Annotated in this window: 60 protein-coding genes and 2 pseudogenes (1 of these 62 cut by a window edge); 39 read left to right on the top strand and 23 right to left on the bottom strand. The window is 69.0% G+C overall.

Features of this window, described 5'->3' with window-relative positions; translation table 11 throughout:
• Positions 1–993, top strand: the 3' portion of a protein-coding gene (locus AB5J51_RS02105; RefSeq protein ID WP_369776554.1) for an IS630 family transposase. It extends 99 nt beyond the left edge of the window; 993 of the gene's 1,092 nt are visible here — the last part of the coding sequence; its start codon lies beyond the left edge, outside the window; it ends in the stop codon at positions 991–993.
• 79 nt (positions 994–1,072) lie between these two features.
• On the opposite strand, the gene AB5J51_RS02100 is transcribed toward AB5J51_RS02105, so the two are convergent.
• Positions 1,073–1,951: a sigma-70 family RNA polymerase sigma factor gene (locus AB5J51_RS02100; protein ID WP_053784999.1), complete on the bottom strand. Its 879-nt coding sequence runs from the start codon at positions 1,949–1,951 to the stop codon at positions 1,073–1,075.
• Positions 1,952–2,262: 311 nt separating this feature from the next.
• On the opposite strand from AB5J51_RS02100, the gene AB5J51_RS02095 reads away from it, so the two are divergent.
• The 6 genes from AB5J51_RS02095 (at position 2,263) to AB5J51_RS02070 (ending at position 7,817) form a co-directional block, all read left to right on the top strand.
• Positions 2,263–2,673, top strand: coding sequence for a VOC family protein (locus AB5J51_RS02095; RefSeq protein ID WP_369776552.1), 411 nt, complete (start codon positions 2,263–2,265; stop codon positions 2,671–2,673).
• Positions 2,674–2,694: 21 nt separating this feature from the next.
• The gene (locus tag AB5J51_RS02090; RefSeq protein WP_369780197.1) at positions 2,695–3,510 is read left to right on the top strand and encodes a cupin domain-containing protein; all 816 of its coding nucleotides are present in this window, start codon (positions 2,695–2,697) and stop codon (positions 3,508–3,510) included.
• Positions 3,511–3,835: 325 nt separating this feature from the next.
• Positions 3,836–5,107 carry an IS256 family transposase gene (locus tag AB5J51_RS02085; protein ID WP_369776550.1) on the top strand — a complete coding sequence of 424 codons (1,272 nt, stop codon included), beginning with the start codon at positions 3,836–3,838 and terminating at the stop codon, positions 5,105–5,107.
• A 232-nt stretch (positions 5,108–5,339) separates the two neighbouring features.
• Positions 5,340–5,669 carry a plasmid stabilization protein gene (locus AB5J51_RS02080; RefSeq protein ID WP_369776549.1) on the top strand — a complete coding sequence of 110 codons (330 nt, stop codon included), beginning with the start codon at positions 5,340–5,342 and terminating at the stop codon, positions 5,667–5,669.
• Positions 5,670–6,110: 441 nt separating this feature from the next.
• Entirely contained in the window at positions 6,111–6,317 is a 207-nt protein-coding gene (locus AB5J51_RS02075; RefSeq protein ID WP_369776547.1) for a hypothetical protein, read from the top strand.
• 216 nt (positions 6,318–6,533) lie between these two features.
• Positions 6,534–7,817 carry a sodium:proton antiporter gene (locus AB5J51_RS02070; protein WP_133895477.1) on the top strand — a complete coding sequence of 428 codons (1,284 nt, stop codon included), beginning with the start codon at positions 6,534–6,536 and terminating at the stop codon, positions 7,815–7,817.
• A gap of 663 nt (positions 7,818–8,480) precedes the next feature.
• On the opposite strand, the gene AB5J51_RS02065 is transcribed toward AB5J51_RS02070, so the two are convergent.
• On the bottom strand, positions 8,481–9,665 hold the full coding sequence (locus tag AB5J51_RS02065; protein WP_369776546.1) for an IS701 family transposase: 1,185 nt from the start codon (positions 9,663–9,665) through the stop codon (positions 8,481–8,483).
• 760 nt (positions 9,666–10,425) lie between these two features.
• Between AB5J51_RS02065 and AB5J51_RS02060 the strand changes: the two genes are divergently transcribed.
• Complete coding sequence (locus AB5J51_RS02060; protein ID WP_053788974.1) at positions 10,426–10,689, top strand: GlsB/YeaQ/YmgE family stress response membrane protein; 264 nt, start codon at positions 10,426–10,428, stop codon at positions 10,687–10,689.
• Positions 10,690–11,375: 686 nt separating this feature from the next.
• Here AB5J51_RS02060 and AB5J51_RS02055 read toward each other — a convergent pair.
• From AB5J51_RS02055 to AB5J51_RS02045, 3 genes are read right to left on the bottom strand one after another with little or no spacing between them, the layout of a single operon-like run.
• Positions 11,376–11,738, bottom strand: a complete 363-nt coding sequence (locus AB5J51_RS02055) for a hypothetical protein (protein ID WP_369776545.1) — start codon at positions 11,736–11,738, stop codon at positions 11,376–11,378.
• A 7-nt stretch (positions 11,739–11,745) separates the two neighbouring features.
• Positions 11,746–12,366: a hypothetical protein gene (locus AB5J51_RS02050; protein ID WP_369776544.1), complete on the bottom strand. Its 621-nt coding sequence runs from the start codon at positions 12,364–12,366 to the stop codon at positions 11,746–11,748.
• 38 nt (positions 12,367–12,404) lie between these two features.
• Positions 12,405–13,049, bottom strand: coding sequence for an RNA polymerase sigma factor (locus tag AB5J51_RS02045; protein ID WP_369776542.1), 645 nt, complete (start codon positions 13,047–13,049; stop codon positions 12,405–12,407).
• Between the two features lie 164 nt (positions 13,050–13,213).
• Here AB5J51_RS02045 and AB5J51_RS02040 point away from each other — a divergent pair, with 164 nt between their 5' ends.
• From AB5J51_RS02040 to AB5J51_RS02015, 6 genes are all read left to right on the top strand, one after another.
• On the top strand, positions 13,214–13,693 hold the full coding sequence (locus tag AB5J51_RS02040) for an Asp23/Gls24 family envelope stress response protein (RefSeq protein WP_053788977.1): 480 nt from the start codon (positions 13,214–13,216) through the stop codon (positions 13,691–13,693).
• 63 nt (positions 13,694–13,756) lie between these two features.
• Positions 13,757–13,948, top strand: coding sequence for a hypothetical protein (locus AB5J51_RS02035; RefSeq protein WP_369776541.1), 192 nt, complete (start codon positions 13,757–13,759; stop codon positions 13,946–13,948).
• 70 nt (positions 13,949–14,018) lie between these two features.
• The gene (locus AB5J51_RS02030; RefSeq protein WP_369776540.1) at positions 14,019–14,336 is read left to right on the top strand and encodes a hypothetical protein; all 318 of its coding nucleotides are present in this window, start codon (positions 14,019–14,021) and stop codon (positions 14,334–14,336) included.
• A 36-nt stretch (positions 14,337–14,372) separates the two neighbouring features.
• Positions 14,373–15,023, top strand: a complete 651-nt coding sequence (locus AB5J51_RS02025; RefSeq protein ID WP_369776538.1) for a DUF6286 domain-containing protein — start codon at positions 14,373–14,375, stop codon at positions 15,021–15,023.
• An 87-nt stretch (positions 15,024–15,110) separates the two neighbouring features.
• Entirely contained in the window at positions 15,111–15,674 is a 564-nt protein-coding gene (locus AB5J51_RS02020; protein ID WP_369776536.1) for an alkaline shock response membrane anchor protein AmaP, read from the top strand.
• A gap of 413 nt (positions 15,675–16,087) precedes the next feature.
• The gene (locus AB5J51_RS02015) at positions 16,088–16,261 is read left to right on the top strand and encodes a CsbD family protein (RefSeq protein WP_369776535.1); all 174 of its coding nucleotides are present in this window, start codon (positions 16,088–16,090) and stop codon (positions 16,259–16,261) included.
• A gap of 96 nt (positions 16,262–16,357) precedes the next feature.
• Here AB5J51_RS02015 and AB5J51_RS02010 read toward each other — a convergent pair whose 3' ends face one another.
• Together AB5J51_RS02010 and AB5J51_RS02005 are read right to left on the bottom strand one after the other, a co-directional pair.
• A complete protein-coding gene (locus AB5J51_RS02010; protein WP_369776534.1) occupies positions 16,358–17,446 on the bottom strand; it encodes an SRPBCC family protein in 1,089 nt (362 codons plus the stop codon).
• 3 nt (positions 17,447–17,449) lie between these two features.
• Positions 17,450–18,463, bottom strand: coding sequence for a histone protein (locus AB5J51_RS02005; protein ID WP_369776532.1), 1,014 nt, complete (start codon positions 18,461–18,463; stop codon positions 17,450–17,452).
• Between the two features lie 201 nt (positions 18,464–18,664).
• Here AB5J51_RS02005 and gvpO point away from each other — a divergent pair, with 201 nt between their 5' ends.
• From gvpO to AB5J51_RS01965, 8 genes are read left to right on the top strand one after another with little or no spacing between them, the layout of a single operon-like run.
• Positions 18,665–19,039 (top strand): gas vesicle protein GvpO, encoded by a 375-nt coding sequence (gene gvpO, locus AB5J51_RS02000; RefSeq protein WP_369776530.1) that lies wholly within the window; start codon positions 18,665–18,667, stop codon positions 19,037–19,039.
• 29 nt (positions 19,040–19,068) lie between these two features.
• A complete protein-coding gene (locus AB5J51_RS01995; protein ID WP_369776529.1) occupies positions 19,069–19,530 on the top strand; it encodes a gas vesicle structural protein GvpA in 462 nt (153 codons plus the stop codon).
• Between the two features lie 3 nt (positions 19,531–19,533).
• Positions 19,534–20,253, top strand: coding sequence for a GvpL/GvpF family gas vesicle protein (locus tag AB5J51_RS01990; RefSeq protein ID WP_369776527.1), 720 nt, complete (start codon positions 19,534–19,536; stop codon positions 20,251–20,253).
• Between the two features lie 29 nt (positions 20,254–20,282).
• On the top strand, positions 20,283–20,531 hold the full coding sequence (locus AB5J51_RS01985; protein ID WP_369776526.1) for a gas vesicle protein GvpG: 249 nt from the start codon (positions 20,283–20,285) through the stop codon (positions 20,529–20,531).
• Between the two features lie 21 nt (positions 20,532–20,552).
• The gene (locus AB5J51_RS01980; protein ID WP_369776524.1) at positions 20,553–20,969 is read left to right on the top strand and encodes a gas vesicle protein; all 417 of its coding nucleotides are present in this window, start codon (positions 20,553–20,555) and stop codon (positions 20,967–20,969) included.
• A complete protein-coding gene (locus AB5J51_RS01975; protein ID WP_369776523.1) occupies positions 20,966–21,811 on the top strand; it encodes a GvpL/GvpF family gas vesicle protein in 846 nt (281 codons plus the stop codon). The genes AB5J51_RS01980 and AB5J51_RS01975 overlap by 4 nt, the downstream gene beginning before the upstream one ends.
• Positions 21,808–22,023 carry a gas vesicle protein gene (locus tag AB5J51_RS01970; RefSeq protein WP_053788989.1) on the top strand — a complete coding sequence of 72 codons (216 nt, stop codon included), beginning with the start codon at positions 21,808–21,810 and terminating at the stop codon, positions 22,021–22,023. Before AB5J51_RS01975 ends, AB5J51_RS01970 begins: the two co-directional genes overlap by 4 nt.
• A complete protein-coding gene (locus tag AB5J51_RS01965; protein ID WP_136226847.1) occupies positions 22,020–22,421 on the top strand; it encodes a gas vesicle protein K in 402 nt (133 codons plus the stop codon). The genes AB5J51_RS01970 and AB5J51_RS01965 overlap by 4 nt, the downstream gene beginning before the upstream one ends.
• A 137-nt stretch (positions 22,422–22,558) precedes the next feature.
• On the opposite strand, the gene AB5J51_RS01960 is transcribed toward AB5J51_RS01965, so the two are convergent.
• Both AB5J51_RS01960 and AB5J51_RS01955 read right to left on the bottom strand, forming a co-directional pair.
• Positions 22,559–23,206: a TetR/AcrR family transcriptional regulator gene (locus tag AB5J51_RS01960; RefSeq protein ID WP_136226848.1), complete on the bottom strand. Its 648-nt coding sequence runs from the start codon at positions 23,204–23,206 to the stop codon at positions 22,559–22,561.
• A gap of 169 nt (positions 23,207–23,375) precedes the next feature.
• Positions 23,376–23,531 (bottom strand): hypothetical protein, encoded by a 156-nt coding sequence (locus tag AB5J51_RS01955; RefSeq protein WP_168724402.1) that lies wholly within the window; start codon positions 23,529–23,531, stop codon positions 23,376–23,378.
• A 325-nt stretch (positions 23,532–23,856) separates the two neighbouring features.
• Here AB5J51_RS01955 and AB5J51_RS01950 point away from each other — a divergent pair, with 325 nt between their 5' ends.
• Positions 23,857–24,297 carry a hypothetical protein gene (locus AB5J51_RS01950; RefSeq protein ID WP_136226850.1) on the top strand — a complete coding sequence of 147 codons (441 nt, stop codon included), beginning with the start codon at positions 23,857–23,859 and terminating at the stop codon, positions 24,295–24,297.
• 127 nt (positions 24,298–24,424) lie between these two features.
• Here AB5J51_RS01950 and AB5J51_RS01945 read toward each other — a convergent pair whose 3' ends face one another.
• Together AB5J51_RS01945 and AB5J51_RS01940 are read right to left on the bottom strand one after the other, a co-directional pair.
• Positions 24,425–24,901 (bottom strand): Hsp20/alpha crystallin family protein, encoded by a 477-nt coding sequence (locus AB5J51_RS01945; protein WP_136226851.1) that lies wholly within the window; start codon positions 24,899–24,901, stop codon positions 24,425–24,427.
• 173 nt (positions 24,902–25,074) lie between these two features.
• The gene (locus AB5J51_RS01940) at positions 25,075–25,602 is read right to left on the bottom strand and encodes a DUF402 domain-containing protein (protein WP_369776521.1); all 528 of its coding nucleotides are present in this window, start codon (positions 25,600–25,602) and stop codon (positions 25,075–25,077) included.
• A gap of 300 nt (positions 25,603–25,902) precedes the next feature.
• Here AB5J51_RS01940 and AB5J51_RS01935 point away from each other — a divergent pair.
• The 3 genes and pseudogenes from AB5J51_RS01935 to AB5J51_RS01925 all read left to right on the top strand — a co-directional run.
• Positions 25,903–26,074 (top strand): annotated as a pseudogene (locus AB5J51_RS01935) (VOC family protein); the annotation flags it as partial.
• Between the two features lie 58 nt (positions 26,075–26,132).
• Complete coding sequence (locus AB5J51_RS01930; RefSeq protein ID WP_133895458.1) at positions 26,133–26,348, top strand: hypothetical protein; 216 nt, start codon at positions 26,133–26,135, stop codon at positions 26,346–26,348.
• Positions 26,349–26,549: 201 nt separating this feature from the next.
• Complete coding sequence (locus tag AB5J51_RS01925; RefSeq protein WP_369776520.1) at positions 26,550–26,741, top strand: hypothetical protein; 192 nt, start codon at positions 26,550–26,552, stop codon at positions 26,739–26,741.
• Positions 26,742–27,082: 341 nt separating this feature from the next.
• Here AB5J51_RS01925 and AB5J51_RS01920 read toward each other — a convergent pair whose 3' ends face one another.
• Positions 27,083–27,334, bottom strand: coding sequence for a DUF6213 family protein (locus tag AB5J51_RS01920; RefSeq protein ID WP_136226853.1), 252 nt, complete (start codon positions 27,332–27,334; stop codon positions 27,083–27,085).
• 210 nt (positions 27,335–27,544) lie between these two features.
• On the opposite strand from AB5J51_RS01920, the gene AB5J51_RS01915 reads away from it, so the two are divergent.
• The gene (locus AB5J51_RS01915; RefSeq protein ID WP_053788996.1) at positions 27,545–27,973 is read left to right on the top strand and encodes a CBS domain-containing protein; all 429 of its coding nucleotides are present in this window, start codon (positions 27,545–27,547) and stop codon (positions 27,971–27,973) included.
• A gap of 441 nt (positions 27,974–28,414) precedes the next feature.
• Here AB5J51_RS01915 and AB5J51_RS01910 read toward each other — a convergent pair whose 3' ends face one another.
• The 3 genes and pseudogenes from AB5J51_RS01910 to AB5J51_RS01900 form a co-directional block, all read right to left on the bottom strand.
• A complete protein-coding gene (locus AB5J51_RS01910) occupies positions 28,415–28,915 on the bottom strand; it encodes a hypothetical protein (RefSeq protein WP_136226854.1) in 501 nt (166 codons plus the stop codon).
• Positions 28,916–29,107: 192 nt separating this feature from the next.
• Positions 29,108–29,665 (bottom strand): hemerythrin domain-containing protein, encoded by a 558-nt coding sequence (locus tag AB5J51_RS01905; RefSeq protein ID WP_133895455.1) that lies wholly within the window; start codon positions 29,663–29,665, stop codon positions 29,108–29,110.
• A gap of 91 nt (positions 29,666–29,756) precedes the next feature.
• Positions 29,757–30,261 (bottom strand): annotated as a pseudogene (locus AB5J51_RS01900) (SDR family oxidoreductase); the annotation flags it as partial.
• Between the two features lie 797 nt (positions 30,262–31,058).
• On the opposite strand from AB5J51_RS01900, the gene AB5J51_RS01895 reads away from it, so the two are divergent.
• From AB5J51_RS01895 to AB5J51_RS01865, 7 genes are all read left to right on the top strand, one after another.
• Entirely contained in the window at positions 31,059–31,682 is a 624-nt protein-coding gene (locus AB5J51_RS01895; protein WP_369776519.1) for a TetR/AcrR family transcriptional regulator, read from the top strand.
• Positions 31,683–31,700: 18 nt separating this feature from the next.
• Entirely contained in the window at positions 31,701–33,407 is a 1,707-nt protein-coding gene (locus tag AB5J51_RS01890) for a PEP-utilizing enzyme (RefSeq protein ID WP_369776518.1), read from the top strand.
• Positions 33,404–34,258: a PEP/pyruvate-binding domain-containing protein gene (locus tag AB5J51_RS01885; protein WP_369776517.1), complete on the top strand. Its 855-nt coding sequence runs from the start codon at positions 33,404–33,406 to the stop codon at positions 34,256–34,258. The genes AB5J51_RS01890 and AB5J51_RS01885 overlap by 4 nt, the downstream gene beginning before the upstream one ends.
• 165 nt (positions 34,259–34,423) lie before the next feature.
• Positions 34,424–34,897, top strand: a complete 474-nt coding sequence (locus AB5J51_RS01880) for a nuclear transport factor 2 family protein (protein ID WP_369776516.1) — start codon at positions 34,424–34,426, stop codon at positions 34,895–34,897.
• 209 nt (positions 34,898–35,106) lie between these two features.
• Entirely contained in the window at positions 35,107–36,843 is a 1,737-nt protein-coding gene (locus AB5J51_RS01875; protein WP_369776515.1) for an IS1182 family transposase, read from the top strand.
• Between the two features lie 116 nt (positions 36,844–36,959).
• A complete protein-coding gene (locus AB5J51_RS01870; RefSeq protein WP_369776514.1) occupies positions 36,960–37,433 on the top strand; it encodes a hypothetical protein in 474 nt (157 codons plus the stop codon).
• A gap of 380 nt (positions 37,434–37,813) precedes the next feature.
• Positions 37,814–38,428, top strand: coding sequence for a hypothetical protein (locus AB5J51_RS01865; RefSeq protein ID WP_369776513.1), 615 nt, complete (start codon positions 37,814–37,816; stop codon positions 38,426–38,428).
• Positions 38,429–38,842: 414 nt separating this feature from the next.
• On the opposite strand, the gene AB5J51_RS01860 is transcribed toward AB5J51_RS01865, so the two are convergent.
• On the bottom strand, positions 38,843–40,420 hold the full coding sequence (locus tag AB5J51_RS01860; protein WP_369776512.1) for a M4 family metallopeptidase: 1,578 nt from the start codon (positions 40,418–40,420) through the stop codon (positions 38,843–38,845).
• Between the two features lie 733 nt (positions 40,421–41,153).
• Entirely contained in the window at positions 41,154–41,444 is a 291-nt protein-coding gene (locus AB5J51_RS01855) for a hypothetical protein (protein ID WP_053789006.1), read from the bottom strand.
• 103 nt (positions 41,445–41,547) lie between these two features.
• Here AB5J51_RS01855 and AB5J51_RS01850 point away from each other — a divergent pair, with 103 nt between their 5' ends.
• Positions 41,548–42,234, top strand: coding sequence for an HAD-IA family hydrolase (locus AB5J51_RS01850; protein WP_369776511.1), 687 nt, complete (start codon positions 41,548–41,550; stop codon positions 42,232–42,234).
• Between the two features lie 899 nt (positions 42,235–43,133).
• Here the strand turns inward: AB5J51_RS01850 and AB5J51_RS01845 are convergent.
• From AB5J51_RS01845 to AB5J51_RS01830, 4 genes are all read right to left on the bottom strand, one after another.
• A complete protein-coding gene (locus AB5J51_RS01845; protein ID WP_369776510.1) occupies positions 43,134–43,703 on the bottom strand; it encodes a hypothetical protein in 570 nt (189 codons plus the stop codon).
• Between the two features lie 576 nt (positions 43,704–44,279).
• On the bottom strand, positions 44,280–45,992 hold the full coding sequence (locus AB5J51_RS01840; RefSeq protein ID WP_136226865.1) for a glycerol-3-phosphate dehydrogenase/oxidase: 1,713 nt from the start codon (positions 45,990–45,992) through the stop codon (positions 44,280–44,282).
• A 37-nt stretch (positions 45,993–46,029) separates the two neighbouring features.
• A complete protein-coding gene (gene glpK / locus AB5J51_RS01835) occupies positions 46,030–47,547 on the bottom strand; it encodes a glycerol kinase GlpK (RefSeq protein WP_136226866.1) in 1,518 nt (505 codons plus the stop codon).
• Positions 47,548–47,631: 84 nt separating this feature from the next.
• Positions 47,632–48,480 (bottom strand): MIP/aquaporin family protein, encoded by an 849-nt coding sequence (locus AB5J51_RS01830; RefSeq protein ID WP_053789011.1) that lies wholly within the window; start codon positions 48,478–48,480, stop codon positions 47,632–47,634.
• 304 nt (positions 48,481–48,784) lie between these two features.
• Here AB5J51_RS01830 and dhaK point away from each other — a divergent pair, with 304 nt between their 5' ends.
• Positions 48,785–49,792, top strand: a complete 1,008-nt coding sequence (gene dhaK, locus AB5J51_RS01825) for a dihydroxyacetone kinase subunit DhaK (protein WP_053789012.1) — start codon at positions 48,785–48,787, stop codon at positions 49,790–49,792.
• Between the two features lie 318 nt (positions 49,793–50,110).
• Here dhaK and AB5J51_RS01820 read toward each other — a convergent pair whose 3' ends face one another.
• Positions 50,111–50,200 (bottom strand): hypothetical protein, encoded by a 90-nt coding sequence (locus AB5J51_RS01820; protein WP_240805610.1) that lies wholly within the window; start codon positions 50,198–50,200, stop codon positions 50,111–50,113.
• A gap of 156 nt (positions 50,201–50,356) precedes the next feature.
• Between AB5J51_RS01820 and AB5J51_RS01815 the strand changes: the two genes are divergently transcribed.
• From AB5J51_RS01815 to AB5J51_RS01805, 3 genes are all read left to right on the top strand, one after another.
• A complete protein-coding gene (locus AB5J51_RS01815; RefSeq protein WP_159047293.1) occupies positions 50,357–50,584 on the top strand; it encodes a hypothetical protein in 228 nt (75 codons plus the stop codon).
• A 16-nt stretch (positions 50,585–50,600) separates the two neighbouring features.
• Complete coding sequence (locus AB5J51_RS01810; RefSeq protein WP_136226885.1) at positions 50,601–50,972, top strand: fic family toxin-antitoxin system, toxin component; 372 nt, start codon at positions 50,601–50,603, stop codon at positions 50,970–50,972.
• Between the two features lie 726 nt (positions 50,973–51,698).
• A complete protein-coding gene (locus AB5J51_RS01805; RefSeq protein WP_369776509.1) occupies positions 51,699–52,076 on the top strand; it encodes a CBS domain-containing protein in 378 nt (125 codons plus the stop codon).
• A gap of 234 nt (positions 52,077–52,310) precedes the next feature.
• Here the strand turns inward: AB5J51_RS01805 and AB5J51_RS01800 are convergent, their stop codons facing one another.
• Entirely contained in the window at positions 52,311–53,525 is a 1,215-nt protein-coding gene (locus tag AB5J51_RS01800; RefSeq protein WP_369776508.1) for an IS110 family transposase, read from the bottom strand.
• Positions 53,526–53,790: the final 265 nt, after the last annotated feature.

Here is a 53,790-nt window from a genome sequence, read left to right as displayed (position 1 = left end):
TTGGCGTTGCGGTCACGGATCGTCCTGGAGAGTGCGGACGGTCACGCGATCGCGGAAGTCGCCCGACGGCTGGGCATCACCACGGACACGGTCCGGGCCTGGCGCCGGCGCTTTCTGGAACGCCGTCTGGATGGCCTGTGCGACGAGCCGCGGCCCGGCGTCCCACGGAAGATCACCGACGCGGACGTCGAACGGGTCATCGTGAAGACGTTGGAAGAAACACCGAAGGACGCGACCCACTGGTCAACGCGGTCGATGGCGGCGGCGACCGGGATGTCCCAATCGGCGATCTCACGGATCTGGCGGGCATTCTCCCTCCAGCCGCACCGGGCCGAGACGTTCAAGCTGTCCAAGGACCCGCTGTTCATCGACAAGGTCCGTGACGTGGTCGGCCTGTATCTCGACCCGCCGGAGCGGGCCCTGGTGCTGTGCGTGGACGAGAAGTCGCAGATCCAGGCCCTGGACCGGTCCCAGCCGGTCTTGCCGATGATGCCCGGGGTGCCCGAACGCCGCAGCCACGACTACGTCCGCGCGGGCACCACCACCCTCTTCGCCGCCCTGGACACCGCCACCGGCAAGGTCATCGGCTCACTTCACCGACGCCACCGTGCCGTGGAGTTCAAGAAGTTCCTTGCCAAGCTCGACAAGGAAGTGCCCGTCGGCCTTGAGGTCCACCTGATCCTGGACAACTACGTCACACACAAGGTTCCGGCCGTCAAGAAGTGGCTTGCTGCACATCCGCGCTTCCACCTGCACTTCACCCCGACCGGATCCTCCTGGCTGAATCTGGTCGAGCGGTGGTTCGCCGAACTCACCACGAAGAAGCTCCGCCGCGGCGTCCACCGCTCCGTCCAGGCCCTCGAACGCGACATCCGGACCTGGCTCGCCGACTGGAACGAGCACCCCCGACCCTTCGTCTGGACGAAGACAGCCGACGAGATCCTCGACAAACTCGCCGCTTACTGCCGACGAATCTCCGACTCAGGACACTAGAAGCTGTCCGGCCGATCATGTGCGATGTCGGATGAGGTGTCCTGGTCGAGCGTCACGGTCGGCGGCGTGAAGGCGCTGCTCACGCCGGGTCTGGCAGGTTCATCTGCGCGAGCTTGGCCGGGTCGACCACGGCCGTGATGGCGGTGATACGGCCGTCGGTGACGGTGAACGCGAGGACCGAGAGCGGGGTGCCGTCCTCGCGCCAGGAGATGACTCCGGGAAGGCCGCCCACTGACGCTGCCCGGCTCAGGGGGGCCGCGCTGGCCGCCAGCTGCGCGCCGGTGGCTACCTTGGTGGCGCCGAGGGTGACGACCACGCCGCCGGGGGTGTCAACGGTGAACCGCACCTCGGGGTCGAGCACGCGCAGCAGACCCTCGAAGTCGCCACCGCGAGCTGCCGCCAGGAAGGCAGAGACCACCTGGCGCTGTTCCCGGCCTGCGCCGGTCGGCCGCTCGGTTGCCTGGACCTTTCTGCGGGCGCGGCTGGCGAGCATCTTGGTGGCGTCGGTGGACTTGCCGAGGATGCGGCCGATCTCGTCGAAGGGCACTGCGAACAGGTCGTGCAGCACGAACGCCAGGCGCTCGCTGGGCCGGAGCGCATCGAGGACGACGAGGAGCGCGAGCCCGACGGAGTCGGCGAGCACCGCGTCGTCGTCCGGGGCGGGAGAGTCGTCGAGCGTCACCACGAGTTCGGGCAGACGGTCATCCAGGGATGCCTCGGGGCGGGCCTGGCGCGACCGCAGGACGTCGAGGCTGATCCGGCCGACCACGGTGGTGAGCCAGCCGGCGAGGTTCTCGATGGCCGTCGCGTCCTGGCGGGAGAGCCGCAGCCAGGCTTCCTGGACCACGTCCTCGGCATCGGCGTGCGACCCGAGCACGCGGTGGGCGACCGCACGCAGCCGGTCGCGCTGGGACTCGAACGCCTGGGCCACCGGGTCCGTCGATCCCGTCTCGAACATGTTGTTACCTTCCCCGAATCCGCTCCGTCATAAGTGATGACGGGCCCGGACGGCCCCAGGTAACCGCTGAAGGAGCAGGACCGATGGAACCACGTCTCGAGGGCGTGATGAACCCCGACCTGAGGACCGCGATCCAGCACTTCCACAAGGCAATTCACGCTGGCGGTGTCGACCGGCGCCTGCTGCCTGCCCCTGCTTGACGAAGTCGACCACGATTCGGGCTCCGCAGCACTCGCGACGGTCGGGCCGATCCACATGCCTTGACCATTCCTCGTGGAGGAACACAGGCCGACAGATGGAAGGACAACACCATGCTGACAAACATCATGTACGTAACGCTCTACGTCACCGATCAGGAACGCGCGCTGAGTTTCTACACGGAACAGCTCGGCCTGGAGCAGCGCGTCGACTACCCGGGTCCTGACGGACGCTTCCTCACGGTGGGCGTCCCCGGCAGCCCGCTCGAAATCATCCTCTGGCCGCACGCTGCGGCCTCGGCGACGCCGGCCGAGCTGCAGCCGGGCACCACGCCCGGTCCGGTCTTCCTCGAATCGGATGACCTGCGCGCAGACTTCAAGGTGCTTCGTGAGCGCGGTGTGACATTCGACCAGCCCGAACCGGAGGACTACGCATACGGGGTCCGCATCGAGGCAGTGGATCCAGACGGCAACCGGATCTCGCTGCGCCAGCGAGCAACCTGGCAGAGCCGTGGCGATAACTGACCGTTCGTAGACTCGGCGTGGCTGGCGCCGGACGGCGCCAGCCCGTCCGGGCCGGTCATCGCCCGCCGTCTGGCTGCGCCTCTGGGGATCTCGCGGGTGGCGGTGAGCAAGAGCCCGGCCCGACTCCAGGAGCGCGGCCACATCCGGCGTACGCCCAGTGCGGCGGACCGCAGGTCGGTGGAGGTCGTCATCACCGAGGCGGGGGAGCAGGACATCGACGCACTGCTCCCTCGGCCGCTGGAGCGTGAGGTCGAGTTGCTGGCCGACCTCGGCGAGGACCGTGCGCAGGTGGCGGCAGCCCTGGCCCGGCTGGCGCAGGTCCTGCAGGCGCAAACCCAGACCGCTGAACCATCCCCCTCCCGAGAGGCAGGAACCGTCATGTCACGCGAGCGATTCATCAAGCTGCTGCCCGGCGAGCGCAGGCCCGGCCGCATCCCCCTGCCCCCGCCTTTCCAGATCAAGGCCCGCACCGAGGACACCGAAGGCCGCCTGTCCCTGCTGGAAGTCACCCTGGTCCGTGACATCCCCCGGCACACCCACCACCTCGACGACGAGATGATCTACGTCCTGGAGGGAGAACTCGGCGTGCACTTCGACGGCGAAGACCAAACCGTCCCCGCCGGCTCCTTCGTCCTGCTCCCCAAGGGAGTTCCGCACGCGCTCAGCCGCGCCGCCGACGCACCACCCCGCGTCCTGCAGATCTCCTCACCCGGCGGCTGGGAGTGCTACCTGGAAGACCTCGCCGAAGCCGGCCCTGCCACCAGCCCCGACGGCTCTTTCACCCCTGCAACGCTCAACCCCATCGCCGCACGCCACGGCATTCAATACGAGGAGTAACGCAGCATCCTCGCCAACCCGGCCCGGCTCGTGAAGGGCAGAGAGTCCTGCGGAGCCCGGTCGGGGCTTGTCAACGGGCCGGGCCCCGCGTGCGTGGACCCATCGCCCTGCCACCGTGACACGCACGCGCCTCGTCCGCCCGTCGTGGGGCGGGGTGTGTAGGCCGGTCACGGGACTAGCGGCCCGTTGCGCTGCTCGCGGCTTCGCCCTGCACAACGCCAGCGAGCGCGCCCGAGCGTGTCTGAAAGATCGTGTAAGTCCGTGATGTGACAGCCTGGCCCGGGGCTCGGCCTCGGGCCTGTGGGCCAGGCGGATCGGACGAGTCATGGCAGACAAAGACGAAGCGGCCGCGTCCGTGGCCGGCGACAAGACGGTCGACGAGGTGGTCGAGCGGCTGCTCGACAAAGCTGACTCCTCGGGAGCGGCCCTGCTCGGCGAGGGCGGGCTCCTGACGGAGATCACCAAGGCTGTTCTGGAGCGGGCTCTGGAAGCCGAGATGAGTGAACACCTCGGCTACGAACGCGGAGATTCCGCAGGTCACGGCTCTGGAAACTCCCGGAACGGGACGTCGCCCAAGAGGGTCCTGACCGATGCCGGCGCCGTCACTTTGGCGGTGCCCAGAGACCGCAACGGTGAGTTCGAGCCGCGTCTGGTCCCGAAGAACGCCCGCCGGCTGGCGGGATTCAACGACCGGATCCTCTCGCTCTACGCGCGCGGGATGAGCGTGCGCGACATCCGCTCCCACCTCGCCCAGATCTACGGAGTCGAGGTCAGCCCAGACCTGATCAGCAAGGTCACCGACGCCGTGATCGACGAGCTCGTGACCTGGCAGAACCGGCCCCTCGACGCGGTCTGGCCGATCATCTACATCGACGCATTGTGGGTGAAGATCCGTTCTGGCTCGGTGACATCGAAGCCGGTTTACCTGGCCGTCGGCGTCGACATGGACGGCCGCAAAGACGTCCTCGGCTTGTGGGTTGGAGCCGAGGGTGAAGGCGCGACCACGTGGATGGCGGTGCTGTCGGAACTGCGGAACCGGGGTATCGAGGACGTGTGCATCGTCGTCTGCGATGGTCTGAAGGGCCTGCCCGACGCCGTCACCGCGACCTGGCCCAAGGCCACGGTCCAGACGTGCGTGATTCACCTGACCAGGGCCTCGCTCAGACTGTCGTCCGTGCGGGACCACCCGAAGCTGGTGCCGGCTCTGAGAGCGATCTACACAGCGCCGACCGAGACGGCCGCCGAACAGGCCCTTGACGCGTTCGAGGCCTCTGACCTGGGCGAACGCTACCCGGCGATCGTGCGGACCTGGCGGTCGGCCTGGCCGGAGTTCACTCCCTACCTGGCGTTCCCACCGGCCATAAGGACGGTGGTCTACTCCACGAACATGGTCGAATCGATCAACTCGCGGCTCCGCAAAGCCACCCGCAACCGCGGCCATTTCCCCTCGGAACAGGCAGCGTTGAAGGTCCTCTACCTCGCAGTCCGCGAGCAGATCAACCCCAAAGCGCGCGACGCCAACCACGTCGCCCCACACTGGAAGGAAGCGCTGAACCAGTTCTCACTCTTCTTCGAGGACCGGCTCAGCATCCAATGACACCAACCGACTTACACAAGATCGCTGACACGCCCGCGCGCCCTGGTCGAACGGGAAGTCGAGTCGACCGCTCCGCGTCGTGCTCGGCGGCCGGGCCGCGGTCACCTGACGGCCGACGAAGCCGAGTGTGCAGACCGGGTGGACCCCCTCGTCTGGCCTGGTGGAGGTGCGGGGTGCTCGGGCTGCGCCCAGCATGGCGGTGACCCGACACTGTCGAGAAAGGGGATGTGTCATGCCCAGAGGTTCCAGCGCGAAGCGTGAGCGTCAGTACGAGCACATCAAGGAGTCCGGTGAGGAGCGCGGTATGTCGGAGGGGCGTGCGAAGGAGATGGCTGCCCGCACGGTGAACAAGGAACGTGCACGTTCGGGGGAGAGCAAGACGGCCAGTCGTAGTTCCACGCAGGGCAAGTCCGCCTCGCAGCGCGGCGGTGAGAGGTCGGGCGGTGGGGACAGTTCGTCGGAGCGCACCAAGGATGAGCTGTACCAGGAGGCGAAGCAGCGCAACATCGAGGGCCGCTCGACGATGACGAAGCAGCAGCTCAAGAATGCCCTCGGCCACTGACGGCACCTGGGCCCGGCTCCTGGCCCCCGGGGCTCACCTCGGGCCGCCTCGGCATCGAGGACCGTCACGGCATCGAGGACCGTGACGGCCCGGCTCCGGTCGAGGCCAGGTTCAGCCGGCTGCCGACGCAAGGGGCGTGCCATGCTCGCACTGGTGACACCGGGCGGGTGAAGCCCGTGCCCTGAGCGGCCGAGTGAAGGTGACCACCGGTGGGATGGCGCTGGTGCGAGGACTCTGTGCGTCCCTCGCCGCCGCAGCCGAGGAGCCGAAGGCGGGCCACGCCTTCCTCGACCCGGGCGGCCTTCGTGGTGCTCTCGCTCGACCGCGGCGGCCGCAGCCTCCAGGACCTCATCAACATGGTCGCCGAGCTGCGCGACCGAGGGATCGGCTTCACCTCGCTCCACGAGAACCTGGACACCCGGCGGCCGGCTCGTCGTCCATGTGTTCGCCGCCCTCGCCGAGTTCATCCGCGAGCTCATCGTCATCGGCACCAACGAGGGCCTGGTCGCCGCCCGCACCCGCGTCGGCGGGCGCCCCACCGTCGCCACCGAGGAAGTCATCAAGGCCGCCCGCGACCTGCTGCCCGACCCCGGCCCGAATTTGCGCGCTGGCGCTGTCCCCCGTCAGCTCGAAGCTCGTACGAGGTAGGCGAGTCCCAGCAAGATCGTTCTCACCGGGATTTCCTGTACCTCAACCACTCATATCCGATCATGGGATCGGCGTGCTTCGTTCCTTTCCATGCGGCCGCGTTGGGCCGACTGGGCCGTGCCGGGGGCGTTCGGAGCACGGTTCCCGCAGATCTGACCGGCGCCGCCATAGGGTCGGACCTCGCCTCTCTGCGCGAGGCGGGCGCGAGGAGTGTGGATGAACGGCTGGGCCGTCGTGATCGCCGGAGGTGTGGTCGTCGGCTATGGGGCCCTCTCACGCCGTTTGTCGACCACGGTGCTCTCGGGACCGCTGGTCTTCATGCTCGTCGGTCTGGCGATCGGCCCGCTGGGACTAGACCTGCTGGACCGGGCGAAGGATCCCGAGGTCACGCGGACGCTCCTGGAGAGTGCGCTGGTGCTCCTTCTGTTCGCGGACGCAGCGGGGATCAGGGCCCGGGACCTGCGCCGCGAGGAGTTCCTGCCGCTGCGGCTGCTCGTGGTCGGCCTGCCGGTCACGATGGCTCTGGGCTGGCTGGTGGCCTGGCCGCTGCTGCCCGGCCTGAGCGTGTGGGAGCTGGCCCTGGCCGCCGTCATCCTCGCGCCGACGGACGCCGCGCTCGGGCAGCAGGCCTTCTCCAACAAGCGGGTGCCCCCGCTGGTCCGCGGCGGCCTGACGATCGAATCCGGTCTGAACGACGGCCTGGCCCTTCCGTTCTTCGTCCTGGCACTCGCGGCGGCGGGTGAGGGCCACGACCATCCGAGCGTGGCCGAGACGTTTCTGCGCGCGCTGCTGCTGAGCAGCGCGATCGGAATCACGGCCGGCTGGACCGGGGCGAGCCTGTTGCGCTGGTCGCTCGCCCGGGGGTGGAGCAGCTCCGACTGGCGGCAGTTCCTGGTACTCGCCGTCCCGGTCATCGCGTACGTCCTGTGCGCCATGGTCAAGGGCAGCGGCTTCATCGGTGCCTGGGTCGCCGGCCTGACCTTCGGCATCCACCTGCGCCGCACCCCCGTCGACCTGGAGATCCCTCCCCAGGACTCGGACCCCGCGCAGAGCACCAGGTTCACCGAACGCCTCGGCCTCCTCCTCGCCTCACTGAGCTTCCTCGTCTTCGGCGCCGTCATCCTGGGACCGACACTCCAGCACCTGAACTGGCGCATGGTCCTCTACGCGCTGTTCAGCCTGACCGTCATCCGGATGCTGCCCGTCGCACTCGCCCTGGCCGGCGCCGGCCTGCGCCCCGCCTCCATCGCGTACATCGGCTGGTTCGGCCCGCGGGGGCTCGCCTCCCTCGTATTCGGCCTGCTCGCCCTCGAAGAACATCTGCCCGGGGGAACTCTGCTGATCGAGGTCATCGCCGTGACCGTGGGCCTGAGCATCATCCTCCACGGGGCATCAGCTCCCATCCTGGGCGACCGCTACGGCACGTGGTTCACCAGGACGCTCCGCAAGGAACCGAACCTGCGGGAGAACGCCCTCGCGGAGCACGACGGCCCACACTGATGGGGTGAGCGGCCTTCTGGGGGCAGGGACGCTGGCCGGCGGCGAGGCCAAACCGCCGCCGAGCCCCTCGCCACCGGGCTGGAACGGCCCGTCCTGCCCACGGCAATGAGGAGTGCAAGATCGAAGCGGTGTCGCGCCAACACCGAGCGGGCCTGCGAGGTCGCCCCGGCTCGCGCCCCGGCCGCGGGCGGTCTCGATCAGGCCGCTCTCCCAGCCGACGAGCTGCTCGCGGACCTCGCGCAGCCAGCTCCCTGGCGGCTACGCGCTTGTCTTCGGCCAGCCAGGACTGCGCCAGCCCCAGCCGGCCGCCTGAACCGGGCCAGCCGCCCTCACACAGCACGACCCAGCCAATCGGCGGGGGCGTGCTCCGCTCTGGAGGATTCGCCCGAGGCAGGGGCACGCGGCCGCCGCCGTCGTGCGCGGCGGCCGCCAGTTCGCCTACGGGGGCCAGGTGCACGGTGGGCCCGCACACTCGCGTCGCAATCCGGAAGTCGAGGGCCTAGTACTGCAACGGTGCTTGTCGTGATGGTTGGGCAGTTTCTGGTGGTGTGTGGCCGCGTCGTTTGTAGTGGCTGACGCGGGCCTGGAACTGTCGTCGCCGGCGCCAGTGTGACCAGTGCAGGACGTGGTCGATGCCCGGGCGGGGCCGGGTGAGCCGGCCGATCAGGCGTCGGATTTCAGGGAGGGTGAGGGGTATGAGCTGGGAGGATCCGTTTCTGCTTTGCCCGTCTGGAGTTCGCGGGCTCGCAGGACGGTGAGGCAGGCGTGGGTGGCCATGGCCAGGGTCATGTGGCGGTGCCAGCCGTCGTAGCGGCGGACCTGGTAGTCGTCCAGGCCGCACTCCTGCTTCGCAGTCTGGAAGCATTCCTCGACCGCCCACCGGCTTCCCGCGATGCGGATCAGCTCATCCAGTGTGGTCTCGGCGGGGCAGTAGGCGATGTAGTAGGAGATCTCCTCGGGCCGGCGGACACTGCGGCGGGCGATCACCCAGTGCCGGCGGTCCTCGCGGTGCCAGGGCCTCACCTCGACTCTCGCCCAGTCGTAGACCCGCGGGCCATGGGCCCCCATCCCGCAGGAACGACGCTTCCATTTCTGCCGGGGCAGCCCGGGGAACAGGTCGTGGACGGGGTGGTCGATCGCCCAGCGGGTGACGACGGTGTCGTGCCGGGTGGTGGCCATGACGTGGAAGACGTCGGCTTGCTCGAGCTCCGTGCGCCAGCCCTTGGAGAAGCCGTAAGCGGCATCCGCGGTCACCCACCGGAGCGGAATCCGGCCTGTGATCGCCCGGCGGACCATGGCCTTGGCCATCACCACCTTCGTCTCGAAGGCGACCGTGTCCTCAATGCCGGCAGCCCGGCACCGTTCCCGGTCTTCCGTCCATGACGTGGGCAGATACAGACGGCGGTCGATCAACGTGCGGCCCCGGCCGCCGGCATAGGCGAGGAACACTCCGATCTGGGAGTTCTCTGTCCGCCCGGCGGTGCCGGAGTACTGGCGCTGGACCCCGGCCGAGCGGACACCCTTCTTCAGGAACCCCGTGTCGTCCACGATCAGCACCGCATCCGGGTCTCCGAGATGCTCCATGACGTAGTCCCGCACGTCGGCCAGGACCTCATCGGCGTCCCAGTCGATCCGGTTCAGCAACCGATGGATCCGGTCCGGACCCCCATGCCCGGCCTCCTCGGCAAGCGTCCATCCGTTCTTCCGTTCCAGCGGAGCGATCAGCCCCCGCATATAGGCAAGAGCCGACTCCCGCGGCTCCGACCTGGAGAAACGGTGCACGAACCGCTCATGCAAAGCCTTCAGTTCACCAGCCCACAACCGGGCATCTGCAAGTTCCCCACCCATGACCTGAACAACGACCGAACTGCCCAACCGTCACGGCAAACACCGTTGCAGTACTAACCCGTAAGGTCCGCGCCGAGCGTGGTGTGCGGAATGCGATGACTGCGTCGTAGGCGCTCAGGGTCGGTACCTGCAGGATGCCGTCGCCCATACGGATCTGCGTCGTGCTGCTGGCATCCCTGCGAACAGCGCCTCCACGCTGTTGGGGGCCGCGGCGTGGCGTCGGTCGCGCACTGGCGCATCCCGGCGGGGGTGAGCCGGATCGGGCACGTTCTTCACGGTCCAGCCGCTGCCGCCGGTCATTGCCACTGAAACGAAATCCGTTCCGAGCTGCTGGGCGAGCACGTGGCCCACGTGCGGCAGGTACTGCCAGGGGATCCCGCGGAACAGGTCTCGCGCGAATCGTTTGGGACTCGCCGGTGCGGACATATGCGTAGCATAAGACGTTTAGGGGACGATATGGGTACTGGTGAGAAAGCGAAGGCTGAGATAGAACGAGTTGCGGGAAGGGCTGTGAAGAAAGCAGCCCATGCCATGGGCAAGGAGACTCTGGCCGCCAAAGGCGCCGCTCTGGAAGCCCGGGGCAATGCCCGGCGCGTCAAGGAGAAGGGCAAGGACGCGTTGAGTTGACCGCGTCAGATCCGTGGTTGTTGGCCGAGTGGTTGAAGCTGTTGGTGCGGGTAGAGCCGCGATGGCTTGGGCCGCCTCAGCAGAACAGAAGTAGAAGCGCGCCGCTCACTTACGCGAGGAGACAGGAAGGATCATGGGCATACTTGCTTGGATTCTTATCGGGCTGTTCGCGGGCATCATCGCCAAAATGCTGATGCCTGGGAAGGACCCTGGCGGCATCATCATCACCATATTGATAGGTATCGCGGGCGGCTTGCTCGGCGGGTGGCTCGGTAAGGTGATTTTCGGAGTTGACTCCATCGACGGCTTCTTCGAGATCTCGACGTGGATCGCCGCCATCGTCGGCTCCTTCATCCTCCTCGGCGTCTTCCGCCTCTTCACCCGCGCTAGGCACTAGCAGGAAACGGCAACCGGGCGCCGGTCCCTTTGATATGCGAAACGGCTTCCCTGCGCGGGCGGGCGAAGCCGTTTCCTTCGTTCACCGCACGCACGGCTCACGGCGGCCTGAGCTCGGTCAGCTCGTGATGTGAGGGGTTGCTCCGAGCCTGGCGGACCCAGTCGAACCTGGCATTCGCGCCCTGGTGTGTTGCAGTCCGTCCGTAACCCGTGCAAGACGCGCTTCATCCTACGACGCAGCGCCCGCCGAGCGGCCCACACCGTCACTCGCAAACCCCATGCCGCCAGTCGCAAGAGGATCCGCCCCACGACAGGCCGTCGCATCCAGCGAACACGCGCCCGACGCCGTTTCCATTTGTGTCCGTGCCGCCCCAGGGTTAACTTCACGATTACCTCCCCGCAGCTGCGGGCCGGTGTTCTCGTCGAAGTCGGCAAGACCAATTCCGGATTAATGGAGAACCCTCTGTAAGTCCATGTGTGCCACCTACCCGGTTTCAAGCAATGAGAACGCTGCAAATTACCGAGATCGTAGAGGTGCCCCCATGGCACTCGCGGACCCCTAATGGGCTGTCCCGTAACCTCTGGTGGATCAGCGCGCGGCGTTCCTGGTTATGCGGACCCATGCATCGGACAGAGGGCCCCCTGTCCGATGCATCCCGGCACCGCGCGGGTGGCATGCCGGGCGGGCTATACGGTGCGGGTGACGGTGACCACGACGGTAACGGGCGCCGCTCTGCCGTGCTGGGCCAGGTAGGAGGTGCCGGTCGTCCGCACACGTTCGCGGACCCGTCGGGCGACGTCGACGGCGCGGTGGTTCCCGTCCAGGATGCAGCGCACCTCCAGGTGCCAGGCGCCGGCCGGGGTGAGCTCGCAGCGGACGCCGGCCGCCTCGTGATGCCTGGTGGTCCCTGCGGCTACGCCTTGGTACACGCGGGAGGCTGCGAGTGCCAGCCTGTCGGCAAGCGCGGGCTGGAGTGCGACCATGCCGGGAACGTCGAGGGCCGCCCGGGCTGCCACTCGGTGCATGTTCTCGCGGTCGGAGCCGGTCATCGTTCGCTCAGTTCGGACCGCTCGTCACCCGGCACCCGGGAGGTTCCAGCACGGCGTTGACTTCCACGTTGACGGTGGTGACGGCGAGGCCGAGAACGTGCTCAGCCGCGTGGAGGACGGCTTGGCGTACTGCCTCGGCTCGCCCTCGCAGCGGCTGGTCGAGCGTGGCTGCCACCGTGATGGCGACCACATGGACGACGTGGCCGTCCGTCGCCGCGGCTATGCGGCAGCTGGCGGCACGGACACCGTGGATGGTGTCGGCGGCCCGGCGCAGCACTTTCGCGGCGGCGCTCTCGGCGATCCGCAGGTCGTGATCGGGATCGTCGAGCAGCAATATGGCGCCGAGTCGTACCTCGCTGCGGACCGCGTTGATGACCCGGTTGGCGAGGCTGTGGTCATCGGGTTGTTCCTCGGCGCGCAGAGCCCGCGTGGCCCGGTCCAGGGCTGTCAGCCCTTCGATGGCCTCGCGGCAGTGGGGGCAGCGGCTGCTGTGCGGGTCTGAGGCGCCGGCCGCGTCGCGGGCCTGTTGCCAGGCACGGCCGAGAGGACGTCCGCAGGGCAGGAGCTCCGCACCTGCCAGCAGTTCCGCGTCGGGACGCAGCGACGCTTGGGCCCTTGCGTCGCTCACGCTTCCAGCCTTGTCGCCGGAGGTCGGGTGCGGGTCGTCTAGCGCCATGGACGCATCGCCTCCATCAGAGCGCGTCGTGCGCGAAAGAGTCTGCCGCGCACCGTTTGTTCACTGCTGCCCACCACGTGGGCGATCTCTTCGTAGTGCAGGTCGTGCAATTCCCGCAGCACCCAGCACACCCGGAGCTCGGGGCCCAGTTCCAGGAGCGCTTTTGTCAAGGCGGCCGTCGCTGCGTCTGTCTCGGCCACTTTGGGAGGTGAGCTGTTCGCATCTGCGGCAGTGGGTTCGGGGATGGTATCCAGGGGCAACGGATGGGGCTGACGGCGCAGCGCGTTGAAGCAGCGATTCGTCACGATGCGATACATCCAGGTGCTGAACGAGGCGCTGTGCCGGAATTCCGGCAGCCGCCGCCAAGCGCTGATGAAGGCTTCTTGGACCGCGTCCTCTGCGTCCGCCCGGTTGCCGAGCAGATGCTGGGCGAGGGCGAGCAGGCGGCTGTTGTGCCGACGGACCAGGACGGCGAAGGCGTCTTCGTCCCCTTCCGAGGCTCGTATCGCCAGCACGCTGTCGTCCAGTGCGCCGACAGCGTTCTGCTCTGCGGTGACGCTGACGATCGGCACCGCTGCCGATCGCAGGGGGAGGTCTGCGCCGGTCTGGGGGGAGGGGTCGGTCCGGTTGCGCATCCGCCGCTCGCTTCCTGCCGAAGACGCTCGTTGCGGCCTGCGTGTGTACTCCTCGATGGTAGGCGGGGTCCGCTGCGCGAGCCGCGTGAGGAATGTCCACGCAAGGTGTCCAAAGCATGAGGGCGCCGCACCGGCGCCGGGATATCCACCCTGGGGAGGTCCTCATGTCGGACACCATCAACCCCACCTCAGGCGGGGGTGAGCCACGCTCTGCGGGCAAGACCCTCACGGGCCCCACCGGCGCCGGAACCGCGCCCGAGACGCGGGGCCGGACGACCATCGCCGACAGCGTGGTCGAGAAGATCGCCGGAATGGCCACCCGCGAGGTGCCGGGCATCCACAGCCTCGGCTCCGGCGTGTCTCGCACGCTCGGGGCGGTGACCGACAGGGTCCCCGGCGGACGTCCCAGCGTGAGCCGTGGCGTGAAGGTCGAGGTGGGCGAACGGCAGGCGGCCGTCGATCTCGACGTGGTCGTGGAGTACGGCGTCGCCATCGTGGACATCGCCGCCGACGTCCGCACCAGTGTCATCACGGCCGTGGAACGCATGACCGGCCTTGAGGTCGTCGAGGTGAACATCGCCGTCGATGACGTCCACCTGCCCGACGAGGAGGACGAGGGGGAAGGCGAGGGACGTGTGCAGTGACCCCTCGCAGACCCCGGCCTCAGTGGGCCGCGAGACAACCGACGCGAAATTCAGGTGAGTGAAATGAGCGCAGCAACTGTGGGGCTGATTGCCGGCATGGCCCTGGGCTTCGCCGCCTTCTTCGGCGGGTTCTGGGCATTCCTGCTCGTGGCGTTCCTGGGACTCGTGGGCCTGATCATCGGCCGCATGTTGCAGGGTGACCTGGAGCTGTCCGACTTCACGCGTTCCCGGAACCGGCATGACCGCGCAACCTGAGGCTGCGCCGCACGGGGGTGCAGCAGCCCCCACCCCGCCGGTGCTACAGGCGGCCGAACGTGGGGCCACGGTGATCTCGGACAAGGCGGTCGCCCGCATCGCGGCCCGCGCCGCAAAGGAGGCGGTGGCCACGCACACGGACGCCTCGGTCGCTCACGGGAAACTGGCCGCTCCGCGCGCCTCGGTCACCGTCGGCGGCGGCGCGGTGCGGCTGGGGATGACTCTGGACCTGCCCTACCCGGCGGACCTTGCCGGTGTCTCCCGTCAGCTGCAGCAATACGTCAGCGAGCGGGTGGCTCATTTGACCGGGATGCGCGTCACGGAAGTCACCCTTGCAATCGAGCACCTGATTCCCGCCGACGGCCTGGAAGACCGCCGCGTGCAGTGAACCGGACCGCATTTCCCACCGGGAAGGAGAGCCGGCATGGAACGCGAGCAAGACCCTCCGGCCGAGAAGGAGCAGCCCACCGAGACCGACGAGGCCACCTCCCGCACGGTGGGGCTGCTGGACGAGCAGCCCCAGGCCGGACCACGATCGGCTGCTCGGCGCCCATGGTCCGCGCGCCGCATACCTGCCGCGGTCGTAGGCCTGATCATCGCGGTCGCGGCGGGGGCCCTCTTGTTCGACGTCGTCAGGGTTCGCGCCGGCCAGGCCGCCGCAGGGTGGCGCAGGCGGCTGGCCGAGGAACTGGCCAGCCGCCCGCTGGATGATCCCGCGATGCAGATCGGCGCCGCCCTCATCGCTGTTCTCGGCCTCTGGCTGATCATCCTGGCCCTGAGCCCGGGCCTTCGCCGCCAGCTGCCCCTCGAGACTCCCGACGCGTCTATGCACCCCGTACTGGACCGCGGGGCCGCGGAACTGAAGCTGCGGGATGCCGCGATGCGCGTCCCCGGAGTCAGCGCTGCCAAGGTCCGGTTCTTCCAGCATCGCGTCCAGGTGCGCGCGAATGTGCGATTCCGTGACCCCGTCGACGTCAAGGCCGATCTCCTGGCCGCTCTGCGGGAGGCGCTCGACCGGCTCGCCCTCGCGCGCCCTCCGTCGCTCGACGTCCGGGTACGCCCACATCGCAAGTAGTTCCGCCCGGGGCTGCCGGGAGCCAAGCAGGAGGCAGAAGGGGATCCGATGAAGAGAAAATCCGCAATCAATCGAACTCTGCTGGCCTTGGCAGGCATCGTCCTGCTCGGCACGGGCCTCCTGATCCTGGCGGGCGGCTTCGACCTGTACCGGCGCTGGTCACTGACACCACCCGACGGCTGGCCCCTGACCGCTCCCCACGACGTCCTGCTCGCCGACGCCGACCGCACCCGCTGGGCGGACGAATGGTGGTGGTGGCCCGCAGCCATCGCCGTCTTGGCCATCGTCACCCTGCTCGCCCTGTGGTGGCTGCTGGCGCAGGTGCGCCGCACTCACCCCGGCAACCTGTCCGTGGGAGGAGCTCACGGCGTGGACGGAGTGGAGCTGCGCGAGGGCGCCCTCGGCGACGCTCTGGCAGCCGACGCCCGGCACCTGCCCGGTGTTCACCAAGCCCGCGCACGGATGGACGGCTCGTCGAGCCATCCCGAAGCGCATTTCGACATCACCCTCGCCCCCGACACCGAGCCCGGCCCCGTCCTGCAGGCGCTGTGCGACGGGCCGCTGGAGCGCGGCCGCCTGGCCACAGGCCGGGCTCTTCCCGCAAGGGCGCACCTGCGGTTGACCCCGCACAAACCCCACCGTGCCGAATAGGATCCTGCCCGCCGTCTGCAGAGCTCCTCTGATGTCCGGTGAGTGCGCGCCGCGGCGTGAACCGCGGACTCACCGGCCGTCGCACCGATGCCCGCGACTGGCACTCCATCCAGCTCGACGACTGAGAAACCCTGCCCCAGGCCGGCCGCTCAGAAGGTCCAGCCCAGAAACGGCGTCGCAGAACGCTTCGGCAGCCCGGGGATCACGCGCCATGGGGCTCAGCCAACACGGCGCGCCCGCGACATCCGTAGTGATCTGCACACGGTCCGCCTTCAACCGTCCTGGGAGTTCCGAGGCTCGCACACATTGTCCTTTTGATCCAAATGTTCGGAAACGCGTATTTGTTCTCGCGAGGGGTAGGGGCTGACCAGGCTTTTACTGCCAAGCGCCGAGTGGCAGGGAGGCGAGAAGGAATGGGTGCAGGCAAGAAGGCAAAGAACGTTGCCAAGACGACCAAGGGCAAGGTGAAGGAGACCACGGGCAAGGCGCTGGGGAACGAGAGCATGGAGGCCAAGGGGCGGGGCGAGCAGATGATGGGTGACGCGAAGCAGACCGCCCAGAAGGCGAAGGACACACTGAAGGGCTGACACGCCGAAGTGAGGCTGGTACGTGAGGTGACGTGGGGGTGAGGGCCGGTGGGAGATCTCCCACCGGCCCTCACATGCTGCTTCGAGGGGACCGCCTCACGCGGGCTGTCGCTGCCGGCGTCGGCGAGGCGGAGCGGGCTCCTCATCCTCCTGCTCCTCTGCCTCCTCGTCCGGTTCCTCGTCCGGTTCCTCCTCAGGTTCCTCCTCGGGTTCCTCGTCTTCCTCTTCAAGTTCCTCGTCGCTGTACTGAGCGTCCTCGTCCTCGTCTCCTTCTTCGTCCTGCTCTTCGCCGTCCGCGTACTCCTCCTCGTCCTCCTCGGCGCCGCCGTCCCCGTACTCGCCTTCCTCCGTCTCTTCGGCTTGTTCTTCTTCGAGGGCTTCTTCGTGGGTCTGGACGACCTCGCCGTCGCGGATCTCGCCCCGCCAGCCTTCCGGCTCGTCGGTGGTGAGCATGGCGTGGCGCAGGAAGTTCTTCAGGTCCAGGCGCAGGCGGCGGCCCTGCGCGCGCCAGAGGTTGCCGGTCTTTTCGAACAGCCCGGAGGGGTAGTACTCGACGACGATGACGATGCGGGTCAGCGACGGGGCGAGTTCGTGGAAGGTGACGCAGCCGCGGGTTGTTCCCTTGGCGCCCTGAGAGGTCCACACGATGCGGTCGTCGGGCACCTGTTCCTGGACGGTGGCCTTCCAGCTTCGCGTGGAGGGGCCCACCTTGACCTTCCAGTCGCTTGTGGTGTCGTCGTCCCGGGAGACGTCGCGGACGCCTTTGGTGAATCCGCTGAAGTCCTCGTACTGCGTCCAGTGGTCGTAGACCGTGCGCAGCGGCAGGCCGACGTCGAGAGCTTCGACGATGTTGACGACTTTGCCGCCACTACTCTTGCGGCCACGGCCTTTGCCGCCACCGAACGCCTCAGTGACCTTGTCCTTGAGGTCGCCGAATTTCTGGCTGGCGATCGCTTTCAGGGGGGAGTCGCCCTGCAGGAGCCGGCCGCCGATGCCGACGACGTCCGAGAGGCTGCCCTTGTTGTCGGCGACGTCGTAGAGCTGGTCGGTCACGTCGGAGAGCTTGTCGGTGGCCTTGTCGGCCAGCTGGTCGGCCTGGGCAGCGAGGTATCCCGAGAGTTCCTTCAGTAGCTTGTCCATCCCGGAGAGGGATTCCGACGAGCCTTTGCGGTCTGAGGTTGCCATGGCCTACCTCCGCGTGGACGGCTTGCGCGCTGCCGTCTTCTTGGCGGCCGTCTTGCGAGCCGGGGTGCGGCCTGTGGTCTTCTTGGCGGTGGCCTTGGTGGCAGCGCTCTTGCGTGCCGGGCTCTGAGCGGTGCTCCTCTTGCGCGGCGGGGCGCTGGTCTTCTTCGCAGCCGCCCTGCGCGGGGCGCTCTTCTTGGCGGGCGCTGCCTTCTTCGCGGGCCGGGCGCCGGCGGTCTTCTTCGCTGCCGTCTTCCTGGCTGGGGAGGACTTCTTCGGCGCTGCCTTCTTCGCGGGTGCGGCATCCCTGGAGGGCGCTGCCTTCTTCGCGGGCGTCCTCTTTGCCGGTGCGGCCTTCTTCGCAGGCGCTGACTTCTTCGCCGGGGTGGGGCGCCGGACGGTCTTTCGGGCGGGGGTACGAGTCCGGCGCAGTCGTGGGGGAGGCTCCTCTTCTTCTTCCTCCTCTGGCTCCTCCTGCTCGGGCTCTTCCTCCTCCTCTTCTTCCTCTTCCTCTTCCTCAGGTTCCTCCTCCTCTTCGGCCTCCGCCTCCGGTTCCTGCTCGCCTTCTTCCTCTTCTTCGCCTTCTTCGACTTCGTCCTCGGGCTCGGCGTACCCCTCCTCGTCCTCTCCCGCGTAATCCTCGGCTTCCTCGTCCTCGTACGGTTCCTCGTCCTCGTCCTCGCCCTGCCCTTCCTCGTCCCGACCGCTGCCGGTGAGCCCGAGGGTGCGCTCGTGCAGTACGCCGGCGAGGTCGGCGAGCTTCCGGTTGGCCGCGACAGCCAGCGCCTGCTTGCCGGCGTCGAGGGCTTCTCCGCGCAGCTGTTCGGCGAGTTCTTCGAACTGCGGCATCTCCTTGAGGCGGGAGGCACCTTCCTTGAGCAGCTGGCCGGGTTCGAGTCCGAAGCGGCGGCCGGCGAGATAGGTCGCCACGGTGAACGCCAGGCGGCCCTTCTTCGCCCGGCCGAGTAGGTAGCCCCCAGCCACAGCGGCTGCGAGCGCGATCTTGGTGGTGTCCTCCATGGTCATTCCCCTGCCAGGGCGGATTCGGTCTTCGTGGTGTCGCCCGCGGAAAGTGGGTCGCCACGCTCACACTGCCCGCTGACGAGAAGTGGACCGGCCGGAGGCCGTCCTCGAAAAGGCTTCTGCCCCCGTTGTGGGGCTTATGCCTGGATTTAGTGACATTCTAGTTTCTGTGAGCCCATCTCCCCAAGGGAGGGGCATATGGCCGCAGCGGAACCTGCACGCCCCCGGCGGGCCTCTTCGCACAGCGCCGGTGACGGTGAAGGGCAGGACAGGGAAAGGCCCGGGCGCGCTGCGCCCCGGCGCCGTTCCGGAAAGTCGGGCGCGGCGGCGGCGATGCGCGCCGCGGCGCAGCAGCTCGCTGAACTGCTGGGCCGGCTTCCGGATTCCGTCTCCTCGCTCAAGCCGACCGAGGACGGCTGGGAGGCGGAGGTGGAAGTGGTGGAGCTGGAACGCATCCCGGACACCACCAGCGTGATGGCCAGTTATCGCGTCGCGCTGGACGAGGAGGGTGAGCTGATCTCCTACAAACGCACCCGCCGCTACACGCGCGGCATGATCGACCGGCCGACCTGAGCGCAGGCCGACCGGCGGAAGGAGGCGCCATGACCATGGTGCCGCAGGGCGGCGGCCCCGTCGCCCGAGGGCAGGGAGGCGGCACGAGCAGCCTCTACGACGTCCTCGAGCTCATCCTCGATCGCGGGCTGGTCATCGACGTCTTCGTCCGCGTCTCCGTGGTGGGCATCGAACTCATCAAGATCGACGCGCGGATCGTGGTCGCGAGCGTCGATACCTACCTGCGCTTCGCCGAGGCTTGCAACCGCCTCGACCTCGAAGCAGGCCGCAAGGCCCCTGCCCAGCTTCCCGATGTCATGGGCAACATGCTTGAAGGCGGGGCCCGCGGGAAGACGAAGGGTGCCCTCAGCGGAGCCGTCGAGGCCGTGACCGATTCTGTGACTGGCAAATCCTCCAAGTCCAGTGAGCCGGAAGAAGAGGAAGAGGCGGAAGAGGCGCCCAGGCGGCGGCGCCCGGCTGCCCGACGCCCCGTACGGCGGGAGAAGGAGTAACCGATGCCGCTCTACGTGTACTCGATCACCGCGAAGGACCACCCCCTCCGCCTGGACGGCGTCAGCGGCGTCGGCGCCGAGCCCTCCCCCCTGCGTACGGTCACTGCAGGCACACTGTGCGCGGTGGTCAGCGACATCGCTGAGGACATCCGGCCCAAACGCCGCGACCTGAACGCCCACCAACAGGTCTTGGAGATGCTGATGGCCGACGGGGTGATCCTGCCGCTGCAATTCGGCTACATCGCCACCGACGACCTCGCGGTGCGCCAGGTCCTCGAGTCCAACGCGGAAAGCTACCTCGGTGCGCTCAAGCGTCTGGAGGGGTGCGCCGAGTACCACGTCAGGGCCTCGCAGGTCGATGAGGCACCATTGCTGCAGCAGATCCTTCAGGACGTGCCCGAGGCGAGCGACCTCAACAACCGGATCCGCGGCGGAGACCGGGATCCGGGCCTGCCGCTCGCCCTGGGCGAAATAGTCGCCCGCGAGGTGCAGGTACGGCAGGAGGCCCTGGCGGCCGGCCTGACCGAGGCGCTCGTCCCCTTCTCCCGTGAGTACGTGGCTCACCCGCCCTCGGGGAGCGACTTCCTCAACCTCTCCCTCCTCGTACCCGAAGAGCAACAGGAGGCCCTGCGCACCGCGGAAGCCAACCTGGCCCGGGAGATCGGCAGCGGCATCGACCTGCGCTTTTCGGGACCGCTGCCCCCCTACAGCTTCGTCCAGTAACCACACCCCACCCATGGAAGGGGAACGCTATGGGACTCGTGTCCTACCTGCTGACGCTCCCCGTCGCCCCGGTGCGCGCCGTCACCTGGGTCGCCCAGCGCGTGGTCGACAAGGCCGAAGAGGAGTACTACGACCCCGCTCCGATCTGGCGCCAGCTGGCCGAGCTGGAGCAGCAGCTGCTGCGCGGAGAGATCGACCAGGAGACCTTCGACCGCCAGGAGGACGAGCTGATCGACCGGCTCGAAGAGATCGCAGCGTTCCGGCAGCAGCTTCTTTGAGTCGAGGAAGGAGGGGCCAACGTGACCGAACCCCTGCCCGACCGACCCAGCAGCTTCGCCTCCCGCGCGCCGGTGCCGTACGGGCAGTCCTCCTCCAGCCTCGCCGACATCCTCGAGCGGGTCCTGGACAAGGGCATCGTCATCGCCGGCGACATCCGCATCAACCTGCTCGATATCGAGCTGTTGACCATCAAACTCCGCATCCTGATCGCCTCCGTGGACAAGGCCAAGGAGATGGGCATCGACTGGTGGGAGCACGACCCTTCCCTGTCCAGCCGGCACACAGGTAGCCCCCTGGAACAGGAGAACCGCCGCCTGCGCGCCGAACTCGAAGACCTCCGCGGCCGGCTCGAACCTGGCGGGCACGGCGAGGAAGAAGCTCCGGGCGAGGAACCGCGCGGCCGACCGGCCGGCCGACGTAGGGAGAGCCCTCCGTGAACACGTCCGGCAGCCTCACCTACGTCTACGCAGTCACCCACCGGACCGGCCTGCTGGACGACGCCCTGGCCACCCTGCACGGCATGGGCCAGGCGCCGCTCAGGCTCCTTTGCCCCCCGGCCGACACCACCGATCCCACCCCCAGTACCCCGCTCGCGTCTCTGGCCTTCGTGGCCAGCGACGTACCCGAACAAGACTTCAACGAGACCGCCCTCAAGAACCACTTCGAGGACCTGCAGTGGCTTGAGCACGTCGCGCGTACCCATCACGACGTCGTCCAGGCCGTGGCCGCCCGGGCCGCCGTCCTGCCCCTGCGCATGGCCACCGTCTACCAGGACGACCATCGGGCCCGGCAGGCGCTCTCCGCCCAGCAGGCCGTCTTCACCCAGCGTCTCGACCAGCTGCGCGCCCACACCGAGTACGGCGTGAAGATCTACCTTGCCCCCGACGCCACACAGCCCCCTCCTGCCGTCCCCGCCCCGCCCGCCACCAGCCCGGGCAAGGCCTATCTGCAGGCCCGCAGAGCCCAGCGCCACTCCCGCGACGCCGTCTATCAGCAAGCAGAGCTGGCTGCGGAGGCCATCGAGGCCATCGCCTCGCGCCATGCCACCCAGCGTGTGCGCCACGCACCCCAGCGCGGCGAACTGACCGGTCCCGAGGAGAACGTCCTCAACGACGCCTACCTCATCCCCGACGACCAGGCCGGGCAGTTCCAGGCCGCCGTCGCCGATGCCGCCCGCGGCTTTCCCGACCTGCGCATCGAGGTCACCGGCCCGTGGGCTCCGTACTCCTTCGCCATGCCGGCACCCGGGCCGGCCGACGCCCCGGAACCGCCATCATGACCGTCAGCGAACACGGCGAGCCCCTGCCCGGCCGCCAGGTCGCCCTCGTCGACCTCCTCGACCGGCTCCTGAGCGGCGGAGTCGTCCTCACCGGCGACATAGTCCTGTCCATCGCCGACATCGACCTCGTGCGCATCTCACTGCGGGCCCTCATCGTCTCCGTCAGCTCCGAGATCGATCCGCGCCCGGGCGCAGGACGGCGGACGCAATGAGTCATGACCACCCCCCGCCCCCACACTCCCGGCCCGGCCGAGTCCAAGACCTCGGCGACAGCCTGTCTCAGGCCTTCCGCCTGATCCAGGCACCCCCCGCCCCTCACGACCGACCCTCCCGCCCTGCCCACCGCCTGACCACCGACCCAGACGCCGTCGGCGAGGACCTCCTGAAGCTCGTCCTCACCGTCGTCGAGCTCCTGCGCCAGCTCATAGAACGCCAAGCCCTGCGCCGCGTCGATGCCGGCGATCTCACCGACGAACAGGAAGAAGAACTCGGTGCCACCCTCCTCGCACTCCATGACAGCCTCGCCGACCTTTGCGAGGAACATGGCTACGCCTTGGAGGACCTCAACATCGACCTGGGCCCCCTCGGCCCTCTCCTTCCGCCGGGCTGATGTTCCACCTGCACCACGCGCCCTACAGCAGAGGCGCGGCGCGGTCTCCTGTTCACCTGAGCCGCCTACTGCGGCGGCAGGGACGGGGACCCCACGCCTATGAAGTGGGGGACCCCACGCCTATGAAGTGGCCGCGCTCAGCGCGCCGCCAGCAGGTCCAGCTCGGCCTGGTACAGCAGGGCGGGGTCGCATTCCATCCCGGCGAAGTGACCGCTGAGTTCCAGGGAGAGCACCCCGTGCAGCCGGGTCCGGAAGGAGATGGCCAGGCACTGCGCCGATGCCGTCCCGGTTCGCCCTGCCCATCGCCCAGGGCCATCAAGTGGGACCTCGGGCGTAGTCGCGGGCGAGTCAGGCACATCGGCACAGGCATCGACGAGGATTTCCATGATCTCCGCCGCCAACGCGGCGATATCGGCGGGGCTGCGGTAGCCCGGCACCGGAGGTCCGTAAACGAGGAAATACCGCTGCGGATCATCGAGCGCCCACATGCGCAGGGCCTGTCCGAGGCCGACAAGATCCCCTTCTCCTTGGGCAGTGGCAGCCCTCAGTGTCCCCACCAGACTCTGGTAGGCGTCATGCACCAATTCTGTGAGCAATTCGTCGCGGCTAGTGAAATAGCGGTAGAGCCCGGCGCCGCTCAGGCCCATGAGTCGGGCGATCCCGTTGAGGGAGAGCGCGGACGTTCCGGCAGTGGCGATCTGCTCCCAGGCCCGTTCTTTGATCTCTGAACGCACCTGCTTTCGGTACCGCTCACGGGGCGTTGTCGTCGAAGCTGCATCACCCATGACAGCCTCCTCCTCGCGAGTTACACCCTATCGCTCGCGAGGGATTGCTGTGCTTCCGCTCACCATGGATCCGGCAATAAACCAGTCTCACCTCAGGGGTTCTCGCCCCGGTCGGACCGGCTCGAGCGCGGCACGAACGCCCCGGACTGGTGGTTTGCCCCAACCGGATTCAGGGCTTGAACTTGTCCGTCGCCTTCTCCTTCAGATGCCGGGCCTTGCCCCGCGCCCCCGAGGCTGCGCCCTTGGAGGCCGTGGTCTTTTGCCCCGTGGCCTGTCCCGCCTCCTTCGCCGCCCGGCCGAAGATCTGCTCGGTCGCTGCCTTCATCTTCTCTTTCGCACTCAGCTTCTCCCCCCCCAATTGCCTGTCCGCTGCATTTCTCCACCACTGACCTTCTATCCGCCTGCCCCAGCGGAAACGGCCCCGCCCAAACGCGTCGAGCCGGCCACTTACGACATGCGAGAGCCGAGTGCCGACCGATCACGGCACTGTGCCCAAACCGTGGGAAGCTTGTTTGGCTCCTCCCGATGCACGCCGATGAGGAGGAGCAGCCACCCGATGTGCGGCCGAGCCTCAGCCTTTCGACGATTCAGCCCCGGGGATCGGCGACGCGGGACACGGGACCGAAAACCCGGAGGCGCGGGAGTACGACATGCCAAACGAACCCGGTCCGAAGATCGGAGCGAGGCTGTACGACGCGGCCTACTACCAAGGGAACGTCATCACGGTGCGCCCCGACAGATGGGACCGGGGTGAGGGCGCAGTCGTCTACTCCCTCGCCTACCTCGGATTGCGGCGCCTCGGCTCCTTGCAAGCCCCCGTCGAGGCCTCCGATCCCGAGAAGCCGTTCCGCCAGGCGATCGGCTGCGTCACTCACATCACCGTGTGGGCGTACAGGCCCGACACTTGGCCGGATCACCCGGACGAGCACGGAACGACCTGGCAGCAGTACAGCGCTGATACTGCCGACCTCGGCACCTGGGCGGCGAGAACGAAGTACGTGCGCGTCTGGAAGCAGGCCAATGACGGAGTATTCGACGTGGACCTGCTTACCGAGGACAGCTTCAGGCCCCCGATCACGATCATGGAGTGAGCGTTTTCAACGCTGGCTCTCCAGGGTGAGGACTGCTTTGGCTGCCTGGGTGAGCCAGATGAGGCTGCAGGGGGCACGACAGAAGACCTCCCAGGTCTTCCGTCGTGCGATGTTGCGTTCGCTTGCCTCAGGCAAGCTGGTGATCGCCGCCGGTGATGGGGATCCTGCGCGGCTTGGATTCACCCGACTTGGAGATACGGACTGTCAGGACTCCACTGTCAAGGGTGGCCTCGGTCTTGTCGCTATCGATGCCCCCGGACAGGCTGGCGCGGTAACAGAACTTGCCCCTGCGGTGGGTGAGTACCTTGTTCGACTTCTTGTCGAGCTCGCCCGTGATGTACAGATCGTTGCCGTCCATCTCCACGGCGATGTTCTCGCGGGGAACGCCGGGCATCTCAGCCTTGATCACGTACGCGTCCTCGGTCTCCTCCTCTTCGGTCAAGGGCGTCCACCCTTGACCACCGGGCTGGGCGAGGGCGGCCTGCTCCAGGTAGTGGCCCATTTGGTGCCGCATGGACCCGATGGGATGCCGGGGGTCCAACCAGCCCGGGCTGGGGCGGCGCCACATGGTGTCGCCGGAATTCCGTCGAACCGAGAAGTGCATGACAGGATCCCCTTCCCTCGTCACGCTTGGTACATAGCGGCCCGAAGCGAGTGGGTAACGGCATGCTCCTGTGCCATGCTCCTTCCCCCCTCCCCGTCCGCCATGCCTACCGGAGCGAGGCCGGACGATCGACGGGCCGGCCGCGCGCGGGGGGAGCAGGAGTGCTGGTGGGCCTATCCGATGAGGCCGAGCCAGTAGCGGTACGCCGAGGCGAAGGGTTCGACGCCACCACCACCGTCACCTTCGCGACGGACCCTCTCCATCAGCCACTCGCAGGTCTGCCGGGCCGCCGCGACAACGCTGTCGGGGTAGCCATAGCGCATTCGCCGTTGTGCGAACTGATCCTCGTCCTCGACATGGGCCTCGCCACCCCGAGGCCGCACGACATCGAGATCGAGGTCCACCATGCTCACGACGGTCCCGTCCGCGTTCCAATCGGGAACCGTGCACACATCGCAGTACACCTCCGGACCCGGGTCCGCACAGAACGTGGCCGTCCACCAACCACCGCGCGGGACCAACATCACGTGCGCGAACCTGCCTGGTCTCTCGCCCGTGGACGAACTGACGGGAACACCCTGCGCCGTGCCCAACCACACGCCGTGCTCGTCCTCACCCAGCCGGACGGCCGTCCACCGCGCGCTCAGACGGCCGTCGTACTTCCGGACGTCGACCAGCACGGAAGCGCTCTCTTTGACCATCCCACGACGTTAACCCGATTGTGCCGGCCACGCTGTTCGGGCCTCATGACCGGCTTCACGCGACAGCAGGCGGCTGGGTGATGGCGTCGGCCGAATGGCGGCTGGGGCTTCCTTCTTCTGCGGGTCTGATCCACGTATCCGAGCTCGCATAGCGCCGTCCGCCGAATTTCTGCCTGCCTGGCCTGCGCAGCTTGCGCCCAGGGGTTGTGGCCGACGACCGCACCGATCAGCATTGCCGCGGCGCCCCCCACTCAGCGGCGGCTTCTTCGCGCCGGCACCCACCTTGCCCGTCGCGCGCGTGTGGAGCTGGAGGGCAGGGCGGAGATCGAGGGCCTCTACGCCGACCAGTGCACCGGACTCGATGGCGCTCGCTGTGACATCGCGATGGTCCGGCCCCCCGGACGATCACAGCCGGCTCGAGCTGGCGAAGGGCCGCAGCCCCCCGATGATCCGTGCAGGGCCGTGCAACCGAGCCACCCGTTAGGACGCTGCAAGGTGCTGGTGAGGAGGGGAGGTAAGAGGCTGGGTGCATGTCCGCCAAGCTGATCGTCTACCCGCCCGACGAGCAGGGATGGCGCAAGGTGCGCTACGACGGCGTCGCCATCGGGGTTGCGCACCGCCCGTCCGACATCCGTGTCTTTCTCGCTGCCGCCGGGCTGGAGAACGCCGAGGACGTGGACCTCACCGATCCCGACTTCGTGGAATGGCGAGGCGCCGGCCCCGAGGCGTGGGATCCCTCTCCCTGAAGCAATCTCCGCCCCGGCGTGAACGCTGCTCCGTGCCGGGCCGCAGCAAGGCGGGAGCGTACCGAGATGCGGGGCGGCCAACCGTCGGCGAAGGCGGAGTCCCGTGCGGTACGGCGCCGTGTGCTGGGCAGAGGTGACCGGAGTCGCCGCCGGCCCTGGACCCGCGCAGTGCGGCACTGCTGGCGGCGGCGATGGAGGTCTGTGGTCGGGCTTGACGGCGTCGAGCTCCAGCAGCCGCTGCTGCGCGGCCCGCGCATCGTCGAACGCGACGTCTTCGCCGGCTTTCCCCGGGCAGGTAAGGCTGACTTTGGCGCCCGGGGCAGCCGCGTAGAAATCGGCGAGCTGTCTGGCGTCCTTCGCCCACATCGCTTGGCAGAAGATCTTCCCGGCTGAGGGCTGTCCCGTAATCCCTGGCGGATCAGCGCACGGCGTCAGATGCGGTGCATCGCAAGGCGGAGGGGCGTCCGCATACTGGGCGTATGCGGACGTTCCGACAACGCAGCGAGGCGCCGTAGCTGTCGTCGTGCGCCCGCCGGGGATTGTGGGACAGCCCTTAGGGGAGCGGGGCGGTGCTGCTGAAGGCCGATGACCTCCTTCGTGGTGACTCATAGCGACTGGTGGAGGGTGCGCGGGCGGCCCGCCCTCCTGGAACCGGTCGCGCGCCCCGCGCCGACTCCCCGTGACGGCACATCCGTCATCCGTCCGCCGACGGTACGGACTGACCGCTAACCGCCTCACTCCCCGTCGCGCGCCCAGCCCTCCGGGGCTGAGGTGAAGGCGATGCACTCCACGTCGATGCTGTCGGCGAGCTCGTCCAGCACACCTGCCAGACTGTCGACGGTCTGACGGTCCACCGCCGGATCGTCGACGTCAGCCGAGTTCATCCAGTCGACGGCGAGGGTACGAAGCAGGGCGGTGACCCGGTCGGCGGGAATCAACGTAATGCCATCGTCTCCCGGGATGAGCGGAATCGTGACGTGGATCATGAGACCGCCTCCGGCGAGAGTGAGTCGGTGGGTGGTCGCTCCCTGCCCTCGCGGAACGGCGAAGACATCCGCGCAAGCGTCGCCGAGGAGCACATACCCGCAGTGACCGAGGTCAATCCCCAAGCTCCGGGCACCGGAGTCCGGGCTTACCTTGAGCGACGGAGGGTAGACGCTCCACCGCGGCACCCGCTTCCAGCATCGGGAGGATCGATGACCCGACGAGTGCACGAGGTGATGACGGGAAATCCGGTGACGGTCGAGCAGCTGACTTCGCTGGCAGAGGCCGCACGGGTGATGCGGGACGCCGGCATCGGGGACGTACTGGTCGTCGACCAGGGCCGGCTTTGCGGCATCCTCACGGACAGGGACATCGTCGTCCGCGCGTTGGCCGAGGACCAGGACCCGGCCGAAACGACCGTACGGGCGATCTGCAGCGGCGATCCGCTCACGGTCCGGCCCGACGACCGCGTCGACCAGGCCATCGACCTCATGCGTCGGCGCGCGCTGCGGCGCCTGCCGGTGGTGGAAGCCGAGAACGGCGAACTCGTCGGCATCGTCACCCTCGGCGATCTGGAGGTCGAACGGGATCCGGGGTCGCCCCTCTCCGCCATCGCGGCGGCCGAAGGGAGAGACCGGTGAAGCGGACGTATGAGATGCAGGACGCGAAGCCGGACGGAGCAGCGGCGGCGCGGAGCTGCTGGGACGACTTCGCACGGGTACTCCGGCAAATGACCGTCGCAACCGCTGCGGGTCCTCTTCGGGCACGTCGCAGTCGATGCGGAACGCCGCCCTTCCGGCGCGCGGCAGGTCGAGGTGCGTTCAGCAACTCCACGGCAGCGATCCGCGGATCGAGGAGGTTGCCGTCGACGCCACGGGCCGGGCCACCGCGCCGGCGTCGCGTGGACGTCGGTGACGACCCTCGTACATGCCGAACTCTCGTGAGGAACCGGACCTGGAATGCCGCCTGACCGACGGCAAGGTTCCCGGAACGGAGCCGACCGGGCCCGAGGGCGCGGGGAATCACGCACGGCGGTCCCTTTTCGCCGCAGGGCGTCGTCGGATGGTCGGCAGGGCCCCTGCCTACCCCAAAGCGGCGTTCTCGCCGAGCAGGTCCAGCAGTGGCGCCCGGTGGAGGGCGGCGACCGGCTCGAGCAGGTCGGGGTGACGCAGCAAGGGGGCGGCGTCCTGTTCGTGGTCGCCGGGGCGGGTGAGACGGGTGAGATCACCGGCCTGGCCACGATCGGCGAGGTGGTGGGCGTCGATGGCGAGGGCGGGGTCCGCGAGGAGGCAGGCGGCCCAGCTGACGACGGTTTCGTCCACCCATGTTCGCCAGCCGGCGTCGGCGTCGCCGCCGTGATCGGCACTGGTCAGCCAGTCCAGCCGGGCGCTTCCGCCCGGGCCGAGCAGATGCAGCAGCTGTGCGTCGAGCGGGGTCGGGTACCGCAGGGCGGTAGCAAGGGTGACGGCCTGCCTGGCCTGGGCCTCGGCGACCGCCCGGCTGTACGCGCCCGGGGCGGGCGGGAAGGCGGTGAGCAGCCAGCGTGTGCCGGCGGCTATGACAGGTGCGAGATCAGCGGACACAGCGGCTTCCTCGGGGGCGTGCTCGCCCTGGCCCGTGCCGGGTCCGCGAGCTGCGGCGCGAAGCTGCGCCGCTCCGCTCGTGGCCGACCAGCGTAGCCGGAAGCGACGGGTGAGCGGCATGACGCACGTCACCGTCGTCCAGGGGCGGCGGGCCCGGAAGCATGCCTGCGGGCCCGCCGCCCTGGATGGGGGCTACTTGCCGCGGCCGGTCACGAAGTCGCGCGCCCGGTCCACCAGGCCTGCGCCCGGTGCGAGGAGCTTGCTGGCCATGGGACTGCTCGGTGCGGCAGGGTGCGGGCGGGTGGGCGCCATGGCCTTGGCGCGGCGGATCTTGTCACCGAGATCGTCCAGCTGCTGAGGGGTGCAGGCTCTCTTCAGCATCGGGAAGAGGTTGGTCTCCTCGTCCTGGACGTGGGTGGCGACCTCTTCCATGAGCTGCTGCAGGAGCGGGCTGATCTGCCCGTCGGTGGTGCTCATCTTTTCCAATTGCTTGAGGATCTTCTCGACGCGGCTGTGGTCCTCGATCTCCTTGTCCGCCATGCGCCCGCCGCCCTCGACGTGCTCGCGTACCGCCGGGTAGAGGTACTGCTCCTCAGCGACCGAGTGCCGGACCAGCTCGATGGTGATCTCGTCGATGAGATCGCGGAGCTCCTGCCCGGTGCCGGTCATGGCCTGGAGTCGGCTGAACATCTCCTCCACCTCCCGGTGGTCGGCCATCAGCTCGTCGATCACATTCCCGCCGTGTCCCATGTCGCCTCCATGTGTGTTCGGGTCGGGCCGCTGCGGCCCGATCCGATCGCTTCCCCGCCGGACCTGGGGGCGCTCGGGCGCAGAGGGTGCCTCACCCGCTTGGAGCAGGCAGCTGCCTTGCGCCGGAGCCCGTGCCGGCCAGGAAGATGTAGGAGGGCGCCATCTCGGTCAGCGGGGCCGGCCCAGCGGTGCCTGCTCACCGAACTTCGCCGTGCCGGGGCATCGTCGCCGGGACCAGCAGCGTCAGCACCAGGCCGGGGGCGACTGCCTTGACGCGGATACCAGCTCAGCGATCAACTGCGCCAGGCCGTGGCGTTCGGCTGGTAGCCCTGGACGGACGCGGTGTTGATGACCGACCCGCCTCGCGGTACGTGCCCCAGCGCCTGGCGGGTAAGCCAGAACCCCGTTCAGGTTGGTCTTCACCACCCGGTCGAACTGCTCCTTGGTGATCGCCTCGATCCCGTCCGGCTGGGACATCCAGTAGGCGGCATTGCTGACCGAGATGTCGACACGCCCCAGCTCATTCACGGCCCGGTGACGAGAGCTGCGCACTGGTCTTCGTCCCGGATGTCGCAGAACACGGCCACTTCCTTGCGGCACCGGGCGGGTGCGGGGGTGCGGCCTCCGTCGCAGCCCTGATGGCCAAGGCCGCACCCCCGTCAGCTGCCTACCCCGACCGCGCGGTCTCATGTGCGTTCCACGTGCGTTCGGGCACGTCAGCCCCTTGCAAACACTCCAGAGCGGCCGAGCCGTCGTCCCGGCGGCGCCCGCCTGGGCCCTGGCGGATAGACGACCGGGCGCGGATTGGCATTCCGGGGCTGCGTTGGGCCGGCAGTGCGGGCAGGGGGACTCCGTCGGCCAGAGCCCGGCGGGCCTCCTCGCTGCACAGGGGTGAGCAGTGCTCGCGTGCATCCCGGCATGTCCTCGGCCGCCAGGTCGGCCGCATCCAGGCCGAAGCTGTCGAGGTCTTCCGCGGGCGAAGGAACTGGGCGCCGTTACTGACGGGCCCGCATGATCATCGAGAGCAGGATCACCGCCTCGCTGTTGGGGTCAGGGTCTCGTAGTCACGGGCCAGGCGGCGCAAGTGCATCAGCCATGCGAATGTGCGCGGACGTCGTCAAACGCACCGACGACATAGAGGGGTTGGTGAGCGCGATTTTCTCTTTCGCCCAGTTGATGAGGCCGCCGGAGCCGCCGTCGGCCCAGATGAGGGTGATCTCCCGGGGCAGCCAGCGCAGCCTCTGAAGCAGAGGCGCGGCCGCGTCGCGATTACCGAAGTCCGCAGCGGCCTGGATGTCCGTCCAACATCTCTCTCGGCCTCCGTCCCTCCTTGAAGGAAGATTTATACCGTTTATTGACAGTTTAGCGTGAATTGGAGTACTGTCGACGTGCCATGAAAGAGAAGCGCGCGTACGAGAGTCCGCTGCGTGCCGGGCAGCTCGAGCAGACCCGGCAGCTGATCCTCGCCGCGCTCACCGAGGCCATCGCCGACGAAAGCGTCCGGGAGCTGACCATCCCGCTCGTGGCGGAGCGCGCAGGCGTCGCCGTCCGCACCGTCTACCGGCACTTCCCGACCAGGGAGGCGCTGTTCGCGGCCTGGAGCGGGTGGGCCCAGGAGAATCTGCACGTGCTCACGCAGTCTTACCCGGACACCTTGGAAGGGCTGCGCCGCGTGGCGCCGGAGCTCTACCGCTCGTACGACGAGCACGCGCCACTGATCCTCGCCATGCTGAACTCCAAGGCGGCCCGGCCGCTGCGGGAGCAGGGCCGCAGGGACCGGTTCCGCTCGGTGGAGGCGGCGCTGGCCGAGCTCACGGCGGAAGCCGACCCGGTAGCCCGCCGCCGCGCGGTCGCCGTGCTGTACCTGCTGGTGAGCGCCCCGGCCTGGCAGGCCATGCGGCTGCAGGCGGGGCTCGACGGGGCGGAGGCCGGCATGGCCGCCGCCTGGGCGGTGCGGGTGCTCACGGACCAGCTGCGGCGAGACCCGGACGGCCCGCTACGCCCCCCGAGCGGATGACCGTCGAGGAGAAGAGTCATGAGCATCGCCACGGAACGCACTTTCGCTCCGCCGGGGCCGGGTACCTGGTTCCTGGACCCGACCCACTTCACCCGCCCGGTGACCAGGTTCCACGCCGAGATCTTCATCGAAGAGATGCACCGCGGCTTCGGAGAGAGCCTCCGCCGGTACGGGTCGCTGCTGGAACGGCTGGACTGGGCCTTCGTCAACGGTTTCTGCTACTACCATCCGCAGCCGCTGGGAGCCCCGCCGGACGCCACGGACCACCCGCCGAGGGAGGTCTGGGAACGCCTTGCCGCCGATCATCCCGAGATCCGCACCAGGCTCGCGACCAGCGCGACCGTCTTCGAGCGCAAGCTGTGGCGCGAGGACCTGCGCCGATGGGACGAGGAGGTCAGACCCGGGCTACAGCGCGAGCGGCGCGAACTGCAGCAGGTCGAGCCCGGTCTCCTCGATACCGGCAGTCTGCTCGCCTACCTCGACCGGTGCCGGGAGCACCAGCGCCGAGCCGGCTACCTGCACCACCTGTTCAACATGCCGGCACTACTGCCGATGGGCGATCTGCTCGCACACTGTCAGGAGTGGACCGGGCGTACCACCGGCGAGATCCTGGCCCCGCTGGCAGGATCGAGCCCCGACCCGCTGGCGGACCGGGAGGAACTGGCCGAGCTGGCCGCCGCCGTGGCAGCGGACCCCCGGGCGAGCGAGCTGCTCGCCTCCCCGGCGCGACCCCAGGAGCTGCTGGTGGCGCTGGGGGCCGTCGCGGGACGTACGAGTACCGCCCTCGCCGAGTACCTGGAGACGGCGGGCTGGCGCCCCGTCAATGGCGAGGACGTGGGCGATCCCTGCGTGGCGGAGTTGCCCGCCGTCGTGCTGGCGGCCATTCGCTCGGCGGTCTTCTCTTCGACAAGGCCCCAGGCCGACGCCCGCGGCGACCAGCACGCCGACGCGGCGGCCGACCTTCGCGACGCCGTACCCGCGGCGCACCGCTTCCGCTTCGACGAGCTGCTCGCCGAGGCGCGGTTGGTCTCCCGGCTGCGCGACGAGCGCGGGTCGTGCGCGGACCTGCCGGCCATCGGCCTCACCCGGCGCGCCCTCCTGGCGGCCGGCCGACGGCTCACCGAGCAGGGCCGGATCCACGCACCCGCCCACCTGGCCGAGGCGGGCTACGCCGAGGTGCGCTCCCTGGTCCGTACGGGCTCCGGGCCCGACGCCGCAGAACTCGCCGCCCGGGCGCACTACCGCGACCACGCCCGGTACGCGGACGCGCCGCCGATGCTGGGTCCACCCCCGGGCGACCCGCTGCCGCCCGATTGGCTGCCGCCCGCCGCGGCACGCCTGGAACGCGCCCTCGGGGCCATCGTCCTTGCCATGTTCAGCAACCCGGCAGCCCGGACCGAGGGGCGGACCGTGCACGGGCTCGGCGCGAGCCCGGGCGTGTACGAGGGCACGGCACGGGTGATCAGCGGCGTGCCCGAGTTCGACCGCATCCAGCCGGGGGACGTCCTGGTCACCGGCGCGACCACCACGGCCTTCAACATCGTCCTCCCCCTGCTCGGCGCGATCGTCACCGATCGCGGTGGGGCGCTCTCCCACGCCGCCATCGTCGCCCGGGAGTTCGCCATCCCTGGCGTCGTCGGATGCACGGATGCCACGGCGGTGATACCCGACGGCGCCTGGGTGCGGGTCGACGGCCAAGCCGGAGAGGCGGCGGTGGTCCGATGACCGGTCCGCTGTCGCCGAGCACGTGGTCCGCCCCGGTGCCGCTCCGCCTGGCCACCGACGAGAGCCGGTACGGCGGCAAGGCCTCGCAGCTCGCGGCCGCCGCCCGGGCCGGTCTACCGGTACCGGAAGGAATCGCCCTGGAATGGCTGTTTGTCGACGTCGTCGCAGCAGGCGACGACGAGGCGCTCGCCGCGCTGCACGTGTCGACCACCGACTTGCAGGGCGGCGGGCTGGCCGTGCGTTCATCCGCGCTGGGCGAGGACTCGGCCGCGGCGAGCTTCGCCGGACAGCACCTCACCTGCCTCAACGTACGGGGTCCGGACGGGCTGACCGAGGCGGTCCGAACGGTGAGAGATTCGGCGCACTCGGCCGCCGCGCTCGCCTACCGTGAGCGGCTCGGGCTGCCCGGCCGGCCCAGAGTGGCAGTGGTGGTACAGGAGTTGGTGGTACCCGAGTGCGCCGGAGTCCTGTTCTCCCGCGACCCCCTCGACGGCTCCGACGTCCTGGTGATCGAGGCGAGTTGGGGCCTGGGCGAAGCCGTGGTCAGCGGCCTGGTCGTACCGGATCACTACCGGGTCCGCCGCGACGGCCGGGTGATCGAGCGCACGGCGGGCATGAAGGACCTGGCCGTGGAGCCCGCGCTGGCCGGCGGAACGAGCCAGGTCCCGGTTCCCGCCGACCGAATTCACCGACTCTGCCTCGACGAGATGCGGTTGGAGAGCCTGCGGGAACTCACCGCCCGCTGCGAGCAGGTCTTCGGCGGGACGCAGGACCTGGAGTGGGCCTTCGTCGCCGACCGTCTCCGTCTGCTCCAGCGCCGGCCGATGACCGGGGCCGTGCCCCCGCATTGACCCCCTGCGTAGCTGCCCACCTCAGATCGGGACGAGCGTGGACCGCTTGTGGTTGAAGATGCTGGCGGCGTCCCAGATAGGGCACGACCCTGAGAGGGGCAGCCGAACGGTGTAACCACGGCGGTTGGGGCTGCCTCAGCCAGGGCGACCTGGTATGAGTTGATCATGAATGCTGACACTCTTGACGCGATGGAGCGCCTGCTCGCAGAGCGGGCTTGTGAGCGGCTGGTCGTCGAGTTCGTCCACCGGCTCGACCTCGGGGACCCGGGCTCGGTGGCGGACCTCTTCACGCAGGACGGCACCTGGGAATGGCCCGCCGGCGACCGCCGCATTGCGGGTCACGACGCCCTGCGCATCTACTTCGGCAACCGGCCCGCAGACCGATTGTCACGCCGCATATGCACCAACATCCTGGTTACCGTGACCTCTGCGGACACCGCCGCCGCCACCACCTACTTCACCACGTACCGTGTCGACGGCTACAGCGAGGGCCTCGTACCGCCGCGGCCCCCGGTTCAGGTGGGGCACTACGAAGACACGTTCCGCAAGGTGGACGACACCTGGCTGCTCACCACGCGGACTCTCTTCCTCTCCTTCGCCGGTCCCACGGAACGCCTCGACGGGCCCGGCCGGTCATGAGAACGGCTCCCAGCCGACCGGCCGTCAAGGGCCCTGCGCCACGGGGAGTGGCACTCCACAGAACTGATGCTGTTGGTGATCTTCGCTCGGTGGGGTGAACCCCCTTCGACGTGCTTTCGTGCTGGCGGTTGGTGTGCTGCTGTTGTCGAGCGGGGTAGTTCTGCCGGTCGGAGGGGGCCGGGATGGCAAGGGGGTGTGGTTCCGGTCGGGTGATTCCGCCGCTGACGGTGAAGATGGCCCGGGCGAGCAATCCGCGGGGCACGGCAGCGATGTGGATACGTGACCGCCTGGACGAGTTGTTCGTCGACGAGGACTTCGCTGCTTGGTATCCGGCGGACGGGCGCCGGGGTCTGTCGCCGGCCCGGCTCGCGCTGGTATCGGTGCTGCAATACACGGAGAATCTGACCGACCGGCAGGCGGCAGAGGCCGTCCGGTGCCGCCTGGACTGGAAGTACTGCCTGGGCCTGGAACTGGACGATGCGGGCTTCGACTTCTCGGTGCTGAGCGAGTTCCGTGACCGGCTGGCCGAAGAGGACCGCGCAGACCGGCTGCTGGCTGTGATGGTCGAACGTCTTGCGGCTGCGGGCCTGGTCAAACGCCGTGGCCGGGTCCGCACCGACTCGACCCACGTGCTGGCGGCAGTACGCCGGCTCAATCGGGGTGAACTGGTCGCCGAGACACTGCGGGCGGCTCTGGACGAGCTCGTTGCACACGGCGAGGAATGGCTGGCTGGGCTCGTCACCGCGGACTGGGGTGACCGCTACGGCCGCCCAGTCCGCTATGACCGGCTTCCCCGCGGAGGAGATGCCCTGATCGCCTACGTCCTGCGGGTCGGCGGGGACGGCATGCACATCCTGCGAGCCGTCCATGATGCCGATGCCCCACCCAGACTGCGTGCATTGCCCGCTGTTGAGGTTCTGCGGCAGGTCTGGGTCCAGCAGTACTGGCTCGACGAGGACGGACGACTGTGCTGGCGGGGACCGAAATCCAGCCGGGACCGGGCAAGCCGCAGGACAACCGAACGTCGCAACACGGGCAAGGCATCAGCGGACGGCAGACCCGATCCCGCTTCGGCGCGAGTGCCATGGTCGGGCCTCGAGATCGTCACCCCGCACGATCCCGAGGCCCGATACAGCCAGAAAGTCACCGCCGCCGGACAGCAGGACTGGATCGGCTACCGCGACCACCAGACCGAGACCTGCGACGAGACCGGCCCGAACGTGATCGTCCAGGTCACCACTCGGCCGGCGCCCGAGCAGGACATCGACGCCCTCGACCGGATCCACCTGGGACTGACCACGCAGGGGTTCCAGCCCACCGAACACGTCGTTGACAGCGGCTACATCTCGCCGGACAGCATCCACCACGCCGCCCAGCAGTGGGACATCACACTCTTCGGACCAGTCCGTGACGACCCGCAGGCCGGCAAACGGCCCGGATTCGCCAAGCAGGACTTTCACATCGACTGGCAAGCCCGCACCCTGACCTGCCCCAACGGCGTGACGAGTCCGCCATGGAAGCCCACACTCGGCGACGGCCACCCCCGGCTCTCCGTGCTCTTCCCACGCAAGGCCTGCCGCGAATGCGCCGACCGGCTCAAATGCACCGGCAACGTCGAAGGCAAGGGCCGACACGTCTTCCTGATGCCACAACCTCTCCAGGAGATCCAGACGCAGAACAGGGCCGACCAGACGACAACCGAGTGGCGCCGGAGATACGCGATCCGCGCAGGCTGCGAGGCCACCGTGTCCGAAACCGTTCATGCCCACGGCCTGCGGAACTGCCGCTACCGCGGCATGGCCAGAACCCACGTCCAACACGTGCTGACGGCAGCCGGAACGAACATCATCCGACTCAGCGGCTACCTCTCACCGGGCATCGCACCGCCCAGCAAAGCGCGGCCGAGGAGCCGCTTCCAGCAGCTCTGCCGCAACCTGCCCACCTAAGATCACCAACAGCATCCAGAACTTGAGCCAGAGCCCGATCTCGCGAACAAGGCCGGCATCGCCGTCATCGGCCTGTCGTAGGGGTGCACCGGTGAGGGCGCCCGTAGCGTGCGGTCATGCCTGATGCCCTGCCCGCCCGGAAACGGTCAACGCTGTTCGACCGGTTGCGGAACGGGCAGGACCTTCCGACCGCCGCGCGGGCCGCGGGCCTCGAGGGGCGGGAGGTGTTCACGGCCGCCCGCACCGACACGGCCCTCGCACTGCTCCAGGCCGGCACCGACCCCGACGAAGTCGGCGCCACCGGCATCACGGAACGCACCGAGTATCTGCGGCTCCTCGCTCTGGGCTGCCCCCTGAGCCTGGCCGCGCAGATCCTGTTCGGCGGCGCTGGCAAGGCGCGTCATTGGCGCCGCGATGATCCGGCGTTCGCGAGGGCCTGCGACGCAGTCAAGGAACTTGGCGCCGGGCAGCCCGCACCCGCTCGGCCCCCGTTTCACCCCCGACCGCCGGGGGCCTTCCTCGACCACCTGGAAAACCCGGGTTGTCCGTCACCGCCGCCGCAGCGCAGATCGGGATCACCACCGCTGTGATCTACCAGCGCCGTAAACGCGATCGTGCGTTCGCCGCCGCCATGTACGCCGCCCACGACGCGCACCCGTGCACCCCGGCACCCGGCACCGTCGGACGATCGTTCTGCCCGAGGGAGGATCCGCCGGGGCCGGTGAGCGTGATGGGGGACTTCAACGACTGGCAGCCCCGCGTCCACACGCTCCAGCCGCGCAAGGACGGCAAGCGAGCGGTCACGGTCGCACCGTAGCCGCACCCTCCGGCCCGCCGTGACGGCTCGTGCCGCACTCGTCGCCGAAGCGGTGCGAGTGACGGCACCGAGACCGCCGCTCGACGGTTGCTGCCATGACTGTCAGAGCCGCCGTCTAGCCTTCCGGCCATGGGACTTCATATTTCGGTTGGCATGCTCCAGAACATGGCCGGCGTCGAGGAGCACGAGGCGCTCGTACGCTGGCAGGAGAGATTCGACCTTCTCAGCCGGGCCTTGGCCGTTGAGGGAATCGTCTGGCAGGAGCCGGCGTTGGACGAGCCGTCACATCTGCGTTTCATAAGTTTCCCCACCAGCCACCTGCACCACCTGCGCCGCGTCTTCGCGCTGGCGGCCCGGGGCGAGTCCGTCACGCCCGCATCGGCCACCAGCGCCGAGCAGTACGAACGCGACGAGGACAAGGTCTTCGACGAGTCGACGATAATGAGCTCCCACCTGCTGTGCCACTCGGACAGTGCGGGCTTCTACGTGCCGGTCGACTTCGACGATCCGCTCTTCCTGCCGGCGGAGAAGCAGGTGGAAGGCGGCGGGATGGTCGGTTCCAGTCAGCAGCTGCTCGCCGAACTGTGCGGCTTCGCCTCCGCCATCGGAGTCCGGCTCGACCGGGACCGGCACCTCTCGGACGAGGAGAGCGCCCGCCTGGACACCGCATCCGACGACCTGTTCCACACGGAGAGGTCCGCCTGGCACCAGCTGTACCAGGTGTGCCGCACGAGCATCGCCACCGGTCGCGCCGTCGTGTTCCACTGACCGGACCGGGGATCGGCGCGGCGGTTGATGCCACGGTTCCAATCCCTGCCCGGCGTGGATGATCCCGTCGCGTTCGGCGCCGGGGGGCGAAGCGCGTTCCGGCAGGCGGCTCTCGCCGTGTTGAGCCGGCCCAAGCGGTCTACGACCGGCGCAGGATCAGTGGGTGCGAGCCGGCGCCCCGTCCTCCTGGACGCCGAGAGGGCGTCCAGGAGGACCGACGGTAGGGCACGAGCAGCAGCGCCCCGGACCAGGTTCTGGTCGTGGGTGGGGCAGCGTTGTACTCGAGGACAGTGGCGAGCCGGTCGGCTTCCTCGCCCGTCTTGGCGGCGTGGGCGCGGAGCGCGGCAGCAACCGCTGGCTCCGGCTGCTGCCGCACGGCGCTGCTGGGGGCCGGCGAGGCGTGCGGTCAGTCCGTCAGTTGACGTTTACGGCCTTCCAGGCGGCAGCGACCTGCTGGTACTCGGTGCCCGTCGAGCCGTACAGGTCTGCCGTCGCCTGCAAGGTGGCGGTCCGCGCCCCGGCGTAGTTGGTGGTTGACGTCATGTAGGTCGAGAGCGCCTTGTACCAGATCTTGTAGGCCTTGGTCCGACCGATTCCGCTGACCGTCGAGCCGTCGTACGTGGGCGAGTTGTAGGAGACACCGTTGACCGTTTTCGCACCGCTGCCCTCGGAGAGCAGGTAGAAGAAGTGGTTGGCGACGCCCGAGGAGTTGTGCACATCGAGCCGGCCCACGTTCTTGGACCAGTAGTCGGCCGAGGCCCCGTCCTTGCTGGGCTGGTCCATGTAGCGCAGCGGCGTCCCGTTGCCGCGGATGTCGATCTTCTCGCCGATCAGGTAGTCACCGACATCCGCGGAGTTGTTGGCGAAGAACTCCACCGAGGTGCCGAAGATGTCGCTCGTGGCCTCGTTGAGCCCCCCCGATTCGCGGCTGTAGTTCAGCTTGGCCGTGGCGGCGGTCAGGCCGTGGCTCATCTCGTGGCCGGCGACGTCCAGGGAGGTGAGTGGCTTCTGGTTGTTGGCGCCGTCGCCGTACGTCATGCAGAAGCAGCTGTCGGACCAGAAGGCGTTGACATAGGCATTGCCGTAGTGGACGCGGGAGTAGGCGGCCTTGCCGTCCCCGGCGATGCCGTTGCGGCCGAGCTCGGACTTGTAGAAGTCCCAGGTCACACCCGCGCCGTAGTGGGCGTCCACGGCGGCCGTCTGACGGTTCGACGGAGATCCGTCGCCCCAGCTGTCGTCCGCGTCGGTGAACAGGCTGCCCGTGGCGGTAGACGTGGCACCGTTCAGATCGTAGGTCTTGTGGCCGCCGCGGCCGCCGTCGGTCAGGCTGTATGCCGACCCGCTCTGGGTGGTGCCGAGCGTGACGGTGCCGGAGTACTCGCTGGTACCGGTGCCGGAGTCGATGGCCTCGTACGAGTACAGCTCCGCGCCGGTGGCGGCGTCGGTGATGACGTGGCGCTCGCTGGGGGTACCGTCGTGCTGGTTGCCGGTGACGACGGTCTCGTAGGCGAAGACCGGGGTGCCGCTCGCGGCCCAGACCACCTGGCGGGCACCGGCGGGTGCTGCCTTCAGGGAGGTGCGGGCAGCGGCCGGGGCTATTCGGCCCTCGAGGCCCTTGGTGGTCTTGCGGCTGCCGTCCTTCTTCTGGTGGACCACCAGATCGCCGCCGAGCACCGGCATTCCCGCGTACGTGCGCTCGTACCGGGTGTGCACCGTACCGTCGGCGTCCTTGATCACATCGCGGGCCACGAGGCGCTCCTCGTCGGCCAGGCCAATGGCGCGCGCGGTGTCCGCCGCCGCGCTCTGGGCCGTGGTGATCGCCTGGGCGCGCGCGTCGGCCGTCAGGGCGAGCGCGGTGGCTCCCGCCTCCCGTTCGGCCGACGCGTTGGCGGAGCCGCTCTGAACGGAGATCGCGACCATGGCCGCGGAGGCGACGACGGCGGCGGCGCGCAGCACTCGGGTGCGGCTGTGGGCGGTGCGGGATGAGGACATGGGGAGGGTCACTCCTGCTCCTTCAATTGCCGTGGGGGGTCAGGCCGTTGAGATTGCCAGGAGGGAGTGTCCGATTGACAGGTCTGCAACAAGTATTTGACCAGTTGTTGTCCGGAGAGAGAGGAGCGATGTTCGCCCAGCGACCAAAAACGGAACATTCCGCTTCCCTGGACGCGACGACGTGCCGGATCCGGGGAAGCGGACGCCTGTTACTGGATGCCGGGGTTCCGGCGGGCCATGAACGCGGCGCGCACGGCGTCCGCCGCGCCCGCTGGCGACGGTGAGAGCGTTGCCGCGTTCACTAGTCCGTGCATCCTTGCGCGTACGCGAGCCGGGTTCCGCGCTACAGGGACGTCGGCCGGGCGCAGGTCACCCGCCCGGTCGCCGGAGCGGCCTGCCCAGGCACCGTCGTATCGCACGCCAATACCAGGGTGGGCGGGCCGCTTCGACGGACCCGCCCACCCGAACTTCCCCCAGGTTGGGGGAGTGGCGCGCCGGTTCACCGATTTCCGGGCGTCGTGTATGTGCACTGGGCGTGCGTCACGGGCCCTCGCTGGTGGGGTGTGGCGGGCTCGGGTACCGCGTTGCCGGGGTGTCGTCCGGTTGGTGAGGGCCCTTTCCGCTGCCCAAGGGGCGCCAGCCGGGGAAAGGGGCGGCGCCGTGGGTGTCGACCCTCGCGGCGTCTGTTTACGGGTGGACGCGCGTCGGGCTGCCTCGCCCACCGGCGGGCCCGTCAGTCTTCGACGGGCGGAGGGACGTGGCCTGCCGCCTTCTGCACCATGGCCTCCAGCTCGTCGCGGTCCAGACCAATCGTGTCCGAGTAGTGCTCCAGGGCCGTATCCAGCAGCCACCAGGGCTCGCGCGCGTCCTCCCACGCGTCCCGCCAGGTCACGTGCTGCTCCTCGGTCCACTGAGCAGCGTCGCCGAGTTCCTCCTGGAGGCGCGTCAACTCGGCGTGCGCTTCGTCGGTCGCTTGCTGCAGCTCGATCAGTTCATCCAGTACATCGGACAGTTCGCTTTCCATTCCGGGATCTTAAGCATCAAGATCGGTCCTCCTCGCAGTGCCGCCGGACTTTAAGGCTTGCCCCGCAACCTGCCCGCTCAGAGCCAGATGGCAAGATCGACACGTGATCAGTGAACCTGGCCGGTCTGGGGCGATGAGGTATGTCCTGTTTGATGTCGATGGCACGTTGATCGATGCCGTGGACAACCAGCGCCTTGTCTGGCGATCGTGGGCGGAGCGGTACGGGCTGGACCCTGATGAGGTCTACCGAGTGGCGCTACGGACGAGACCGATGGAGACCTTTGCGAAGGTCGCTCCGGACCAGGACCCTCGGAAGTGCCTGGCCGCACTGCACGAGCTGGAGGACGAGGACGTCCGGACCGGCGTCTACACGGCTTTCGAAGGCGCCTCGAAGCTGTTGAACGCTCTGCAGCCCGGGGCCTGGGCGCTGGTGACCTCGAACTATGAGCATCGGGTGCGCGGACGTTTCGCGCGGACGGGCTTGCCGGTCCCGGAGGTCCTCGTGGACGCGGCTGCTGTGGAGGAAGGCAAGCCGTCGCCGGTGCCCTATCTGCAGGCAGCCGCGCGGCTTGGTGCCCAACCGGAGGACTGCCTGGTCATCGAGGACGCAGCCTCCGGGGTGCAGTCGGGGCTGCGTGCGGGCATGACGGTGTGGGGGGTCAACACCCCGGCGGCGGTGGACGGCGTGCATCGCCACTTCACAACCTTGCACGAAGCGGTCCGAGACATCCTCGACTTCGCCTCCGGACCTCACTCGCACCGGCTGGAGGGATCAGCCACCGTTAAATGATCTCGCTGTGGCCACCACTTCACTCGGGGGTGGCGCCCAGGTGCAGCCCGAGGGCAACCAGCTCGGGCGGGAGGGTGTTGAGCCGGTGGCGCACGCGCGGGCTCCATGTTCCGCCGGTGGCAGTGGGGCGGTACCTGGCGCCAGGTCCTCAATCGGCTCCAGTCCCTGGCCGACGAGAGGGGTGCGATCGCGCGGGACCTGAGCGTCGACTCCACGGTGTGCCGCGCCCGTCAGCATGCGGCATGGCTCGTAAGCAGGGCGACCTGCACTCGGCTGGCATTGCCCGCCACTTGATGCCGTGGTCCACGAGATAGCCGATCGCGCCCAGCATCGCCCGGTGGCAGTACGCTTCCGGCTGCCCGCCCGCCCTGTATCCAACCCGGCACCGGCAGCAGCGGCCGCACCACCACCACTCCGCGTCCGTCATGTCGCTCGGATACCGAGGCCTCGCATGCGCCGAGCACCCGAGGACCACCCGGTCGAGACGGCCGTTCGAGCACCAAGCCCCCAGAGCATTACGACAAAAGCTACTTACGCGTCGGGGTGCTCCGGCAGGGCGAGCCGGTCCGACCAGGAGATCTCTCGGCCGAGTCGGATGCCTGCTGCCCGGCCCCTCACCGGTTTAAGCAGGACACGCTCGAGCTCGCCCGAGACGGCGGATGGGCCGACGGGCCCAAGGCGTTCGCCGACTGCCACGACCGCGCCGCCGCGGTCGGCGAGGACTGCACCTGCTGTACGGCATCGGACTCAGACAAGCCTTCGCCCCGGCCCCCGGCATCCGGCGGCTTGGCATCCGACTATCCGCACGACCCGGTACTGGGGCGGCAGGAGCTGCCTACCACTCCAGTACTACGACGGGACGGGCGGTCCGGGGCCGCCCTCGCAATGATCAGCTGGGTTCAGCTGGCGATCTGGTCTCCGTCAGGTACGTCCTTGACTGTGACAAGGCGGCGGGGCAGCTCGAGTCCCTGCGACACCGCAGTGGCAAGCTTTTCGGGCTCCGGGCGTGCTGGGTACGGCGGCTGTTCCTCTTCGCCGTAACTCTCGATCGCCTTCACGAAGTAGCTCGGATGCCAGGCGCCGACGGCCCCCTTGACCTGGATCGCGGTCACGGGGCGGTCGCCGACGAGGTGCTTCAGCGCGGCCAGAATCTCATCGGACCGCAGTTCACCAGGCACCTGGAACAGGCTCGCGTGAGCACCGACGAGGCCGCCGCCCCGCAACCGCACGGTCACAGTCAGGCAGCTGGTGACGCTCGGATAGGTGATCACGCCCCCGGGTGCGACCTCCTTGACCTGACCTTCTGTGACCGTCGCTCGGTCGGATGCCGTCACGCTGCTCGCCGCGCGCGAGTCTGTGTGCGCGGGCCTGTTCAGGGCGTTTTCGTTGGCTGCACTGGGTGAGGTGAGGGCCACGGCGACCACCAGGGCAACTGCGAGGGTGGCGATGCTGCGCTTGAGTTCGATCACAACCTGACATTCTCCGTCACCAGCCTCCGTGGCCGGTGCGTCTAGCGCCGCGCCGACGCGCAGACCCACGAGGACAAGACGCCCTTGCCGGGAGCGAGTACGGCGACTCACTTTCCCAACTGGAGGAAGTCCTCCTTGGCTGCGGCCCGGACAGTCGCCGTGTTCGACGGCCCGGCGGAGGGGTGTGACGGGCATCCTCGTCGTCGTGAACGGCCGCCACGACAAACGACGCAACTCCATCACCCAGCTCCGGCCGTCGGCGGCAGCACGAGCCTGGCCGTCGTCGGCGCGTACGTCCTCGCCGCGGAACCGGCGCGCACTGGCGGCGACCACGAGTGCGCGTTCCCCGCCTACGAGCGCGCAATGGCGGACCATGCGCGCGGCAGCCGCGCGGTCTCGCTGAGCGCAGCGAAGACCCTGATCCCCCGTCCCGCCTCGGAGTGGCGGACTGGGCCAGGGCGCCCGTCTTTTCTCGGCCACGCCCGTGAGACCCAGCCGCGCCCTGCTCCGCTTGAATGTCGGTGCGGATCGCTTCACGCCGGCCGGGGACGTGGCGGAGCCCCCACGTGCGGCGGTTCAGTTCACCGGGATGATGTCGGGGGCGCCGAGCCGCACCGCGTCCGCGGTCAGGTCGTCCGGCTGCTGCTGGGCCTCGCGCTCCGCGGCGACGCGCTTGAGGTAGTGGTCGACCTCGCGGTCCTGGTGCGCCCGGTCCCATCCCAGGTGGGGCGCCATCAGCTGGGCCACGGTCGGCGCCGCGTCCACCCCGCGGTCCCAGGACTCGATGGAGATCCGGGTGCGCCGGGCGAGGACGTCCTCCAGGTGGCGGGCTCCCTCGTGGGTCACCGCGTACACGGCCTCGACCCTCAGGTAGTCGTCGGAGCTCGGCAGTGCCTCGCCGAGCGCGGGGTCGGCCGCGACCAGGGCGAGCAGTTCGGGCGCCAGGGAGCCGTAGCGGTTCAGGAGGTGTTCGATGCGGGCGACGTGGAGCCCGGAGCGTTTGGCAAGCCGTTGCCGCGAGTTCCACAGTGCCAAGTAGCCGTCGGCGCCCAGCAGCGGAACGCGGTGTGTGACGCACTCGGGAACCTTCTCGTCCAGGCCTCGGACGGCCTCGTCGACCGCGTCCTTGGCCATCACCCGGTACGTGGTGTACTTGCCGCCCGCCACCACGACGAGTCCGGGCACAGGATGGGCGACCAGGTGCTCCCGGGACAGCTTGCTGGTCTCCGCCGCCTCGCCGGACAGCAGGGGGCGCAGGCCGGCGTAGACGCCCTCGACGTCTTCGGGGACCAGGGGGGTGGTCAGGACGCTGTTGACGTGTTCCAGCAGGTAGGTGACGTCCTTGGAGCTGAGGGCGGGGTGGGCTTTGTCGAGTGTCCAGTCGGTGTCGGTGGTCCCGATGATCCAGTGCCGGCCCCAGGGGATGACGAACAGCACGCTCTTCTCGGTGCGCAGGATCAGCCCGGTGCGGGAGTTGATCCGGTCACGGGGGACGAGCAGGTGGACGCCCTTGGATGCGCGGACGTGGAACTGGCCGCGGGTGCCGGCCATGGCCTGGGTGTCGTCCGTCCACACGCCGGTCGCGTTGATGACCTGCTTGGCCCGCACCTCCGTCTCGTTGCCGCTCTCCAGATCGGTGACGACGGCGCCGACGACCCGCTCGCCCTGTCGCAGGAAGCGGCTGACGCGGGTGCGGTTGGCCGTCAGGGCCCCGTACGAGGCGGCCGTACGGGCGAGGAAGAGGGTGTGCCGGGCGTCGTCGACCTGGGCGTCCCAGTACTGGATGGCGCCCACCAGGGCGTCGGAGCGCAGGGCAGGTGCCTCGCGCAGGGCCCGGTGCCTGCTCAGGTGGCGGTGGTGGGGCAGGCCGCCGGAGGTGCCGGAGGCCCGGGCCATCGCGTCGTACAGCAGCACGCCGCTGCCGACGTACGGGCGCTCCGTGAATCGGTGTTGTAGGGGGTAGAGGAACGGCACCGGACGCACCAGGTGAGGGGCGAGGGACCGGAGCAGGAGGCCCCGTTCCTTGAGGGCCTCGGCGACGAGGCGGAAGTCGAGCATCTCCAGGTAGCGCAGGCCGCCGTGGATGAGTTTGCTGGAGCGGCTGGACGTACCCGAGGCCCAGTCGCGGGCTTCGACGAGTCCGACGCTCAGGCCGCGGGTGGCAGCGTCCAGGGCGGACCCGCTGCCGACGACGCCGCCTCCGACGACGAGGACGTCGAGTTCGCCCTGTCCCATGTCGGCGAGGGCCTGTGTGCGGGCTTGGGGTGAGAGGGCCACCGGATCGACCATGGTCTCCTCCTCAGTGCTGCGGGCGCGCGGCCGGAACCTATTCGACCTTGGCCCAGTCGAGCGTGCGCTCCACCGCCCGCTTCCAGCCCTCGTACCCTTCCGTGCGCCGTTCCTCCGACCACTCGGGGTTCCAGCGCTTGGACTCCTGCCAGTGGGTGCGCAGTTCGTCGGTGTCCTGCCAGAAACCGGTGGCGAGCCCGGCCGCGTAGGCGGCGCCGAGCGCGGTCGTCTCGGCGACTACGGGACGGCTGACCGGTACGCCGAGGACATCGGCCTGCGTCTGCATGCAGAGGTCGTTGGCCGTGACTCCGCCGTCGACCTTGAGCACGTCGAGGTGGACGCCGGAGTCCTGCTCCATGGCTTCCACCACGTCGCGGGTCTGGTAGCAGATGGCCTCCAGGGTGGCCCGCGCCAGGTGTCCGTTGTCGTGGTAGCGGGCCAGACCGACGATGGCGCCGCGGGCGTCGGAGCGCCAGTACGGGGCGAACAGGCCGGAGAAGGCGGGGACGAAGTACATGCCGCCGCTGTCCTCGACCGTGCGCGCCAGGCGTTCGCTCTCGGCGGCGTCACCGATGATCTTCAGCTGGTCGCGCAGCCATTGGACGGCCGAGCCGGTGACCGCGATGGATCCTTCGAGTGCGTAGATCGCGGGGCTGTCGCCGAACTGGTACGCCACGGTGGTCAGGAGGCCGTGTTGCGAGCGGACCAGTTCGGTGCCGGTGTTGAGCACCAGGAAGTTGCCGGTTCCGTACGTGTTCTTCGCCTCGCCGGGCGCGTAGCAGACCTGCCCGACGGTGGCCGCCTGCTGGTCGCCGAGGACACCGGTGATGGGGATGGCCTCCCGCAGCGGCCTGGAGGTGCGGGTCTGTCCGTACGCCTCGGGGTGGGAGGACGGGTTGATTTTGGGCAGCATGGCCCGGGGTACGCCGAAGAAGCCGAGGAGTTCGTCGTCCCAGTCGAGGGTCTCCAGGTCCATGAGCATGGTGCGGCTGGCGTTGGTGACGTCGGTGGCGTGGATGCCGCCGTCGGGGCCTCCGGTGAGGTTCCACAGCACCCAGCAGTCGGTGTTGCCGAAGAGGGCGTGGCCCTGCTCGGCGGCCTCCCGCACGCCGTCGACGTTCTCCAGGATCCATTGGATCTTGCCGCCGGAGAAGTAGGTGGCCGGCGGCAGCCCCGCCTTGCGGCGGATGACCTCGCCCTGGCCGCCGCGCTCCAGTGCAGAGGCGATGGTGTCGGTACGGGTGTCCTGCCAGACGATGGCGTTGTAGTACGGGCGCCCGGTGCGGGGGTCCCAGACGACGGTCGTCTCGCGCTGGTTGGTGATGCCGACGGCCGCCAGGTCGGAGGCGTCGAGGTTTCCGTGCCGGAGGGCGTTCTGGATCACCGAGTTGGTGCGTTCCCAGATCTCCACCGGGTCGTGTTCGACCCACCCCGAGCGCGGGAGGATCTGCGAGTGCTCCAGCTGGTGCCGGGCCACCTCGTTGCCGGCGTGGTCGAAGATCATGAAACGGGTGCTCGTGGTTCCCTGGTCCACTGCGCCGACGAAGTCAGCCATGGGGTGCCGCCTTCCTTTGGGATGCCGTGTGTAGGGGCTGCCGTCCGGGACGGAACGGGCGGTGTCCGCCCGCCCCGGATCAGATCAGCTCTCGTCCGGTGTCGGGACGCGTCCGGGAGGCTCCGGTTCGGCGGTCGGCAGGAACCTGCCGATGAGCAGCTTGTAGATACCCGCTCCCAGCACACCGCCGATGAACGGGCCGATGATCGGCACCCAGAAGTAGAGGTTGCCGTACTGATCCCTCCATGCGGTGCCGTACCCGGTGAAGAAGCTGGCCAGACGGGGGCCGAGGTCACGGGCCGGGTTGATCGCGTACCCGGCGTTGGTGCCCCAGGCCATGCCGATCGCCACGACGATCAGGCCGACGATGAACGGGGCCAGGTTGGCGCCCGGAGGCGTGCCCAGCAGGTCCGTCACGGCGAAGATCAGCAGAAGCAGGATCGCGGTGCCGATGATCTGGTCGCGCAGTGCGCCCCACTCGTGCACCGGCAGGTTCGGGTTGCCGTTGGCTGGGAGCGTGGAGAAGACACCCTGCGTCTTGATGGTGTGGCCGGGGTCGGCTTTGGCCAACGCTTCGGTGTAGTTCCAGCGGACGATCAGGGCCGCGACGAAGGCTCCGGCGAGCTGGGCCAGCGCGTAGGGGGCCACCTTGCTCCACGGGAAGCCCTTGAAAGTGGCCAGGGCGACGGTCACCGCGGGATTGAGGTGGGCGCCGCTCAGCCGTGCCGCGACGTAGACGCCCAGGGTCACGCCGAGACCCCAGGCCCAGGCGATGCTGTCGTGGTTTCCGAGGCCGCCTGCCGGGTCCGTCAGGGCTCCGCCGGCCACCACCTGGGCCACGACACCACAGCCGAAGAGGATGAGAACCATGGTGCCTGCGAATTCTGCCGAGAGTTCGCCGACCAGCCCTGATGCTTTGAGGCGCTCCTTCATGGGTGCCCGCTTCCCGCCGGTCCGAAGACCGGCATTCGACTGCCCCGAGCCCCCTGGTTCAGGGTAAGACGGGTCACCCGTACCGGAAAGGCGAGGGCGGTCCGGTCCCGCGGAGGCCAGCGCCCGCTTCGGATTCCTCGACTCTTCTCCGAGACGGGCGCCCTAGTCCTCGCGGATGTCCGCGGCGTGGCAGCACACTGTTCGTATGGCGTGCCCTCGCTGACGCGCCTGCCCGGCGCGCGGTGATCGGTGCTCCGTGACGGCGTCGGACGCTCACCCGTCGGCTCCGACCGGGAGGCACACGATGAAGATGTTGATCAACAGTCCGCAGACCGTGGTCGCGGACGCCCTGCGCGGGCTGGCCGCGGCCCACCCCGAACTGGACGTGGACGCCGACGCGCGGGTCGTCGTACGTCGGGACGCGCGGCAGGGCGGGCGGGTCGGTCTCGTCTCCGGAGGCGGCTCCGGACACGAGCCCTTGCACGCCGGCTTCGTCGGATACGGGATGCTGTCCGCCGCCTGTCCGGGCGAGGTGTTCACTTCCCCCGTGCCCGACCAGATGGTGCGGGCGGCCAAGGCCGTGGACTCGGGCCAAGGGGTGCTGTTCGTCGTCAAGAATTACACCGGGGACGTACTGAACTTCGACATGGCCGCCGAGCTCGCCGAGGAGGACGGCATCCGGGTCGAGCGGGTGCTGGTCAACGACGACGTCGCCGTGACCGACAGCCTCTACACCGCCGGGCGTCGCGGCACCGGGGCCACGCTCTTCGTTGAGAAGATCGCCGGGGCGGCAGCGGAGGAGGGCGCGCCGCTGGAGCAGGTCGCCGCGGTCGCCCGAGGGGTCAACGAGGCGTCGCGCAGCTTCGGCGTGGCGCTGAGCGCCTGCACCACTCCTGCCAAGGGCAGTCCCACCTTCGACCTGCCGGACGGCGAGCTGGAGCTGGGCATCGGGATCCACGGCGAGCCGGGCCGGGAGCGGCGCCCGATGATGCCGGCGGGGGAGATCGCGGAGGTCGCGGTGGGCTCCGTGCTGGACGACATGGCGAACGCGACCCCGGCCGCCGACGGCCCGGTACTGGCCCTGGTGAACGGGATGGGCGCAACGCCGCTGCTGGAGCTGTACGGCTTTCACGCGGAGGTGGCCCGGGTACTGGCGGCGCGGGGCGTCCCGGTGGTCCGGACCCTCGTGGGGAACTACGTCACCTCGTTGGACATGGCGGGGTGCTCGGTGACGCTGTGCCGGGCCGACGAGGAAATGCTGCGGCTGTGGGACGCGCCGGTGCAGACGGCAGCGCTGCGCTGGGGCCGCTGACCCCCTCATCCGCCATCGGGGTCCGGACGGGTGAGCCTGCTCAAACGACTCCGGGGAAGCCCGGGCCGGTGCCGTCGAACTGAAGGCACAAGTCGCGATTCGTGCCCCGGAGTTCCGCCATGGACACCGCGCGACGGCTGGTCACTGACAGAGCCCGGCGGGCCCCGGCCGACCACGACGGGCGGGGAATAACGAGAGTCCCTGCGCCAGCCGTCCCACCGCACCGCAGGTCTTCATAGAACTCCTGGAGTCCTCCGGAGAAGATCTCAGGACAGCCACGCCGAGTGGCCGGCGCCCAAGGCCTCCCAGTCGAGCGCATCAGGGGCGAAAATGGAGGATTCCGCCTGGCTCGCCGGGACGGCCGACCTCACGCGGGCTGCCCCCGTGAAAGGCGAATACCCCGCCCACCACGTCGTGCGCAACCACGAGACCAGCACCAGGCCGCCAAGCGGGATGGAAACTCGAATGCGTGGGGCGGTGGAGCCGCTAGGCACCCTCAGGATTGGTGGCAGTGGGTGGCTGATTCTCCTGCCACCCACTGCGGCGGGCCGCTACCGTGGTGCCATGGCTCGGGAAATCCGTATTGTGATCAGCGATGAGGCGTACGCGCAGCTGCAGCGTGCTGCGGCGGAGAAGCGCTTGCCGGCGGAGGCGTATGCCGGGCAGGTGCTGGATGCGGACCTGACCCGGGTCCGTTTCGTGGAGGGCGCGCGGTCCTTCATCGGCCAGCACGCCGAGGGCTTCGCCCAGCGCTTCGGCGGTCCGGCTGGCCACAGCGCCACCGCGGCCTGAGTCCCGCGGCATGAGCATGTTCCTGCAGGTCGATCTGACCTGGCTGCTCGACGTCGCGCATCAGGAGCTTCCCGGCGACCCGGAGGTCGTGGACTGGGGAGCCCTCGAGGCCGCCCGGGCGCGGCACGGTTTCCGCGTGATGGATACGCCGGTCTACGACCAGCCCCACCACCGTGCTGCTGCCCTCCTGCAGCAGCTCGTACTGGTTCCGGCGCTGGAGCATTCGAACGAGTTGTTCGGGGCCGCGGTGGCTGCCGCGTACCTGCATGCTTCGGGGCTGGCGGTGAACGTGACGACCAAGGAGGCTGTCGACCTGGTCGAACGGGTGGCTGGTGGCCAGGTCGACGTGCGGGAGATCGCGTCCTCTTTGAAGGACTGGACTCGCTGACGGGCGCAATGAGCAGCGCCTCGGCTACTTGGGTTGAGAGGCGCTGGGCTGGCGGGCCTGCCCGGTGGTCTCCAACGTGGAGCGCGGTGGAGACGCTAGCGGTAGCGGTATGAATGACACCGAGTACGACTTCGTCCTGTTCAGGGGGGGGCGAAGGCCAGGTGGGTCTCCGGCGTTGTGGCTTCGAGGTTGTCGGGGGAAAGGCTGAAGTCCGGAGCCCCCAGATGTTGTGCGGGCGGGCCTGCCGCATGACGCCGGGGGAAGGGCGGCATGCGGCGGGGGCCCGCTCCGGAAGCACCCACCCTCAGGCGGTGGCTTCCGATATCACGCGTCTACCGCTGGTAGTGCCCCGCCGCCACGCGGAGGTGACGGGGTCGGTTCCCATAGGGGCGGACCCCTTTGCCGTGCCCGGATCGGCACAGATTTGCGTACGTCCGGGTAAAGCTGCGGTCGGGCGCGCTTGCAGCCGGGGCGGGTGTCGTGCAGCAGCTAGGGAACCGGTTGCCTCCACGGCTCGGCGGCCACCCCGGTCCCACATGCCGGAGCAGCGCAGTGGCTTCCCGTCGGCCGTGATCGCCATGTGTGGGGACCGCTCGCCGGGGCAGGACGGGTCATTACGAGGTTCCGGCGCCCATACAGGGCCGACGGGAGCCGACGAACCGGGTCCTGTGGCCTGCCCGCGTGAGGGGCGGCCCCGCACCCGTGCAGAGGAAGACGAAGGAGCAGGTGGATGACAACGGCTCGCGAGATCATGACGGCGCGACGTGCATCGGCGCCCAGGAGACAGTCCTCGAGGCCGCGAAGAAGATGACCCAGCTGGGAGTCGGCGCGCTGCCGATCTGCGGCACTGACGAGAAACACAAGGGCATGCTCACCGACCGGGACATCGTGGTGAAGGTCCTGGGCGCGGGCAAGGACCCCGGCCAAGTGAAGGCCGACGACGACGCCGTAGAGATCCTGCGGACCATGAGCGAGCATCAGGTCCGCCGGCTGCCGGTCATCGACGGGCACACGCTGGTCGGGATCGTCGCGCTGGCCGACGTCGCCCGCGCGCTGCCGGACGCGAAGGTCGGCGACCTGCTCCAGACGATCTCGCAGAACTGACCCTGCCAACCGGAGGCCCGGTAGAAGTCCGACCAGGGTCCGGCAGAGTGGAGCGGGGCAGGACTGAGGGCGCCACCCGGCACGAGTGACGGCCCCTCCGTCCGCGTCGCCGGCTTGGGGTCTGCTCTGGGGTTCGGGACGTGAGTGGACGCGGCTGGGCCCCGACCCCCGGGGGGGGTGTCTCTATGTCTTTCGTCAAGGACGTGATGCCAGGTATGAGGCTGTTTGGGATGGTCATGCAGCGAGGGTGACGGCGGGGACTCTGGACTCGTAGAAGGTGCCGTCGCGGAGCATGGCGAACAGGACGCTGATGCGTTGGCGGGCGAGGCGGAGGAGCGCCTGGGTGTGGGTTTTCCCGCGGGCGCGTTGGCGGTCGTAGTAGGTGCGGGAGGCGGGGTCGGCGTTCATGCAGGCGAAGGCGGAGAGGAACATGGCGCGTTTGAGCTGCCGGTTTCCGCCTCGTGGTGCGTGTTCGCCGTGGATCGAGGTCCCCGAGGATCTGGTCGTGGGGGCGAGGCCAGCGTAGGAGGCGAGGTGGGCAGCGCTGGGGAAGCTGGTGCCGTCGCCGACGGTTACCAGCAGGACGGCGGCGGTCCTGACCCCAACTCCGGGCATCGAGGTCAGGACCTGGTGAAGAGGGTGGGCCTCCAGCAGGGTGCTGATCTGGGCTTCGAGCGCCCGGCGCTGGTCGTGGACCGCGGTGAGCGAGGCGGCCAGTGACGGGATCACGATGTCGAGGGTGCCGGTTCCCGGGACCACGACGGTCTGTTCGTCCAGGGCGTCGAAGACCTCGTCGATCAGCCGGGCGGCCATCCGCGGGGCTTTCGGGCGGATGAGGTCGACGAGTCTGCGGCGGCCGGCTTTCCGCAGTGTGGCCGGGGATCCGTAGCGTTCGAGGAGCCAGGTGACGGCCGGGTGGTCCAGCCGGGGCCCGAGCACGCGCTCCAGCGACGGGTGGAACTGGGTCAGCAGGCCGCGTATCCGGTTGCTGGTGCGGGTGGCTTCGGCGGCGAGGTCCTGGTCGAAGCCGGTCAGCACCGTGAGCTCGGCGGTGATCTCGTCGGTCAGTTCCAGCGACCGCAGGACGTGCGGCATGGTGCGAGCGGCGTCCGCGATCACCGCCGCGTCCTTCGCGTCGGTTTTCGCCTCGCCCGGATACAGGTCAGCGATCCGCCGCATTGCGAGTCCGGGCAGGTAGGCGACCTCGCAGCCGGCGTCGCGGGCGACGGTCAGCGGCAGAGCGCCGATTGAGGCCGGCTGGTCCACGATCACCAGCACCGTGCCGAACTTCGCGATCAGCTTGTCGAAGACGGCCCGCAGTTTCGGTTCGCTGTTGGGCATCGGCTTGTCGAAGACTTTCTTGCCCGCCGGCGTCAGCCCGTGACCGTGATGGGCGCTCTTGCCGACGTCCATACCCAGGAAGACGGCCACATCGCCGGTGTCTAACATCGCACCCCTCCAGGGTGGTTGGATCCTGCCGGCCTCGGCGGCGGCACCGTGCTCGCGCATCCACGTTATGCAGACCTGCCGCCCGCGAACTGCCCGGCATTGCGCCAGGCCGGGCGGTGGCCGGGTCTCTCATCAGCGTCTCCGACGGCACCCCACGGACCCGGCGACACCACCCCCCAGGTCATGCCTTCGACAGAGGGGACACAGCCATACCGGGCCCGGAGGCCAGCGGCCCCATTGCAGGACCGCGAAAAAGATAACGGGG

The organism is Streptomyces sp. R33, from assembly GCF_041200175.1.
GTDB lineage: Bacteria > Actinomycetota > Actinomycetes > Streptomycetales > Streptomycetaceae > Streptomyces > Streptomyces katrae_B.
This window is presented reverse-complemented; position numbering and strand designations above follow the sequence as displayed.

Excerpts from the sequence above, each read along its gene's own strand:
- AB5J51_RS02100 (WP_053784999.1), bottom strand. The coding sequence starts at position 1,951 with ATGTTCGAGACGGGATCGACGGACCCGGTGGCCCAGGCGTTCGAGTCC.
- AB5J51_RS02095 (WP_369776552.1), top strand. The coding sequence starts at position 2,263 with ATGCTGACAAACATCATGTACGTAACGCTCTACGTCACCGATCAGGAA.
- AB5J51_RS02085 (WP_369776550.1), top strand. The coding sequence starts at position 3,836 with ATGGCAGACAAAGACGAAGCGGCCGCGTCCGTGGCCGGCGACAAGACG.
- AB5J51_RS02080 (WP_369776549.1), top strand. The coding sequence starts at position 5,340 with ATGCCCAGAGGTTCCAGCGCGAAGCGTGAGCGTCAGTACGAGCACATC.
- AB5J51_RS02070 (WP_133895477.1), top strand. The coding sequence starts at position 6,534 with ATGAACGGCTGGGCCGTCGTGATCGCCGGAGGTGTGGTCGTCGGCTAT.
- AB5J51_RS02065 (WP_369776546.1), bottom strand. The coding sequence starts at position 9,665 with ATGGGTGGGGAACTTGCAGATGCCCGGTTGTGGGCTGGTGAACTGAAG.
- AB5J51_RS02060 (WP_053788974.1), top strand. The coding sequence starts at position 10,426 with ATGGGCATACTTGCTTGGATTCTTATCGGGCTGTTCGCGGGCATCATC.
- AB5J51_RS02055 (WP_369776545.1), bottom strand. The coding sequence starts at position 11,738 with ATGACCGGCTCCGACCGCGAGAACATGCACCGAGTGGCAGCCCGGGCG.
- AB5J51_RS02045 (WP_369776542.1), bottom strand. The coding sequence starts at position 13,049 with ATGCGCAACCGGACCGACCCCTCCCCCCAGACCGGCGCAGACCTCCCC.
- AB5J51_RS02040 (WP_053788977.1), top strand. The coding sequence starts at position 13,214 with ATGTCGGACACCATCAACCCCACCTCAGGCGGGGGTGAGCCACGCTCT.
- AB5J51_RS02035 (WP_369776541.1), top strand. The coding sequence starts at position 13,757 with ATGAGCGCAGCAACTGTGGGGCTGATTGCCGGCATGGCCCTGGGCTTC.
- AB5J51_RS02025 (WP_369776538.1), top strand. The coding sequence starts at position 14,373 with ATGGAACGCGAGCAAGACCCTCCGGCCGAGAAGGAGCAGCCCACCGAG.
- AB5J51_RS02015 (WP_369776535.1), top strand. The coding sequence starts at position 16,088 with ATGGGTGCAGGCAAGAAGGCAAAGAACGTTGCCAAGACGACCAAGGGC.
- AB5J51_RS02010 (WP_369776534.1), bottom strand. The coding sequence starts at position 17,446 with ATGGCAACCTCAGACCGCAAAGGCTCGTCGGAATCCCTCTCCGGGATG.
- AB5J51_RS02005 (WP_369776532.1), bottom strand. The coding sequence starts at position 18,463 with ATGGAGGACACCACCAAGATCGCGCTCGCAGCCGCTGTGGCTGGGGGC.
- gvpO (WP_369776530.1), top strand. The coding sequence starts at position 18,665 with ATGGCCGCAGCGGAACCTGCACGCCCCCGGCGGGCCTCTTCGCACAGC.
- AB5J51_RS01995 (WP_369776529.1), top strand. The coding sequence starts at position 19,069 with ATGACCATGGTGCCGCAGGGCGGCGGCCCCGTCGCCCGAGGGCAGGGA.
- AB5J51_RS01990 (WP_369776527.1), top strand. The coding sequence starts at position 19,534 with ATGCCGCTCTACGTGTACTCGATCACCGCGAAGGACCACCCCCTCCGC.
- AB5J51_RS01985 (WP_369776526.1), top strand. The coding sequence starts at position 20,283 with ATGGGACTCGTGTCCTACCTGCTGACGCTCCCCGTCGCCCCGGTGCGC.
- AB5J51_RS01970 (WP_053788989.1), top strand. The coding sequence starts at position 21,808 with ATGACCGTCAGCGAACACGGCGAGCCCCTGCCCGGCCGCCAGGTCGCC.
- AB5J51_RS01965 (WP_136226847.1), top strand. The coding sequence starts at position 22,020 with ATGAGTCATGACCACCCCCCGCCCCCACACTCCCGGCCCGGCCGAGTC.
- AB5J51_RS01960 (WP_136226848.1), bottom strand. The coding sequence starts at position 23,206 with ATGGGTGATGCAGCTTCGACGACAACGCCCCGTGAGCGGTACCGAAAG.
- AB5J51_RS01955 (WP_168724402.1), bottom strand. The coding sequence starts at position 23,531 with ATGAAGGCAGCGACCGAGCAGATCTTCGGCCGGGCGGCGAAGGAGGCG.
- AB5J51_RS01950 (WP_136226850.1), top strand. The coding sequence starts at position 23,857 with ATGCCAAACGAACCCGGTCCGAAGATCGGAGCGAGGCTGTACGACGCG.
- AB5J51_RS01945 (WP_136226851.1), bottom strand. The coding sequence starts at position 24,901 with ATGCACTTCTCGGTTCGACGGAATTCCGGCGACACCATGTGGCGCCGC.
- AB5J51_RS01940 (WP_369776521.1), bottom strand. The coding sequence starts at position 25,602 with ATGGTCAAAGAGAGCGCTTCCGTGCTGGTCGACGTCCGGAAGTACGAC.
- AB5J51_RS01930 (WP_133895458.1), top strand. The coding sequence starts at position 26,133 with ATGTCCGCCAAGCTGATCGTCTACCCGCCCGACGAGCAGGGATGGCGC.
- AB5J51_RS01920 (WP_136226853.1), bottom strand. The coding sequence starts at position 27,334 with ATGATCCACGTCACGATTCCGCTCATCCCGGGAGACGATGGCATTACG.
- AB5J51_RS01915 (WP_053788996.1), top strand. The coding sequence starts at position 27,545 with ATGACCCGACGAGTGCACGAGGTGATGACGGGAAATCCGGTGACGGTC.
- AB5J51_RS01905 (WP_133895455.1), bottom strand. The coding sequence starts at position 29,665 with ATGGGACACGGCGGGAATGTGATCGACGAGCTGATGGCCGACCACCGG.
- AB5J51_RS01895 (WP_369776519.1), top strand. The coding sequence starts at position 31,059 with ATGAAAGAGAAGCGCGCGTACGAGAGTCCGCTGCGTGCCGGGCAGCTC.
- AB5J51_RS01890 (WP_369776518.1), top strand. The coding sequence starts at position 31,701 with ATGAGCATCGCCACGGAACGCACTTTCGCTCCGCCGGGGCCGGGTACC.
- AB5J51_RS01885 (WP_369776517.1), top strand. The coding sequence starts at position 33,404 with ATGACCGGTCCGCTGTCGCCGAGCACGTGGTCCGCCCCGGTGCCGCTC.
- AB5J51_RS01880 (WP_369776516.1), top strand. The coding sequence starts at position 34,424 with ATGAATGCTGACACTCTTGACGCGATGGAGCGCCTGCTCGCAGAGCGG.
- AB5J51_RS01870 (WP_369776514.1), top strand. The coding sequence starts at position 36,960 with ATGCCTGATGCCCTGCCCGCCCGGAAACGGTCAACGCTGTTCGACCGG.
- AB5J51_RS01865 (WP_369776513.1), top strand. The coding sequence starts at position 37,814 with ATGCTCCAGAACATGGCCGGCGTCGAGGAGCACGAGGCGCTCGTACGC.
- AB5J51_RS01860 (WP_369776512.1), bottom strand. The coding sequence starts at position 40,420 with ATGTCCTCATCCCGCACCGCCCACAGCCGCACCCGAGTGCTGCGCGCC.
- AB5J51_RS01855 (WP_053789006.1), bottom strand. The coding sequence starts at position 41,444 with ATGGAAAGCGAACTGTCCGATGTACTGGATGAACTGATCGAGCTGCAG.
- AB5J51_RS01840 (WP_136226865.1), bottom strand. The coding sequence starts at position 45,992 with ATGGTCGATCCGGTGGCCCTCTCACCCCAAGCCCGCACACAGGCCCTC.
- glpK (WP_136226866.1), bottom strand. The coding sequence starts at position 47,547 with ATGGCTGACTTCGTCGGCGCAGTGGACCAGGGAACCACGAGCACCCGT.
- AB5J51_RS01830 (WP_053789011.1), bottom strand. The coding sequence starts at position 48,480 with ATGAAGGAGCGCCTCAAAGCATCAGGGCTGGTCGGCGAACTCTCGGCA.
- dhaK (WP_053789012.1), top strand. The coding sequence starts at position 48,785 with ATGAAGATGTTGATCAACAGTCCGCAGACCGTGGTCGCGGACGCCCTG.
- AB5J51_RS01815 (WP_159047293.1), top strand. The coding sequence starts at position 50,357 with ATGGCTCGGGAAATCCGTATTGTGATCAGCGATGAGGCGTACGCGCAG.
- AB5J51_RS01810 (WP_136226885.1), top strand. The coding sequence starts at position 50,601 with ATGTTCCTGCAGGTCGATCTGACCTGGCTGCTCGACGTCGCGCATCAG.
- AB5J51_RS01800 (WP_369776508.1), bottom strand. The coding sequence starts at position 53,525 with ATGTTAGACACCGGCGATGTGGCCGTCTTCCTGGGTATGGACGTCGGC.